Source organism: Kitasatospora sp. NPDC001159, assembly GCF_053598235.1.
In genome coordinates, this window is sequence record NZ_JBSFJV010000038.1 from 1 (window position 1) to 54728 (window position 54728).

General features: G+C 73.3%; 56 protein-coding genes and 2 pseudogenes (1 of these 58 running past the window's edge). 25 read left to right on the forward strand and 33 right to left on the reverse strand.

What is annotated here, in order from left to right:
* Positions 1 to 65: 65 nt before the first annotated feature.
* The 6 genes from ACWC9T_RS20595 to ACWC9T_RS20620 all read right to left on the reverse strand — a co-directional run bounded on the left by ACWC9T_RS20595 (position 66) and on the right by ACWC9T_RS20620 (position 6610).
* Positions 66 to 806 carry a PIG-L deacetylase family protein gene (locus ACWC9T_RS20595; RefSeq protein WP_449822480.1) on the reverse strand — a complete coding sequence of 247 codons (741 nt, stop codon included), beginning with the start codon at positions 804 to 806 and terminating at the stop codon, positions 66 to 68.
* A gap of 304 nt (positions 807 to 1110) precedes the next feature.
* Complete coding sequence (locus ACWC9T_RS20600; protein WP_449822481.1) at positions 1111 to 2319, reverse strand: MFS transporter; 1209 nt, start codon at positions 2317 to 2319, stop codon at positions 1111 to 1113.
* A 5-nt stretch (positions 2320 to 2324) separates the two neighbouring features.
* Positions 2325 to 2894 (reverse strand): GNAT family N-acetyltransferase, encoded by a 570-nt coding sequence (locus ACWC9T_RS20605; RefSeq protein WP_449822482.1) that lies wholly within the window; start codon positions 2892 to 2894, stop codon positions 2325 to 2327.
* Positions 2891 to 4111 carry a type III PLP-dependent enzyme gene (locus tag ACWC9T_RS20610; protein ID WP_449822544.1) on the reverse strand — a complete coding sequence of 407 codons (1221 nt, stop codon included), beginning with the start codon at positions 4109 to 4111 and terminating at the stop codon, positions 2891 to 2893. Before ACWC9T_RS20610 ends, ACWC9T_RS20605 begins: the two co-directional genes overlap by 4 nt.
* Before the next feature lie 127 nt (positions 4112 to 4238).
* Positions 4239 to 5552: a DUF6271 family protein gene (locus ACWC9T_RS20615; protein WP_449822483.1), complete on the reverse strand. Its 1314-nt coding sequence runs from the start codon at positions 5550 to 5552 to the stop codon at positions 4239 to 4241.
* On the reverse strand, positions 5534 to 6610 hold the full coding sequence (locus ACWC9T_RS20620; protein ID WP_449822484.1) for a phytanoyl-CoA dioxygenase family protein: 1077 nt from the start codon (positions 6608 to 6610) through the stop codon (positions 5534 to 5536). The genes ACWC9T_RS20615 and ACWC9T_RS20620 overlap by 19 nt, the downstream gene beginning before the upstream one ends.
* A gap of 489 nt (positions 6611 to 7099) precedes the next feature.
* Between ACWC9T_RS20620 and ACWC9T_RS20625 the strand changes: the two genes are divergently transcribed.
* Complete coding sequence (locus tag ACWC9T_RS20625; RefSeq protein WP_449822485.1) at positions 7100 to 9037, forward strand: FUSC family protein; 1938 nt, start codon at positions 7100 to 7102, stop codon at positions 9035 to 9037.
* Positions 9038 to 9113: 76 nt separating this feature from the next.
* Here the strand turns inward: ACWC9T_RS20625 and ACWC9T_RS20630 are convergent, their stop codons facing one another.
* Positions 9114 to 10517, reverse strand: a complete 1404-nt coding sequence (locus ACWC9T_RS20630) for an amidase (protein ID WP_449822486.1) — start codon at positions 10515 to 10517, stop codon at positions 9114 to 9116.
* 325 nt (positions 10518 to 10842) lie between these two features.
* Here ACWC9T_RS20630 and ACWC9T_RS20635 point away from each other — a divergent pair, with 325 nt between their 5' ends.
* From ACWC9T_RS20635 to ACWC9T_RS20650, 4 genes are all read left to right on the forward strand, one after another.
* Positions 10843 to 12192, forward strand: a complete 1350-nt coding sequence (locus ACWC9T_RS20635; RefSeq protein WP_449822487.1) for a cytochrome P450 — start codon at positions 10843 to 10845, stop codon at positions 12190 to 12192.
* A 107-nt stretch (positions 12193 to 12299) separates the two neighbouring features.
* A complete protein-coding gene (locus ACWC9T_RS20640) occupies positions 12300 to 13010 on the forward strand; it encodes a rhomboid-like protein (protein ID WP_449822488.1) in 711 nt (236 codons plus the stop codon).
* A gap of 188 nt (positions 13011 to 13198) precedes the next feature.
* Complete coding sequence (locus ACWC9T_RS20645; protein ID WP_449822489.1) at positions 13199 to 14722, forward strand: WXG100-like domain-containing protein; 1524 nt, start codon at positions 13199 to 13201, stop codon at positions 14720 to 14722.
* Entirely contained in the window at positions 14706 to 15023 is a 318-nt protein-coding gene (locus ACWC9T_RS20650) for a hypothetical protein (protein ID WP_449822490.1), read from the forward strand. The genes ACWC9T_RS20645 and ACWC9T_RS20650 overlap by 17 nt, the downstream gene beginning before the upstream one ends.
* A 34-nt stretch (positions 15024 to 15057) precedes the next feature.
* Here ACWC9T_RS20650 and ACWC9T_RS20655 read toward each other — a convergent pair whose 3' ends face one another.
* Both ACWC9T_RS20655 and ACWC9T_RS20660 read right to left on the reverse strand, forming a co-directional pair.
* A complete protein-coding gene (locus ACWC9T_RS20655; protein ID WP_449822491.1) occupies positions 15058 to 15639 on the reverse strand; it encodes a DUF421 domain-containing protein in 582 nt (193 codons plus the stop codon).
* 59 nt (positions 15640 to 15698) lie between these two features.
* On the reverse strand, positions 15699 to 16496 hold the full coding sequence (locus ACWC9T_RS20660) for a LysR family substrate-binding domain-containing protein (protein ID WP_449822492.1): 798 nt from the start codon (positions 16494 to 16496) through the stop codon (positions 15699 to 15701).
* 58 nt (positions 16497 to 16554) lie between these two features.
* Here ACWC9T_RS20660 and ACWC9T_RS20665 point away from each other — a divergent pair, with 58 nt between their 5' ends.
* The 3 genes and pseudogenes from ACWC9T_RS20665 (at position 16555) to ACWC9T_RS20675 (ending at position 18603) form a co-directional block, all read left to right on the forward strand.
* Positions 16555 to 16974, forward strand: a complete 420-nt coding sequence (locus ACWC9T_RS20665; protein ID WP_449822493.1) for a DUF5997 family protein — start codon at positions 16555 to 16557, stop codon at positions 16972 to 16974.
* 120 nt (positions 16975 to 17094) lie between these two features.
* Positions 17095 to 17322: pseudogene (locus ACWC9T_RS20670) on the forward strand (short-chain dehydrogenase); the annotation flags it as partial.
* Positions 17323 to 17868: 546 nt separating this feature from the next.
* Positions 17869 to 18603, forward strand: coding sequence for a hypothetical protein (locus ACWC9T_RS20675; RefSeq protein ID WP_449822494.1), 735 nt, complete (start codon positions 17869 to 17871; stop codon positions 18601 to 18603).
* Between the two features lie 28 nt (positions 18604 to 18631).
* On the opposite strand, the gene ACWC9T_RS20680 is transcribed toward ACWC9T_RS20675, so the two are convergent.
* The 3 genes from ACWC9T_RS20680 to ACWC9T_RS20690 all read right to left on the reverse strand — a co-directional run bounded on the left by ACWC9T_RS20680 (position 18632) and on the right by ACWC9T_RS20690 (position 21299).
* Positions 18632 to 19933: a glycosyltransferase gene (locus tag ACWC9T_RS20680; protein WP_449822495.1), complete on the reverse strand. Its 1302-nt coding sequence runs from the start codon at positions 19931 to 19933 to the stop codon at positions 18632 to 18634.
* A 119-nt stretch (positions 19934 to 20052) separates the two neighbouring features.
* Entirely contained in the window at positions 20053 to 20820 is a 768-nt protein-coding gene (locus tag ACWC9T_RS20685) for an SDR family NAD(P)-dependent oxidoreductase (RefSeq protein ID WP_449822496.1), read from the reverse strand.
* A 2-nt stretch (positions 20821 to 20822) separates the two neighbouring features.
* On the reverse strand, positions 20823 to 21299 hold the full coding sequence (locus tag ACWC9T_RS20690) for an SAM-dependent methyltransferase (protein ID WP_449822497.1): 477 nt from the start codon (positions 21297 to 21299) through the stop codon (positions 20823 to 20825).
* An 81-nt stretch (positions 21300 to 21380) separates the two neighbouring features.
* Between ACWC9T_RS20690 and ACWC9T_RS20695 the strand changes: the two genes are divergently transcribed.
* Complete coding sequence (locus ACWC9T_RS20695) at positions 21381 to 21728, forward strand: hypothetical protein (protein WP_449822498.1); 348 nt, start codon at positions 21381 to 21383, stop codon at positions 21726 to 21728.
* Positions 21729 to 21847: 119 nt separating this feature from the next.
* On the opposite strand, the pseudogene ACWC9T_RS20700 reads toward ACWC9T_RS20695, so the two are convergent.
* The 3 genes and pseudogenes from ACWC9T_RS20700 to ACWC9T_RS20710 form a co-directional block, all read right to left on the reverse strand.
* Positions 21848 to 21979: pseudogene (locus ACWC9T_RS20700) on the reverse strand (ADP-ribosylglycohydrolase family protein); the annotation flags it as partial.
* On the reverse strand, positions 21976 to 22815 hold the full coding sequence (nadE, locus tag ACWC9T_RS20705) for an ammonia-dependent NAD(+) synthetase (protein WP_449822499.1): 840 nt from the start codon (positions 22813 to 22815) through the stop codon (positions 21976 to 21978). The pseudogene ACWC9T_RS20700 and the gene nadE, both read right to left, overlap by 4 nt.
* Complete coding sequence (locus tag ACWC9T_RS20710; protein ID WP_449822545.1) at positions 22812 to 23744, reverse strand: SMP-30/gluconolactonase/LRE family protein; 933 nt, start codon at positions 23742 to 23744, stop codon at positions 22812 to 22814. The genes nadE and ACWC9T_RS20710 overlap by 4 nt, the downstream gene beginning before the upstream one ends.
* Before the next feature lie 88 nt (positions 23745 to 23832).
* On the opposite strand from ACWC9T_RS20710, the gene ACWC9T_RS20715 reads away from it, so the two are divergent.
* Positions 23833 to 24267: an Lrp/AsnC family transcriptional regulator gene (locus ACWC9T_RS20715; RefSeq protein ID WP_449822546.1), complete on the forward strand. Its 435-nt coding sequence runs from the start codon at positions 23833 to 23835 to the stop codon at positions 24265 to 24267.
* Here the strand turns inward: ACWC9T_RS20715 and ftsH are convergent.
* Genes ftsH through ACWC9T_RS20730 form a run of 3 tightly spaced genes read right to left on the reverse strand, consistent with a single transcriptional unit; the run spans position 24264 to position 27818 of the window.
* Positions 24264 to 26240 (reverse strand): ATP-dependent zinc metalloprotease FtsH, encoded by a 1977-nt coding sequence (gene ftsH, locus ACWC9T_RS20720; protein ID WP_449822500.1) that lies wholly within the window; start codon positions 26238 to 26240, stop codon positions 24264 to 24266. The genes ACWC9T_RS20715 and ftsH overlap by 4 nt on opposite strands.
* Before the next feature lie 34 nt (positions 26241 to 26274).
* Positions 26275 to 26892 (reverse strand): NUDIX hydrolase, encoded by a 618-nt coding sequence (locus ACWC9T_RS20725; RefSeq protein WP_449822501.1) that lies wholly within the window; start codon positions 26890 to 26892, stop codon positions 26275 to 26277.
* A complete protein-coding gene (locus ACWC9T_RS20730; protein ID WP_449822502.1) occupies positions 26889 to 27818 on the reverse strand; it encodes a hypothetical protein in 930 nt (309 codons plus the stop codon). The genes ACWC9T_RS20725 and ACWC9T_RS20730 overlap by 4 nt, the downstream gene beginning before the upstream one ends.
* 336 nt (positions 27819 to 28154) lie before the next feature.
* Here ACWC9T_RS20730 and ACWC9T_RS20735 point away from each other — a divergent pair, with 336 nt between their 5' ends.
* Together ACWC9T_RS20735 and ACWC9T_RS20740 are read left to right on the forward strand one after the other, a co-directional pair.
* Complete coding sequence (locus ACWC9T_RS20735) at positions 28155 to 28463, forward strand: PadR family transcriptional regulator (RefSeq protein WP_449822503.1); 309 nt, start codon at positions 28155 to 28157, stop codon at positions 28461 to 28463.
* Complete coding sequence (locus ACWC9T_RS20740; protein ID WP_449822504.1) at positions 28460 to 29251, forward strand: hypothetical protein; 792 nt, start codon at positions 28460 to 28462, stop codon at positions 29249 to 29251. The genes ACWC9T_RS20735 and ACWC9T_RS20740 overlap by 4 nt, the downstream gene beginning before the upstream one ends.
* Before the next feature lie 99 nt (positions 29252 to 29350).
* Here the strand turns inward: ACWC9T_RS20740 and ACWC9T_RS20745 are convergent, their stop codons facing one another.
* Positions 29351 to 29965 carry a mycothiol-dependent nitroreductase Rv2466c family protein gene (locus ACWC9T_RS20745; protein WP_449822505.1) on the reverse strand — a complete coding sequence of 205 codons (615 nt, stop codon included), beginning with the start codon at positions 29963 to 29965 and terminating at the stop codon, positions 29351 to 29353.
* A 70-nt stretch (positions 29966 to 30035) separates the two neighbouring features.
* Complete coding sequence (locus tag ACWC9T_RS20750) at positions 30036 to 31610, reverse strand: alpha/beta hydrolase (protein ID WP_449822506.1); 1575 nt, start codon at positions 31608 to 31610, stop codon at positions 30036 to 30038.
* A 321-nt stretch (positions 31611 to 31931) separates the two neighbouring features.
* Here ACWC9T_RS20750 and ACWC9T_RS20755 point away from each other — a divergent pair, with 321 nt between their 5' ends.
* Complete coding sequence (locus tag ACWC9T_RS20755; RefSeq protein WP_449822507.1) at positions 31932 to 32324, forward strand: PadR family transcriptional regulator; 393 nt, start codon at positions 31932 to 31934, stop codon at positions 32322 to 32324.
* The gene (locus tag ACWC9T_RS20760; RefSeq protein WP_449822508.1) at positions 32321 to 32920 is read left to right on the forward strand and encodes an HAAS signaling domain-containing protein; all 600 of its coding nucleotides are present in this window, start codon (positions 32321 to 32323) and stop codon (positions 32918 to 32920) included. Before ACWC9T_RS20755 ends, ACWC9T_RS20760 begins: the two co-directional genes overlap by 4 nt.
* Before the next feature lie 6 nt (positions 32921 to 32926).
* Here the strand turns inward: ACWC9T_RS20760 and ACWC9T_RS20765 are convergent, their stop codons facing one another.
* The 4 genes from ACWC9T_RS20765 to ACWC9T_RS20780 form a co-directional block, all read right to left on the reverse strand.
* Complete coding sequence (locus tag ACWC9T_RS20765) at positions 32927 to 33613, reverse strand: tetratricopeptide repeat protein (protein WP_449822509.1); 687 nt, start codon at positions 33611 to 33613, stop codon at positions 32927 to 32929.
* 170 nt (positions 33614 to 33783) lie between these two features.
* Positions 33784 to 34449, reverse strand: a complete 666-nt coding sequence (locus ACWC9T_RS20770) for a DUF6461 domain-containing protein (protein WP_449822510.1) — start codon at positions 34447 to 34449, stop codon at positions 33784 to 33786.
* 448 nt (positions 34450 to 34897) lie between these two features.
* Positions 34898 to 35629 (reverse strand): maleylpyruvate isomerase family mycothiol-dependent enzyme, encoded by a 732-nt coding sequence (locus ACWC9T_RS20775; protein ID WP_449822511.1) that lies wholly within the window; start codon positions 35627 to 35629, stop codon positions 34898 to 34900.
* Between the two features lie 6 nt (positions 35630 to 35635).
* Positions 35636 to 36166 carry an SRPBCC family protein gene (locus tag ACWC9T_RS20780; protein WP_449822512.1) on the reverse strand — a complete coding sequence of 177 codons (531 nt, stop codon included), beginning with the start codon at positions 36164 to 36166 and terminating at the stop codon, positions 35636 to 35638.
* Between the two features lie 257 nt (positions 36167 to 36423).
* On the opposite strand from ACWC9T_RS20780, the gene ACWC9T_RS20785 reads away from it, so the two are divergent.
* Positions 36424 to 37350, forward strand: a complete 927-nt coding sequence (locus ACWC9T_RS20785; protein WP_449822513.1) for a LysR family transcriptional regulator — start codon at positions 36424 to 36426, stop codon at positions 37348 to 37350.
* Here the strand turns inward: ACWC9T_RS20785 and ACWC9T_RS20790 are convergent.
* The 3 genes from ACWC9T_RS20790 to ACWC9T_RS20800 are packed head-to-tail and all read right to left on the reverse strand — an operon-like array spanning position 37322 to position 39344.
* A complete protein-coding gene (locus tag ACWC9T_RS20790) occupies positions 37322 to 37705 on the reverse strand; it encodes a hypothetical protein (protein ID WP_449822514.1) in 384 nt (127 codons plus the stop codon). The two genes, ACWC9T_RS20785 and ACWC9T_RS20790, sit on opposite strands and share 29 nt — an antisense overlap.
* Positions 37706 to 37753: 48 nt before the next feature.
* On the reverse strand, positions 37754 to 38524 hold the full coding sequence (locus ACWC9T_RS20795) for a GNAT family N-acetyltransferase (RefSeq protein WP_449822515.1): 771 nt from the start codon (positions 38522 to 38524) through the stop codon (positions 37754 to 37756).
* Positions 38525 to 38564: 40 nt separating this feature from the next.
* Complete coding sequence (locus ACWC9T_RS20800) at positions 38565 to 39344, reverse strand: crotonase/enoyl-CoA hydratase family protein (RefSeq protein ID WP_449822516.1); 780 nt, start codon at positions 39342 to 39344, stop codon at positions 38565 to 38567.
* A 158-nt stretch (positions 39345 to 39502) separates the two neighbouring features.
* On the opposite strand from ACWC9T_RS20800, the gene ACWC9T_RS20805 reads away from it, so the two are divergent.
* Both ACWC9T_RS20805 and ACWC9T_RS20810 read left to right on the forward strand, forming a co-directional pair.
* Positions 39503 to 40015, forward strand: a complete 513-nt coding sequence (locus tag ACWC9T_RS20805; RefSeq protein WP_449822517.1) for a hypothetical protein — start codon at positions 39503 to 39505, stop codon at positions 40013 to 40015.
* An 81-nt stretch (positions 40016 to 40096) separates the two neighbouring features.
* Positions 40097 to 40876 (forward strand): phosphotransferase, encoded by a 780-nt coding sequence (locus ACWC9T_RS20810; protein WP_449822518.1) that lies wholly within the window; start codon positions 40097 to 40099, stop codon positions 40874 to 40876.
* Between the two features lie 86 nt (positions 40877 to 40962).
* Here the strand turns inward: ACWC9T_RS20810 and ACWC9T_RS20815 are convergent, their stop codons facing one another.
* Positions 40963 to 41934 (reverse strand): helix-turn-helix transcriptional regulator, encoded by a 972-nt coding sequence (locus tag ACWC9T_RS20815; RefSeq protein WP_449822519.1) that lies wholly within the window; start codon positions 41932 to 41934, stop codon positions 40963 to 40965.
* 99 nt (positions 41935 to 42033) lie between these two features.
* Here ACWC9T_RS20815 and ACWC9T_RS20820 point away from each other — a divergent pair, with 99 nt between their 5' ends.
* The gene (locus ACWC9T_RS20820; RefSeq protein ID WP_449822520.1) at positions 42034 to 42582 is read left to right on the forward strand and encodes a DinB family protein; all 549 of its coding nucleotides are present in this window, start codon (positions 42034 to 42036) and stop codon (positions 42580 to 42582) included.
* A 61-nt stretch (positions 42583 to 42643) separates the two neighbouring features.
* Here ACWC9T_RS20820 and ACWC9T_RS20825 read toward each other — a convergent pair whose 3' ends face one another.
* A complete protein-coding gene (locus tag ACWC9T_RS20825; protein WP_449822521.1) occupies positions 42644 to 42859 on the reverse strand; it encodes a heavy-metal-associated domain-containing protein in 216 nt (71 codons plus the stop codon).
* Between the two features lie 307 nt (positions 42860 to 43166).
* On the opposite strand from ACWC9T_RS20825, the gene ACWC9T_RS20830 reads away from it, so the two are divergent.
* Both ACWC9T_RS20830 and ACWC9T_RS20835 read left to right on the forward strand, forming a co-directional pair.
* The gene (locus ACWC9T_RS20830) at positions 43167 to 43868 is read left to right on the forward strand and encodes a DUF3152 domain-containing protein (protein ID WP_449822522.1); all 702 of its coding nucleotides are present in this window, start codon (positions 43167 to 43169) and stop codon (positions 43866 to 43868) included.
* Positions 43869 to 44167: 299 nt separating this feature from the next.
* Positions 44168 to 45088: a glutaminase gene (locus tag ACWC9T_RS20835; RefSeq protein WP_449822547.1), complete on the forward strand. Its 921-nt coding sequence runs from the start codon at positions 44168 to 44170 to the stop codon at positions 45086 to 45088.
* A gap of 115 nt (positions 45089 to 45203) precedes the next feature.
* Here the strand turns inward: ACWC9T_RS20835 and glmS are convergent, their stop codons facing one another.
* Positions 45204 to 47030, reverse strand: coding sequence for a glutamine--fructose-6-phosphate transaminase (isomerizing) (gene glmS, locus ACWC9T_RS20840; RefSeq protein WP_449822523.1), 1827 nt, complete (start codon positions 47028 to 47030; stop codon positions 45204 to 45206).
* A gap of 89 nt (positions 47031 to 47119) precedes the next feature.
* Entirely contained in the window at positions 47120 to 47395 is a 276-nt protein-coding gene (locus ACWC9T_RS20845) for a hypothetical protein (protein ID WP_326847101.1), read from the reverse strand.
* A gap of 193 nt (positions 47396 to 47588) precedes the next feature.
* On the opposite strand from ACWC9T_RS20845, the gene asnB reads away from it, so the two are divergent.
* The 4 genes from asnB (at position 47589) to ACWC9T_RS20865 (ending at position 52827) form a co-directional block, all read left to right on the forward strand.
* Positions 47589 to 49439: an asparagine synthase (glutamine-hydrolyzing) gene (asnB, locus tag ACWC9T_RS20850; RefSeq protein WP_449822525.1), complete on the forward strand. Its 1851-nt coding sequence runs from the start codon at positions 47589 to 47591 to the stop codon at positions 49437 to 49439.
* A gap of 209 nt (positions 49440 to 49648) precedes the next feature.
* Positions 49649 to 50764, forward strand: coding sequence for a hypothetical protein (locus ACWC9T_RS20855; RefSeq protein WP_449822526.1), 1116 nt, complete (start codon positions 49649 to 49651; stop codon positions 50762 to 50764).
* A gap of 135 nt (positions 50765 to 50899) precedes the next feature.
* Positions 50900 to 52324: a pyridoxal phosphate-dependent decarboxylase family protein gene (locus ACWC9T_RS20860; RefSeq protein ID WP_449822527.1), complete on the forward strand. Its 1425-nt coding sequence runs from the start codon at positions 50900 to 50902 to the stop codon at positions 52322 to 52324.
* Positions 52325 to 52401: 77 nt separating this feature from the next.
* Positions 52402 to 52827, forward strand: coding sequence for a hypothetical protein (locus ACWC9T_RS20865; protein WP_449822528.1), 426 nt, complete (start codon positions 52402 to 52404; stop codon positions 52825 to 52827).
* A gap of 63 nt (positions 52828 to 52890) precedes the next feature.
* Here the strand turns inward: ACWC9T_RS20865 and ACWC9T_RS20870 are convergent, their stop codons facing one another.
* Together ACWC9T_RS20870 and ACWC9T_RS20875 are read right to left on the reverse strand one after the other, a co-directional pair.
* Positions 52891 to 53334 (reverse strand): hypothetical protein, encoded by a 444-nt coding sequence (locus tag ACWC9T_RS20870; protein WP_449822529.1) that lies wholly within the window; start codon positions 53332 to 53334, stop codon positions 52891 to 52893.
* Between the two features lie 34 nt (positions 53335 to 53368).
* Complete coding sequence (locus ACWC9T_RS20875; RefSeq protein WP_449822530.1) at positions 53369 to 53941, reverse strand: hypothetical protein; 573 nt, start codon at positions 53939 to 53941, stop codon at positions 53369 to 53371.
* A 122-nt stretch (positions 53942 to 54063) separates the two neighbouring features.
* On the opposite strand from ACWC9T_RS20875, the gene ACWC9T_RS20880 reads away from it, so the two are divergent.
* A protein-coding gene (locus ACWC9T_RS20880; RefSeq protein WP_449822531.1) for a GNAT family N-acetyltransferase crosses the window boundary here: on the forward strand, positions 54064 to 54728 show its 5' portion. It continues 58 nt past the right edge of the window; 665 of the gene's 723 nt are visible here — the first part of the coding sequence; the start codon lies at positions 54064 to 54066; its stop codon lies off the right edge, out of view.

The window sequence follows — 54728 nt, forward strand, 5'->3', positions numbered from 1 at the left end:
CGCCACCGCGGCGGCGGCCCCCACCCCCCCCCCCCCCCCGGCTCCGACTCCGACCAGCCTCCCGACTAGCGCAGCGGGAACACCTCGAACGGCACCGCGAAGCGCGTCCCCAGCCGGGTGCCCGCGCCCCGGCCGAGGCCCTCCAGGAACTCCCGGGCGTCCGCCATCGCCCCGCCCAGCCCGGCCAGGTACGCCTTGTGCTCCTCTAGCGAGGCGACGCCGACGTCGAAGTGCTCGCTGGTGTCCACCGCGTGCCTGGACTCCGGCGAGGCCGCAGCCCAGATCTGCCGCACCCCGTCCCACGGCTCGTGCCCCTCGTCCAGCAGCTCGCGGAACACCCAGCGGTTCCCGGCGTCCCGGACCCCGTCCAGGGCGGCCCGGCCGACCGCGATATGGTCGGCCTGGTTGAGGAACACCCCGCCGTAGGTCTCCCGGAAGTTGCTGGTGATCACGATGTCCGGCCGGTGCCGGCGCACCACCCGGGCGATGTCCCGGCGCAGCGGCAGCCCGTACTCCACCACCCCGTCCGGGTATCCGAGGAACTCGACGGTCTCCACCCCGACCACCCGCGCCGAGGCTATCTGCTCGGCCTCCCGCAGCGGCCCGCACTCCTCGGGGCTCATCGAGTCGATCCCGGCCTCGCCGCTGGTGACCATCACATAGATCACCTTCTTGCCCTGCGAGGTCCAGCGGGCGACGGCCGAGGCGCCGCCGTACTCCATGTCGTCGGGGTGCGCGATGATCGCCACCGCGATCTGCCAGTCCTCGTCGACGTGCTCGAAGGGCTCGGGGGCCTGCTCGGTCATGCTGCTCTTCCCTCTCACGCGGCTCGTGCGGCTCGTACTGCTCATGGTCATACGGTCGTACCGCAGGCGACTCTAGAAGACCCATCTCCCCCACACACCGTCAGACACGTGCTCGACGGCCGAGCTTGCCCCTGACTACGTCCTCCTGCCCCCCTGCGGAAGCGGGATTCCTGCCACGGTCGTGTGACCGGCCCCGGCACCTTTGCCTCCGTGGTCCACGCCCGCCTCACCGCGCGGAGGGACCGGCTCGCCCGGCACGCCGCGACGGGGGCCGCGGACGCGCCGGGCGAGGGCTGCTGGGGTGTCAGCTGGCCTCGGGGGCGAGCTGGGGGTCCACCACGGCAGTGGCGGGCTGCGGCCAGCGGATGCGGGTGACGCAGAGGGAGACGACGGCGGCGGAGGCGGCGACCGCGGCCATGCCCCAGACCAGGCTGGTGGCGCCCGCGATGAAGCCGATGGCGGCGGGGCCGGCGAGCAGCCCGGTGGTGCCCATGGCGGCGACCAGGGAGAGGGCGTCGGAGCCCTGGCGGGCGGCGGCGACGTAGACGCACGGAGTGACCGCGGCGACGCCGAGGCCGACGCAGGCGAAGCCGAGCAGGGTCGGGACCACGCCGCCGACCAGCAGGGCGAGGGCGAGGCCGGCGCCGGCCAGCAGGCTGCCGGTGCGGACGATCAGGCCGTCGCCGAAGCGGGTGCGCCAGCCGTCGGCGAAGATCCGGGCGCAGACCATCATCACCGAGACCACGGCGATGCCCATCGGAGCGAGGCCGGCGCCGGCCTGCACCACGTCCTTGAGGTAGAGCGCGGACCAGTCGTTCATGGCGCCCTCGGTGACGGTGCCGAAAACCATCGCGAGGCCCATCCAGAGCGTCGCCACGGTGGGCAGGGCGAAGCCGCGGCGCACCTTCCCGGCTCCGTCCTCGGCCTCCGCCGGAGCCTCCTGCGGGCCGTCGGCCAGCAGCCCCGGCCGGGCGGCCGCGACGAGCACAGCGAGCAGCAGCGCGGCCAGGCCGAGGTGCACCGCGAGGGTACCGGTGAAGGCGTTGACGCCGGAGGCCAGCAGGGCGGCCAGCAGCGAACCGGCGCTGAAGGTGGCGTGCAGCCTGGACATCGTGGTCCGCTCGAAGCGGGCCTCCAGCGCGGCGCCCTGGGCGTTCATCGCGACGTTGAGGCAGCCGACCGCGACGCCGTCGCAGAACAGCACCAGCAGGGTGACCGGGTAGTCGGGCACCATCGACAGCGCGAGCAGGATGACGCCGAGGGCGAGCGCGGACAGCATCGAGAGCAGGCGGGAGCCGAGCCGCCGCATCAGCACCGCGACCAGCGGGAAGGACACCGCCGCGCCGATCCCGCAGGTCATCAGCAGCAGGCCGATCTGGGCCTCGCCCAAGTCGAGCCGGGCCTTGAGCGCGGGCACCCGGGAGACCCAGGTCGCGTACTGGAATCCGAGGGTGAAGAACACTGCGCCGATGGCCAGTTGGGACCGGCGGAACTCGTCGCGTACGGAGGACATGTGCATCAGTCCACTTCGGCTCTGGGTGGGGACCCGGGGGTCGGGCCGACGGAGTACGGTGACGGACCGAGGACGGCGGCTTCCAGGGGCTTCGCCATGTAGACCGCCTCGGCGCCGTAGCTCGCGGGCAGCCCGACCTCGGGCCGGGCTCGGTAGCCGAGCGGGGTCCACAGCACCTGCGACCCGCGGACGGCGACCAGCGAGATGGTCCGGTGGCCGACCGCCCGCCCGGTCTCCTCCAGGTGCCGCAGCATCCGGTGGGCCAGGCCCCGGCCGCGGGCCCGTTCGGCGATCACCAGGTCGTGGGCGTGCAGGTTCCTGGACCTGGAGACGCCTGCGGACTCCGTCAGGCCGAGGTCCGGGCAGCGGAACGGCGGGTACGGCAGCGCGATCAGGTAGCCGCCGAAGTCGCCGGCGTGCTCCAGGACGAAGCAGGTGGAGGGCGAGGCCCGGTGCCGGGAGCGCAGTGCCTCGCCGCCCTCGGAGAGCCCGCTCGCGGCGTAGGCGCGCTCCTCCAGCGCGACCACGGCGGCCCAGTCCTCCTCCCGGAGCAGTCGGATCCGGGTGTCGGTCATGCCCTGCCTCTCTCCGAATTGCCGGTTCCGTCGGGGGCTCCGCCGACGCAGGTGTACGGCAGCGGCGCGAAGCCGTTGAACCCCCGGGTGGCGTAGGCGGTGGCGTAGGCGCCGCAGGAGTGGATCCACACCGGGTCGCCGGAGGTGACCGCGCGCGGGACCCGGACCAGGCCGTCCTCCTGGGCGTAGGCGTCGTCGCTGTCGCAGGTCGGGCCGGCCACCACGGCGTTGACGAACTGCCCGCCGGGGTGGGTCGGGAACTCCAGCCGGTACTGCAACTGGTCCATCTCGTACAGGCCGTTGAACTTGCCGCAGCTCAGGTAGAGCCAGTCCTCCCGGGTGCCGTCGAGCCGGTGACGGGAGGAGAGCCGGGCGACATGGGCGCGGATCGCGCCGTGGTCGGCGACCAGGTGGCGGCCGGGTTCCAGCAGGAACTCCAGCGGAGCGGCGCTGGCGGCGCGCAGCCGTTCCATGCCTTCGCGGATCACCGCGAACATCTTGTCCAGCGGCGGTTCGAGCGGTCGGCCGCGCCGGTCCAGCACGCCGAGGGCGGGCAGTCCGCCGCCCAGGTTGATCCGATTCGGCACAATGCCACGCCAGTTGAGCTCCTCCAGCACGGCGGCCAGCGACTCGATGGCCGCACCCCAGGCCTCGGCCGTCATCTGCTGCGAGCCGACGTGCACCGACAGGCCGGAGGGCACCAGTCCGGAGGTGCGGGCGGCGCCGAGCACCCGCAGGGCGTCCTCGGGCGAGCAGCCGAACTTGTGGCTCAGGCCCCACAGTGCTCCTTCGCCGCTCGTCGCGAGGCGGCAGAACACCCGTGAGCGGGGAGCGTGTTCGGCGATCGCGGCGACGTCCTCCAGGCTGTCGGTGGCGAAGTCGCGCACGCCCAGCCGGTAGGCCTCGGCGATGTTGCGGTCGGACTTGACGGTGTTGCCGTAGTGGACCAGTTCGGGGGCGACCCCGGTGCGCAGCGCCCGGGCGATCTCCTGCGGGCCGGCCGCGTCGAAGCCGGAGCCGAGCAGGGCGAGGTGGCCGAGCACCTCGTCCACCGGACAGGCTTTCATCGCGAACCGGACGGCGACGCCTGGCAGTTCGGCACACAGGGCGGCGTACTGGCGGCCGATGCCGTCCAGGTCGTAGACGATGGTGTCCTCGACGGCGGCGGCGAGCGCGGCGCGCAGGGCGGTGTGGTCGTGCTGGTCCCGGCGGGGCACGGTGTCGGCGTGCACCGCGGCCTGGGCGGTCGGGGCGCGGTGGTTGACCTGGGTACCGGCTCTGCACCCGTCGGTCGTACGGCACGGGTCGGTGGTCTGACGTATCACGGATGAACTCCCGGTCCGGCTAGCGCGGTAGCCGTTCGGCGGACGTGGCCTTGCTCGCCCGCACCAGCGGGCCCCACGCGTCGATCAGCAGCGCGAAGTCCTCGATGTCCGCCTGCGCCTCGTCGAGCAGACGCGCCCGGCGGGGCGCCAGGTGGTCGGCGAACTCGGCGTACCTGCCGCCCAGTCGCCGGTAGCAGCGGTCGAGTTCGGCGAGTCGGCGGTGGTTCTCGGTGCGGTCCGTCGCGGCGCTGCGGCGGGCGGAGTCGGCGATCACCTCGGGGCGGACGTGGTGCTGCCGGTCGAGCAGGGCGTCACCGGCCGATTCCATCTCGGAGTAGACCGGGTAGAGGTAGAGCATGGAGAGCAGGAACTTGACGTAGCGCTCCTGGTAGGCGGTGAAGCCGGAGCCGGTGCGCCGCTCGGGGGTGTGGTAGTTGACGATGTGCCGGTTGTGGGTGACGCCGGGCAGGGTGGCGTCGTGCACCAGGTGGTGCAGGAAGTAGTCGCTGCCGATGGTGTCGGTGGCGGGCGGCAGCGGGACGCGCTCGTACACCTCGTGGTCGAGGGCGATGTTGCACATGTCGATGCGCCAGATGTCGGGCCGGTCCAGCACGGCGCGGTCGGCGGTGAAGGGCGCGGTGCCGGCCCCGATGAAGGACTCGGCGACGAGTTCGCGCTGCTGTTCCTCGGTGGCTCCGGAGGGCGCCCAGAGCGCGACCACGTCGTGGTAGACCTCGGCGTCGAGCTCGCGGATCTCCCCGAGGTCGACGGAGAGTTCGCCGATGAAGGAGGCGCCGACCAGGGCGACCGGCTTGTCGGCGTGCGCCGGGTCGAGGGTGTACTCGGTGACGGCGGCGGCCGCGTCGGCGGCCTTGAGGCCGATCGTCGCGATCTCGTGCTCGATCGGGAACACCGGCTCTCCGTCGAGCAGTTGGTAGCGGCTGTCGGAGTCGCGGCGGTGCACCGAGGTGCAGCCGAGCGCGGCGGCCAGCAGGAAGGCCCGGTTGGTGCAGGCGCCGTAGGAGACGGCGTCGGGCAGCATCAGGTCGAGCAGCTTGTCCGGCCCGGCGAGGCCCGCACGCTCGATCACCCCGCGCAGGAAGGCGCGTTGGGCCCGCTCGTCGAGGTGGTGGACGACCACGCCCTCGGCGGGCGGCAGCGCGGCGACGGCCTCGGCGTGCAGCCGGTAGGCCTGCGGATCGGCGGAGTCCAGTACCAGCAGGTGCACCGGCACGCCGAACCGCCGCGCGGCGTGGGCGGCTTCGGCGCCGATCGCGGTGATGGTGCCCGCGCACTCGCGGTTGGTGGGCAGGGTCAGGCAGACGGCGCGCATTCCCACTCCCCCGCGAACTCTCCGCAGGCACCGCGGGTCCAGGACCGCAGGCCTAGCAACTTCTCCCCCAGTTCGGTCAGTTCGGCGGTCCCGTAGCGCAGCGCCTCGTGCCGGTCGGCGTCCCCGACCAGGGTGCGGTTCCAGTCCGGGGTGCTGAGAGTGCGCCAGGACTGGACCCGGGAGCGGCGCAGCGGCTCGGCCTCCTCCAGCGCGGGCATCATCGACAGGTACTGCACCGCGCGCACGCCCTCGGCGGAGGTGTTGCGGGCGACACCGTGGGCCAGCAGACCGTTCCAGATCAGCAGGTCGCCGGCCTCCAGCTCGGGCCGGATCACCGGGAACTCGTCGCGGTCGACGGCCGGGCGGATCGGGTCGCGGTCGGCGGGCTGGGCGGCCTGCCACTCGTTGAAGCGGCGGAACAGCTCCGGGTTGCACTGGAAGCCGCCGCGGTCGGGCGCGGTGTCGTTGAGCGCGATGATGCCCTGGACGCGCTGCGGCAGCATGCCCCGGGTGGTGTCGACGTCCCAGTGCAGTTCGATGTCGAAGCCCTTGTCGGTGGGTTCGATGAGCGCGCGGTCGCGGTTGCGGATGTTCGGCGGGTTGAGGTTGAGCCGGTCGAGGGTGACCCAGAGCTCCTCGCAGTCCCACACGTCCACGAAGGCGTCGTAGACGCGCTGCGACTGGCGGCTGTCCCAGAGGAGTTGGTGGTGGTAGGCCTCGACGAAGCCGTAGATGTGCAGGTGCTGGTCGAGTTCGTCGCGGTAGTCGCGCTCGCGGTACCACTCCTCGGGGCGGTCGGGCGACAGACCCTGGAACTCCCAGGTGAAGTCGAGCAGGCGCCTGGCGGCCTCGGCCGGGATCGCCTCCTTCACCACGACGTAGCCGTAGGTCTGCCAGTGCGCGAAGTCCTCCTCGGAGAGCACCCGCAGCGGGTGCTCCTTGCGCAGTTCGCGCAACGAGGTGCGGGCGAGGTAGCTCTCGGTGTCGGCGCTGAAGTAGGGGCGCCGGGAGGCGGCCCGGTACAGATATCCCTCGGGGTGTTCGTCAGGGCTCGGCATGGGCGCTCACTCCATGGTTCGTAGTCGATGCGGCGCTTCCTCGGGCGCTCGGTGCGGGCACGGCGAGCCGCCGGCCGACGGTCGACCGGCTTGGGAATTCGGCGCGCGGACCGGACGTCCGTCCGCATGCGCCCCTTCTCGCCTCGGCCCGCGAGCGCGGAACGGCGCCAGGTCAGAGGCCAACTCGCCCGCTCGGCAAGGCAGCTCACCCCGCATCAGCCCTGCCGAACCGCGCTCCCCATACGTTGGACTAGACCAACTAATGGTGTCAACCCTTTCCCGCGGGTTACCGGTCGGGAAATCAGCGCAGCTCACGGCGCTTCTCGGGGTTCGCTTTATGTTTCGGAGACTGACATAAGAGCGGGCATGTTTGGTGAATTGACATACCCGGGAGCGGTGAACCACGGCGCCACGCGAACCGTTGTGCCGGGCCCGCCGAACCGTTCCGTCGGGTCCGCATCGTTCGCCCGCCCGCCGTAGCTTGGGACTGTGGCACGCACCCGGCTCGCCCCGCCCGGCTGGCTGACCGAGGGCCTGCGGCCCCGGCACGCGCCGATCCCCTGGGCCGCGGTGGCCCGCGCCTCGGTGGCGCTCGCCGCTCCGCTCGCCGTGGGCACCGCCGCCGGTCAGCCCGGCTACGGCGCGCTGGTGTCGATGGGCGCGCTGTCCGGCGTCATCGGGGACACCGCCGACGCGTACCGGATGCGGGTGTTCAACATCGCCGTGCCGCAGCTGGTCGGCGCCCTCGGGGTGCTGCTCGGCACCCAGGTTTACGGCTCCGGCTGGACGGCCGTCGTGGTGCTGACCGTCGTCGCGCTGGCCTCCGGCATGATCTCCTCGATCGGCGCGGTCGCCTCCGTCTCCGGACTGCTCCTGCTGCTCAACACCGTGGTCGGGGCCGGCCTGCCGATGCCCTCCCCCTGGTGGCTGCCGCCCGCCCTGCTGCTGCTCGGCGGCCTGGTGGTGCTCGCCCTCACCCTGCTCGCCTGGCCGCTGCGCCGCGGCACGCCCGAGCGCGCGGTCGTCGCGGACACCTACCGGGCGGTCGCCGAACTGCTGGAGGCCACCGGTTCACCCACGTACGACGCCAAGCGGCACGAACTCACCCAGTCGCTCAACCACTCCTACGACCTGCTGCTGGCCCGCCGCGCCCGTCGGCATGGCCGCTCCCCGACCCTGGTCCGCCTGCTCGCCCAGCTCAACGCGGTGATCCCGGTCGTCGAGGGCGCCTCCGCGGTGCGGCTGCGCCCGCCCGAGTTCGGCCCGCTGCCGCCCGGCTACCCAGCTGCCGTCCGCACGCTGGCCGAGGCCGTCGAACTGGGCCGCACCGGCCCCGCTCCCCCGCCCGACCTGCCCGAACCGCGCGGCCCCTCCACCCGCGCGCTGGCCGAGGCGATCCGGTACGCCGCCGCCGTGGTACACGAGGCCGAACCGGACCCGTACGCCGCCGACGACCGGCTCGGCCGCCCCGCCGGCCTGGAGGTCCGGGCCCGCCGGGCGGTCCGGACGCTGCTGCTGTCCGGCGCGTCCTGGCGGTACGGCCTGCGGCTGGCACTGTGCATCGGCCTGGCACAGGTGCTGGTGTCGGTGATCGCGGTGCCCCGCTCGTACTGGGTGACGCTCACCGTGACCTTCGTGATGAAGCCCGACTTCGGCTCGGTGTTCTCCCGCGCGGTGCTGCGCGCGCTCGGCACGGCCGCCGGGCTGCTGATCGCCATGCCGGTGCTGGCCGAAGTGCCGCACGGCTGGTGGGACGTCCCGGTGATGGCGGCGCTGGCCGCGCTGATCCCGGCGCTGTCGGCCAAGGGGTACGCCTTCCAGACCGCTGCCATCACCCCGGTGATCCTGTTGCTCTCCGACCTGCTCAACCACCAGGGCTTCCACCTGGTGCTGCCCCGGCTCTACGACTCGCTGATCGGCTGCGGCATCTCGCTGCTGGCCGGCTACCTGCTGTGGCCGGAGTCCTGGCACACCCGGATCGGCGACCGGCTGGCCGACGCCGTCCAGGACACCGCCTCGTACGTGTCACTGGCCTTCACCACCGCGCCCGGCCGCGACGAGCCGGTCCGGGCCCGCTACCGGCGGCGGCTCTACCGGGACCTGTCCGCCGTGCGCAGCGAGTTCCAGCGCGCGCTCACCGAGCCGCCGCCGGTCGGCGCCCGGGCGGAGGCCTGGTGGCCGCTGGTGATCGCGGTGGAGCGGATCGTGGACACCACCACCGCCACCCGGGTCCGGGTCGAGCACGGCGCGCCCGTCCCCACCCCGGCCGAGGTCGGGGCCGTCACGAGGGAACTGACCGACCTGGCCGAGGCGCTGCGCTCCGGCGTGCCGCCACCCGCGGGCGACCTGGCCGCGCTGGCACCGGACTGCGCGCTGGCCCGGCTGCACCACGAGGTGCACGCGGCCTGGTCGGTCGTGGCTCCGTGACTCCCGGGCTCGGTAAACCCGGGCTCCGTGACTCCCGAGCCCCGCAACCCCCGGTGGCCGTGCCCCCCGGTAGCGGTCAGTCCTGGATGCGCCGCCAGGGCCTGTCCGCCTCCAGCGCGAAGGCCAGCTCCAGCAGCAGCCGCTCCTGCCCGTGCGCGGCCGACAGGTGCACCCCGATCGGCAGGCCGCCCGGGGCCTCCCCGGTCGGCAGTGCGATGCCCGGACCGCCGGTCACGTTGTTGACCGGGGTGAAGGCGACGTAGCGCAGCAACCGCTCGATCAACTCGTCGAAGGCCACGTTCGGGCTCAGGTGGCCGATCGGCGGGGCGGTGTGGGCGAGCACCGGGGAGAGGATCGCGTCGTGGTCGCGGAAAATCCCCGCGTACACCTCCTCGGCCCGGCGCAGCCGGCGCAGCACGCCCGGGGTGCGCGGGAACTCGGCCTGGAAGCGGCGGCGCAGACCGGTGGTCAGGCCGTCCAGCCGGCCACTGCGGAAGCTCGGGTCGAACACCACCCGGCCGGTGAGCGCGATCACCCAGGCGATGTAGCCCCAGTACGAGAGGAAGTCACGGGAGAACTCCTCGCCGAACGGCAGGGTGGCCGGCTCGACCCGGTGGCCCATCGCCTCCAGCCGGGCCGCGGTCTCCTCGACCGCGCGGCAGGTCGGCTCGTCGGTCTTGGCGATCGGCGAGTCCACCACCAGCCCGATCCGCAGCCGGCGCGCGCCCGGCCCCTCGACCAGACCGAGCGGGGGCAGCTTGGGGTTGTGGTGGTGGCGCTCGGCGGCGGCGAAGAACGCGGCGGTGTCGCGCACCGAGCGGGTCAGCACCCCGTCGGTGACCAGGTCGATCGGCAGCTTGCCGCCCTGCGCGTTGACCACCAGCCGGCCCCGGGTGGGTTTGAGCCCGACCAGGCCGCAGCAGGCCGCCGGGATCCGGATCGACCCGCCACCGTCGTTGGCGTGCGCGATCGGTACCACGCCGGAGGCCACCAGGGCCGCCGAGCCGCCCGAGGAGGCGCCCGGCGAGTGCGAGGGCTTCCAGGGGTTGCGCACCGGCTGGGCGGTGGCGAACTCAGTGGAGGCGTTCAGGCCGAACTCGGGCAGCCGGGTCTTGCCGAGCACGGCCAGGCCGGTGGCCAGGAACTGGTCGGTGAAGTGCGCGTTGCGGCGGGCCGGGCGGGCGCGGAAGGCCTCGCTGCCCATGGCGGTCGGCAGTCCGCGCAGGTCCACGTTGTCCTTGAGGTAGGTCGGCACGCCCCAGAGCGGGCCGCCGATGCCCTCCCGGCTGATCCGCGGCCGGTCGTACGAGGCGTGGGCGACGGGCAGCAGCGCGCCGTCGATCCGCCCGGCGCGGGCGACGGCCGCCGCGACCAGCTCCCGGGGGTTGACCTCACCGGCCCGCACCAGGGCGGCCAGCGCCACCGCGTCGTGCGCGCCGAGGGCGTCGTCAGTGAACGCGTGGGCCCGCTCGTCGGTCATCCCAACTCCCCATTCCCCGCCGGGCCTTCTGGCGGCCGGCTGCTGCCCTGCTCATACGGACTGGTAATACTGACTGGCAATACCGACTAGTAGTACTGGCCGGTAATCCCGCCGAGCTTCGCAGTGTAGGCGCGCCGCCCCACCCCCGGGTACCCCCACGCCGGGCGGCCGCGCGCGAGCCGTCAACCATTCGGCGGCGCATGGACGTTCGGCATGCGCCCCCGCGTTCACTCCACCCGCCGGTCACGAACCGTTTGGCCGACGGTCCCCGGGAAAGATCCCGAACACCCACCGATCCGGCCATCCCCCACCCGAGGTGACGCCCTTGACCACCCACTACCATCCGACCGCCCAGTACACCTCGGCCACCGCCCCCGGTGCCCTCCCCCTGCTCGGCCACGCCCCCGCATTCGTCCGCCGCCCCTTCGACTTCGTGGCTGGCCTCGCCGCCCACGGCGACCTAATCAAGGTCCGGTTCGGCCCGCTCGACGCCTACGTCGCCTGCCACCCCGACCTGGTGCGCCGACTGCTCACCGAGGACCGCACCTACGACAAGGGCGGGATCATCATCGACAAGGCCCGCGAGGCCTTCGGCAACGGCCTCGCCACCTGCCCCGCCGCCGACCACCGGCGCCAACGCCGCATGCTGCAGCCCGCGTTCCACCGCGACCGGCTCCCCGGCTACGCCGCCATGATGGCCGAGGAGATCGCCGGCACCACCGCCCGCTGGCGCGACGGCGACGTGGTCGACGTGCCCGCCGCGATGTACCGCCTCACCACCGCCGTCACCGCCCGCTGCCTCTTCGCCGCCCACGAACGGGCCGGCTCCCTGCCCGTACACGAGTGCATGAACGTCGTCACCCGGGGCGTCGCCCGGCGGATGATGATGCCGCTGCCCGGCGCCGACCGGATCCCCACCCCCGGCAACCGCCGCTTCCAGCGCGCCCGGCGGGACCTCAAGCAGATCACCCGCCGCCTGATCGCCGACTACCGCGCCGCCGGCACCGACCACCAGGACCTGCTCTCCACGCTGCTCAGCACCCGCGACGAGCACGGGCGGGGCCTGTCCGACCGCGAGATCCACGACCAGGTCGTCACCTTCCTGCTCGCTGGCATGGAGACCACCGCCGCCACCCTCTCCTGGGCCTGGAGCCTGCTCGCCGCCAACCCCGCCGTCCGCGACCGCCTGAACGCCGAACTCGACACCGTCCTCGACGGCCGCCCCGCCCGCCACGAGGACCTGCCCGCCTTGCCGCTCACCTCCAGGATCATCAGCGAGACCCTGCGCCTCTACCCGCCAGCCTGGATCCTCAGCCGCACCGTCGCCGCCGACACCGAACTCGGCGGCCACCCCCTCCCGGCCGGCACCACCGTCCTCTACAGCCCCTACCTGCTGCACCGCCGCGCCGACCTCTTCCCCTGCCCCGACCGCTTCGACCCCGACCGCTGGCTCACCACCGCGCGCCCCGCCCCCGGTACCTACACCCCCTTCGGCCTCGGCGCCCGCCGCTGCATCGGCGACACCTTCGGCACCACCGAAGCCGCCCTCGCCCTGGCCACCATCGCCGGCCGCTGGACCGTCACCCCGACGCCCCGTCAGCCGGTCCGGCCGCAGCGGAGCTCCTCGATGTCGCCGCGGTCCTTCCAGGCGACGCTGACCCGCCGGATACGGTGAGTCGGCCCGCGCGGGTCGAGGGGTGATCGGGGTTCGGTACTGTCCCGGCGGGGCCGACCACAGGTGTGTCGGCCGGACCTGCCGTTCGACCGGGACACCATCACGCCATGAACGCTCGATCCCCGCTGGGGCTCCTGACCGGGCTGCTGCGCGCCGTCCGGACCTACCCGCGCCGCTCGCCGCTGACGTTCGTCTACGTCGGCCTGCTCCTGCTCGGGCACGCCTGGGTCGAGTACGGGCTCTCCGACGCGGGGGCCGACGACCTGCGGGACTACATCAGTACCAACCTGGACAACCTGCACGACCATCCGCTCAGGGCACTGTTCGGCAGCGCCCTGCTCTACGACGGCACGCTCACCGACATCGCCTCGACCGGCTTCGGCGGCACCCTGATCACCCTCGGCCTCGGCATCGTCGTCAGCCTCGCCTGGGCCGAGCGCCGCTACGGGACACTGCGCGCCGCCGCCGTGTTCCTCGCCGGGCACATCGGCGCCACCCTGATCACCGCCCTGGTCATCCTGCTCGCCCTGCACCAGGGCTGGTACCCCGAGAGCGTGCGGGAGGCCTCCGACTACGGCATCAGCTACGGCGCCCAGGCCGCCCTCGCCTTCGTCATCCTCGCCCTCCCCCGCTGGGCCCGGCTCCCCTGGGCCGCCTTCGTCCTCGCCTGGCCCCTCGGCGGCGGCGCCGAGTGGGCCGGCCCGCTCCCGGAGTTCACCACCGTCGGCCACCTCCTCGCCGCCGCCCTCGGCTTCGCCCTCGCCGCCATCACGGCCGTCACCGCTCGCCACCGCGCGGGCCTGTCCTCGCAGACGTGACCGACGTCACGGCGCCGCACTGAAACCTCGAACTCCGTTCCTCGATCTGATCACCAGAGCAATCAGCGCAACCAGCACGTACGGGGAAAGCAGCATGGCAGATGACGGACCGGAAGCGAGCAGCACGCGGCACGGCTTCCAACCCGGGAACCTGAACGACCGCGCCCATTCCCGGACGGGAGCCCCGCATGGGTGAGTCCACGGCGGCGAAGGCCGTCCAGAAGCTCACCGGCATGTGGTGGCCCGACGCCGACCCGGACAAGCTCCGCAAGGTCGCCGACGCCTGGGACGCGATGGCCACCGCCATCGACAACGTCACCGTCCCCACCAACCAGGCCGCTGCGGCGATCGTCGCCAACAACCACGGCCCCGCCATCGACGCCTTCGGCAAGTTCTGGGGCCAGTACTACGGCGGCAAGGACAGCGCAGGCAAGGGCAAGGGCTGGCTCCCGGAGACCGCCGACGCCTGCCGCGCCCTCGCCAAGGCCCTGCGGGACTTCGCCCATGAGGTCGACAAGGCGATCAAGAAACTCGAAGAGGAAGCCGCGATCGTCGGCGCCACCCTGGTGGCCGGCACCGCCCTCGCCTTCTTCACCGCCGGCATCTCCGAGGGTGTTGCCGCGGGCGCCGCCGCGGGCATCGTCGCCACCGCCTCCGGCCTCGGCATCGCCGTCTCCGAGACCATCGCCACCATCGCCACCACCGTCCTGGTCGGCGCCGCCTTCGGCGCCGTCGAGGCCATCACCGTCGACCTCGCCGTCGCCCAACCCATCCGTGTCGAACTCTTCGACGACGGCGGCTACAGCGCCAAGGAAGCCCTCGACTCCGCCGAGACCGGCGGCATCATGGGCGGCGCCGGCGGCGGCCTCGGCGCCGGCGGCCGCGTCGTCGCCAACGCCGCCGAACGCGCCGAAGGCGCCTCCGTCGCCCTCGCCGGCCTCGCCAAGGTCGCGGGCGCCGCCGACTCCCTCCCCGGCCGCATGGTCACCGGCGCCGGCCTCACCTACGGCTACGACACCGCGTTCAAGACCGGCCCCGTCATGCCCCTCGACCTCATCGTCGGCGCCGTCGGCGCCGGGGCGGCACCACGAGGGGGGCGTTCCGACGAACCCGCCCCCTACGTCCCGAAGCACGCCAAGCCGGTCGAGCTGCCGATGCCCGGTAGGCTGCCCCCGCGCGAGTACGTGGAGGACCACCCGAGCGTCGCGAAGGTGACAACGGAGCTGGCGCAGGTGCCACCCAAGGTCTTCAACAAGGTCTGGGAGTACCTGAAGGCCGTCCCCGGCGGCGGGATCAGCATCGGCCCGAGGCCCGTCACGGAGCTCCCGGGCGGCTTCCATCTCGGTGGTGTCAGGCCGGTGGGCGGCAGCGCGCCGGCGGAGCACGTGCCCGGCATGTACCTGCCGAACGAGCGCAGGCTTCTCATCAATTCGAGTGCCGAGACGCAAAGCAGTGTCGCGGTCCACGAGTTCGGGCACGCGGTCGACGAGGCCTACGGTTTCAAGAGCCGCCAGCCGGACTGGCTGCATGTGCAGCAGCAGGTCATGGACCGGATCGGCAGCAATCCGAAACTGGACGCGTACATCCGCCAGCCGCACGAGTACTTCGCCGAGGCGTTCAATCACTGGACCGCCAAGAAGCTGACGAAGTTCACGTTCGGCGACCGCGAGGCCGCGAGGATTCTGAAGGAGTATTTTGACCGAGCATTCTGAGCCCTACGAAGTCACCGGAAACCCGATGCTCGACGCCGACGGCGTCACCGTCTGGCAGCGGTACGGCGGCAGGACCGTGGAGGGGTACTTCTACGACGGCTGGCACAAGATCGAGCCGGGGGACCCCCGCTACGAGGAACTGCTCCCGCAGGCCCGGTTGAATCCGCAGGAAACGGATGACGACGAGCTGGACGACTTCGACGACGACCTGGACGAGGCGGAGCCCACGGTTCACCCCGAGACCCTGGCCATGCTGATGGAGATGCAGCGCAAGACCCAGGAGCGCAGCTCGGGGCAGTAGCGGGGCGGTCGCGAGGCGACGACCCCGCCCGCTGTCAGCGTGGCGGCCGGCCTCCGGCCGCCATGCTGGTCAGCAGCCGCTCGATCGCCTCCAGCCGCTCGCGCAGCTCCTCGACGTCGCCCCTGGTGGCGCTCTGTTCGGCTGCCCGGAGGGTGACCAGCAGCTGCCCGTCCGGCTCCAGGCGGGCGCGCGCCACGTCGCTGATGTTGTCGCCGTTCTGGACCCGGATGGCGTGTTCCAGCTCGGACGGGCGCAGCGCCAGGCTGTGCAGGGCGCCGGGGACGAGCTTGCCGTCGCGGACGACCGTGGTGGGTGTGCCCTCCAGGAGGCGGGCGGCACGCTGGTCGCGGGCGAGCCAGCGGGTGATCGCGGAGTTGACGGCGATCAGGGTGACCGCGCCGATGGCGCCCCCGAGCAGGCTGTTGTCGTTGCCGATGATCGCGTTCTGCACCACGTTGGAGAGCAGGAAGACGACCACCATGTCGAAGGTGTTCAGTCCGGCCAGTCCGCGCTTCCCGGCGAACCGGAACAGGATCAGGATCAGTACGTAGACGGCGATCGTGCGGAGGATCTTCTCCACGATCGGAATCTGGACGACCACCAGGTCATGCCACACGGCCCCGCTCCTCCCACCGCGACTGTCCGGAACGGGGCCGACGCTACGCCACGCGCTCGCTACGAGCGCCGCTTCGGCTTGCCGTGCCGGGCGGCGGCGGCCCCGCCCCGGCCCGAGCCCTTCTGGCCCGTGCTCTTCTGGCCGCCGGCCCGCTGGCCGCCCGCCCTCTGCTGCTGCGGCTTGCGCGGCGCCGCCGCCTTCTTCGGCTGCGCGGCCGGAGCGGCCGCGGCCTGCCCGGCCCCCCGGCCGCGCGAGCTGTTCACCGTACGGCCGCGGACGATCCCGATGAACTCCTCCACCAGGTCCGTCGTCCGCTCCTGCAGCCAGGACAGCGCCACCTGGGACTGCGGCGCCTCCGCCACCGGCCGGTAGGTGAGGTCGCGGCGGTGGTGCAGCCGGGCCAGCGACTGCGGGACCAGCAGCACGCCGACGTTGGCCGCGACCAGCTCGACGGCGTCCGCCGTGGTCGCCGGGCGCTCGATGGCCGGGCGGCCGGGGAGGGCGTCGGCGGCCCAGCCGAGGGTGTCGTCGAGCGGGTGGAAGACCACGTCGTCGGCGAGGTCGCCGAGGGCGACCTCCTCGGCGGCGGCGAGCCAGTGGTCCTTGGGGAAGACGACGACGGTGGTCTCGGTGTACAGCGGGATCGCGCTGAGCACGTCCTTGTCGACCGGCAGCCGGATCAGCCCGGCGTCCACCGCGCCCTCCCGCACGGTCCGCTCGCCGTCCTCGACGGGGACCGCGACGAGGTCGAGCGGGACGTCCGGGAGCCGCTCGCCCCAGACCCTGGCCCATTTGCCGGGGGTCACACCAGGGACGTACGCGAGCCGGAAGGACGGGTTCACCTGCATGTCTGTCACAGGGCAAGGCTACCGACCGTGACCGGAAGCGCCCGCGCACTCCCTTACCCTTGTCTCCATGACATCGCTCAAGCAGAAGACCAGCCAGACCATGAAGCCGGCCACGGCGGCCAAGAAGCTGGGGATCTACCTCGCCGCGGCGCCGACCGACTTCCAGGAGGGCGTGGTCTCCCGCGAGGAGCTCAACGCGCTGCAGGCCGAGCCGCCGCAGTGGCTCCAGGAACTGCGCAAGAACGGTCCGCACCCGCGTCCGGTGGTCGCCGCCAAGCTCGGCATCTCCATCTCGGGCCTGGCCCGCGGCGGCGTGACCGAGGCGCTCACCACCGAGCAGATCGAGGCGGTCAAGGCCGAGAACCCGCTCTGGCTCCAGCACGAGCGCGCCAACCAGGTGGACGTCCGCAAGGAGACCGCCCGGATCAAGGCGAAGCACGAGAAGGAGGCCGCTGCGAAGGCCGCCAAGGAGTCCCAGGCCCGCTGACCTGCCGACTCGTGCGCTCCGGCGCCGACTGTCGGACCCCTGCGTTTGGATGGTGCCGACGTTCGTCCACGGACGGGCGTCGGCACAGCCATGAGTACGTTCAAACGGGAGGGCAGGCGGATGGCAGGGGCACTGGACGGTCGGATCGCCCTGGTCGCGGGAGCGACCCGGGGCGCCGGGCGGGGCATCGCGGTCGAGCTCGGCGCGGCGGGCGCGATGGTGTACGTGACCGGGCGCACCACCCGGGAGCAGCGCTCGGAGTACGACCGGCCCGAGACGATCGAGGACACCGCCGAGCTGGTCACCGCGGCGGGCGGCCGGGGCATCGCGGTGCCGACCGACCACCTGGTCGTGAAGCGCGGGCGCCGTCCGGGGTGACCGTCGTCGACTCGACGGTGGCCGCCGAGCGCGACGGCACCCTGGGCGGCGCTTTACCGTACCGTCGCGTTCGGGGCGGCTGGGGCGGCTGGGGCGGCTGCCGCGACCCCCGTCCCGGCGAGCAGGAGTGCCCCCGTCGCGGTCAGCGCACCCAGCCAACGCGCCTTCCGTGCCAGTCCGTTCAGGATTCCCCTTGACCGTTCGTACCGCGGCTTCGCCGCGATCGGCGTCAGGCTACGGCACGGCCGCGAACTCGGCGGGCGGATCGTTCGAATCCTGTTCGGACACTGTCTCTTCACGACTCCGACGGATACGGAAACGGCCATCGGGGCCACCGAACCCCTGGCTGTCGCGTCAAGAGTGCAGAAACGATTCCGCGCGCCCGGAACAGCCTTCCCGCGCCCGAACGTGGCGTCACCCCTTCGGCCCCCTCGACACGGTAGTGTCCGCTGGCGCGGCCTCCGGCACCACTGCCGGCCGGCCGCGCGTCACCCCCCAACGACCTGGAGGAATTCCGTGCCGGCTCCCGCCCGAGGCGCCCTCGCCATAGCCGCGGCCGTCCTGCTCGCCGCAGCCGCAGGCTGCTCGTCCGGCGGCGGCCACACCGCCAAGGACAGCGGCCACGGCAAGGTGAGCGCCCACAGCTCCGCTCCGGCGGTCGGCGGCGACGCCGCCCAGCCCGCCCCGGCCGCGATCGTGACCGGACCCGGCCCGAAGCCCTCGTACGACGTCCAGCCGCAGCCCGCGGCCGGCAGCTGCCACTTCCGCTACACGGCGGACAAGCAGCCGCTGCCCGACCCGAACTGCACCCCGGGCGCGATCAGCCCGGCGGTCAACCAGGGCAACATCAACGACACCATCTGCAAGCCGGGCGGCTACACCTCGACCATCCGTCCGCCGGCGAACATCACCGGCAAGGAGAAGGCCGAGAACGCCAAGTCCTACGGTTACAGCGGACCGATGGGCGACGCCGAGTACGACCACCTGATCAGCCTGCAGCTCGGCGGCGACCCCAACGACCCGCGCAACCTCTGGATCCAGCCGCCCTCCCCCGGCCACGTCCCGGGCAAGGGGCCGAACAACCCCAAGGACTCGGTGGAGACCCACCTGCACACCGCGATCTGCAAGGGACAGGTCACCCTGGCCGCGGCCCAGACCGCGATCGCCACCGACTGGACCACCGCTGAGGCCAAGCTCGGCCTCAAGCCCGCCGCCGCGCCCACCCCGGAGGCGGACGCGGACGGCGACTGACGTCTCGTTCCCCCGGCGTCTTCCGGGGCTACAGCGACTCCACCAGCTCGGCGATGGTGTCGAACGGCCGGTACGCCGCGAACTCCGCGGCCAGCGCGCGGGCCCGTTCACGGAACCGGCCCTCGCCGAGCACCCGGTCGGCCGCCCGGCGCACCTCCTCCGGCCCCGGGCGGCCGGTCCGCAGGTCGAGCCCGACGCCGGCCCACTCCACCCGGGCCGCCACCTCCGGCTTGTCCTCGCTCGCCCCGGCCACCACCAGCGGCACCCCGTACCGCAGCGCGGTCTGCACCCCGCCGTAGCCGCCGTTGCTGACCAGCACGGCGGTGTGCGGCAGCAGCTGGTCGAACGGGACATACCCGGCGGCGCGGACGTTGCCCGGCAGGCTGCCGCCCAGCAGATCGGCCAGCCGCCGCGGCCCGTCCGGGCGGGCCGTGGCGGCCACCACCAGCACATCGTCCCGGTCGGCCAGGGCGCGGACGGTCGGGGCGACCAGCTCACCGAGGTCGGTGTTGGCCAGCGTGCCCTGGGTGACCACCACGACCGGCCGCCCGCCGGTCACCTCGTCCCACCACTCGGGCAGCGCCTGCTCGTTGCCGACGATCCCCGGCAGCGCGCCGATCAGCCGGTACGAGGCGGGCGCGTCGCTGCGCGGGTACTCGAAGCCCGGCACGGTCAGTTGCAGGAACTCGTCCGCCACCGTCACCATCGCCTGCCCGCGCGGGCCCTCCGGCACCCGGACGCCCACCCCCGCGAACACCTTCGCGGTGTAGCGCTGCAGCGGCTCGTCGCGCCGGTCCATCTCCTCCTGCAGCGCCCGGTTGCGGGCCCGGCCCTCCTCACCCGGCAGCGGCGGCAGCGCCAGCCCGAAGGGCGCGGTGTCCACGCTCGGCAGCATCGACGGGGTGAGCCCGATGCCGATCAGCGCCGGGCGCTCCGCCCTCGGGCGGCTCAGCGCCAGCGGCAGCGCGCCCTGGAAGAAGGCGTCCGCGATCACGGCCCGGGCCGGGAACTCCTCCAACAGCGCGAGCAGCGCCCGGTACTGGTGCGGGATCGGGTCGAGGAAGAAGTGCTGGACGTCGAAGGCGATCCGCTCCGGCCCGGGCGGCAGGCTCGCCCGGCCCGGGAAGCGGGCATCCAGGTCCCGGTCGTCGAAGTCGGCCTCGGCGGGCAGCGCGACGAACTGTGCCCCGGCCCGCTCGGCCGCCCCGGCGAACCGCGCGCCGCCGAGGAACACCACCTCGTGCCCGCGGGCGGCGAGATCGGCGGAGATCGCCAGCAGCGGGCTGACGTGCCCGTGGGCGGGGATGGCGGTGGTGATGATCCTGGACAACGGAGGCTCCTGGGCTCGGGTGCGGTGGAGCCGACCGGGCGGGCTACGCCGGCCGGACCCACCGTAGGGAGGGTTGGTAGACGTTCACTGAACGCGCGGACGAGCCCTTTGATCCCGGCTCAACGGCCCAGCACCGCCCCGCCGTTCAGGCCGATCACCTGGCCGGTGAGGTAGCCGGCCGCCGGAGAGGCGATGTAGGCGACCGCCTCGGCCACGTCGCCGGGGGTGCCGGCCCGGCCGACCAGGGTGTCGGCGATCTTCCGGGCGTGAAAACCCTCGTCCCAGTCGGCGCCGAAGATCTCGGTGTCCTCGACGTAGCCGGGTGCCAGTACGTTCACCGTGATGCCGTCCGGGCCCAACTGCCGCGCCAGGCCGAAGGACCAGCCGTGCAGGGCGGCCTTCGCGGCCGCGTACGAGCCGGCCGAGTGCGGGCCCGCGCCGCCGCGCTGGGCGGCCGCCGAGCTGATCACCACCAGTCGGCCGCCGGGGCGGCGCAGCGCGCCCTGCAGGGCGGTGGTCAGCAGCACCGCGGTGAGCAGGTTGGTGTCCAGGTCCCGCCGCCACGACGCGGCCAGGGCGTCCAGGCTGTCGTCCTCGGGCGGGGTGATGATCGCGCCCGCGTTGTTCACCAGCACGTCCACCGGCCCGAGTTCGGCGATCCGGGCGGCCACCGTCCCGACCGCCGCCGGGTCGGTCAGATCGCCGGCCAGCGGCACGACCGTGCCCGCTCCGGCGCTGCGCTCGATCTCCTCCCGGGCCTTCTCCAGCACGGCCGCCCGGCGGCCGAGGATCACCACCCGGTTACCGTCCCCGGCCAGCCGGGCGGCGATCGCCCGCCCGATCCCGGTCCCGCCGCCGGACACCACCGCGAGTCGGTCCTGGGCCACGGTCAGTCCTCGCAGTCGTAGTAGGCGCGCATCAGCTCCGTCGACCACGCGGGCTGACGGACCTCCCCGCGCGGGCCGAACTCCACCAGGTACGGCTTGATGTCGAGCACCGGCGTACCGGCCACCGCGTCCAGGCCGGTGACGTGCAGCTCCAGCCCGTCCACCCGGACCAGCTCGCAGCGGGAGACCCCGAGCCGGTTGGGGCGGTTCTTGCCGCGCTGGGCGAAGATGCCGACCAGCGGCCAGTCGGTGTTGCCGCGCGGGTGGCGGGCGCCGGTCTCGACCTTCCCGGCCGGGACGCGGTCGAAGTGGTACACCACCTCCAGGTGCGAGAAGTCCGCCAGCCCGTACAGCGCCTCCTCGCCGAACTGCCCGCCGTCCAGCCGGATCACCGCCCCCACGCTCCCCCACCCGTCGTCCCGGACGTCGTCCCGTCCGCCGACCACCCATCCCACCGGACGCACCGTCACTTCACCCATGCCGTTTCCCCCTTCGTCGTCGAACCGGTCACTCGGTACGGTAGCGATCCGTACGCACGGACGATCAAGGGGGGCGGCACGATGGCGGACACGGAGATCAGGGGCCTGGGCGCGGAGACCGGAGACACGGTCGGCGCCGCGGTGTTCGGCGTTCTGACTGTTGCGCTCGACGGCTTCCTGCTGACCCGGATCTGGCGCTGGGCGGGCGAGCAGACCGCGGCGGAGCACCGGACGGCGGTGACCCAGACCGCCGTCCTGGTCGGGGTCGTGCTCTTCGCGACCCTGCTCGGCGTCGCCGTAGCGGGCCAGCGGTCCACGCCGCACCGGCGATGGTACTGCGCGATGATCACCGCGCTGGCCTCGCACCTGCTGCTGCCGCTGGCGGTGATCGTCGCGGTGGCCACCCACTGGGGCCACCTCCTCCGGTGACCGTCAGGCCATGGAGCCGCTAGGCCGCCTGTCCGTCAACTGCACTGACATCCGCAGCAGTTCTGGCTTCCGCAGCACCCGGCCGCCGTATCCCGGCAGGGGTGCGCGCAGGGGTCCGGTCCAGCCACCGGGCCGGACGGGAAGCGGGCGGTGAGGGCACCGGCCGGGCCGAACTCGTAGGGGGCGCCGAGGGCCTCGCCCACCGCTGATCCGAGGACGGCCCCGGCCGCGCGTGCGGCCCGGTCGCTCACACCTGGCCCGGGATGATCGGCAGGCCGCGCTTGTGCTCGGTGCGGCGGTAGTGCCCGAGGACGGTGGCGAAGACCTGCTCGCTGACCGGCAGTCCCTCCAGGAAGTCGTCCAGGGCGTCGTACTCGACACCGAGGGCGTCCTCGTCGGGGCGGCCGGGGGCGAGGTTCTCCAGGTCCGCCGTGGGGACCTTGCCGACCAGCTCGACGGGCGCGCCCAGCACCTCGGCGATCGAGCGCACCTGCCGCTTGGTCAGGCCGGAGAGCGGCATCACGTCGGCCGCGCCGTCGCCGTACTTGGTGAAGAAGCCGACAGCGGCCTCGGCCGCGTGGTCGGTTCCGACGACCAGGCCGCCGGTGGCGCCGGCGGCCGCGTACTGGACCACCATCCGTTGGCGGGCCTTGACGTTGCCGCGCACGAAGTCCTCGTGGGCGTGGTCGGTGAAGGTCAGCCCGGCGGCGAGGAGGGCGTCGAAGGCGGCGTCCGTCGCGGGCTTGATGTCGACGGTGAGCACCTCGTCGGCGCGGATGAAGTCGAGCGCGCGCTGGGCGTCCGCCTCGTCCGCCTGGACGCCGTAGGGCAGCCGCATCGCCGTGAAGCCGGCCCGGTACCCCTCGGCGCGCAGCCGCTCGACGGCGAGCTGGCAGAGCCGCCCGGTGGTGGTGGAGTCGACGCCGCCGCTGATGCCCAGCACCAGGGTGCGGGCGCCGGCGGCCCGCAGCTGCTCGGCCAGAAAGTCCACCCGCCGCTCGGCCTCCTTCGCGGGGTCGGGGACGGGCGCCACGCCGAGGGCGAGGGCGATCTGCCGCTGGAGGTCCGCGGGCGGGGTCTCGGTCATGCCGACTCCTTCGGGAAGGTCACACGGTGGGTGCCCGTCATCGACGTCACCAGCGAGTACAGCGAGGTGGTGGCGGTGATGAACAGGCGGTTGTTCTTCGGGCCGCCGAAGGTGATGTTGGAGACGGGCTCGGGGACGAGGATACGGCCGATGAGGGAGCCGTCGGGGGCGTAGCAGTGGACGCCGTCCTCGAAGGCGGCCGCCCAGAGCCGGCCGTCGAGGTCGAAGCGGATGTTGTCGAACCGGCAGCCGTCACCGCTCACGAAGACCCGGTCGCCGCTCAGGGCTCCGTCCGCGCCGACGTCGAAGACCCGGATGTGCCCGGCCCGGCTGTCGTTGACGTAGAGCTGCCGCCCGTCGTGGGAGAGGACGAGGCCGTTCGGCCCCTCGAAGCCGTCGGCGGCCAGTCGGACCTCCCCGGTGTGCGGGTCGATCCGGTAGACGTTGCGGCCGTCGATCTCGGGCTCGGCGCAGTGGCCCTCGTAGTCGCTGGTGATGCCGAAGTCCGGGTCGGAGAACCAGACCGCGCCGTCGGAGCCGACGGCGGCGTCGTTCGGCGAGTTGAGCCGTTTGCCCCGGTAGCGGTCGGCGAGGACGGTGATCCCGCCGTCGTGCTCGGTGCGGGTGACCCGGCGGTTGCCCTGCTCGCAGCTGATCAGGCGGCCCTCGCGGTCGACGGTGTTGCCGTTGGGGTGGCCGGCCGGGGAGCGGAAGACCCCGATGGTGCCGGTGACCTCGTCCCAACGCAGCAGGCGGTCGTTGGGGATGTCGCTCCAGATCACCTGGCGCCAGGCCAGCAGGTAGAGCGGCCCCTCGGCCCAGCGGCAGTCGCCGTACAGCTTCTCCAGCCGGGTGTCACCGTTGGCGCACCGCCGGAACCGGTCGTCCAGAATCTCGTACAGTCCGAACCTGATCTGACCAGACACAATCCACTCTCCACTACCGTCTGCCGAACCTTGTTCTGCTGCTCGGGAGTATGGCAGAAACGGATATGGTTCCACCATGGTGATCGAAAACCTGGACGAGACCGACCGCGCCCTGCTCGCCCTGCTCCAGCAGGACGCCGGGCAGCCGTACGCGGCCCTCGGGAAGGCCGTGGGGCTCTCCGCCGCGGCCGCGCACGAGCGGGTGCGCAAGCTGCGTGAGCGCGGGGTGGTCCGCCGCACCACGGTGGAGGTGGAACCGCGGAGCCTGGGGCTCGGGGTGCTCTCCTTCGTGCTGGTGGACTCCTCGGCCTGGATGGGCGATTCGGCCGCCGCCTTCGCCGCCATCCCGGAGATCGAGGAGGCGCACATCATCGCGGGCAGCGCCTCGGTGCTGGTCAAGGTGCGCACGGCGACCACCGAGCAGCTCCAGGAGGTGCTGCGCCGCCTCTACGCGATCGAGGGCGTGAGCGGCACCCAGGCGACGGTGGTGCTGGAGACCTTCTTCGAGCGCCCGCCCAAGCCCTAACCCTCCACCCCGGTCTCGGTCGCAGGCGCGGGGTGCCGCAGGATCTCCAGCACCACGCCGCCGTCCACGGTCTCCTGAACAACCAGCAGCGTCGCCAGCTCGTCCAGGTGGTGCCGGTGTTCGCGCAGCAGCTCGACGGCCCGGCGCTCGGCGCGGCGCAGCAGCGCTGCCACCGCCTCGTCCACCGCGCGCTGGGTCTGCTCGGAGTACGGGCGGCGCAGCAGGTCCTCGGGGTGTTCCCCGAGGTACTGCGGGGAGCCGCTGGAGTAGCCGACCGGGCCGAGGTCCGGGGAGAGGCCGAACTCGCGGACCATCCGGGTGGCCACCGAGGTGGCGTTGGCGAGGTCGTTGGCGGCGCCGGTCGAGCCCTCACCGAAGACCGTCAACTCGGCTGCTCGCCCGCCAAGTTGGACGGTGAGCAGGTCGTTCAGGTAGCTCTCGCTGTACAGGTGCCGCTCCGCCTCGGGGAGCTGCTCGGTGGCGCCGAGCGCGACCCCTGCCGGGAGGATGGTCACCTTGGCGACCGGGTCGGCGTGTTCGCACAGCGCGGCCATCAGCGCGTGCCCGGACTCGTGCACGGCGACGGCGTGCCGCTCCTCGGGCAGCAGCGCGTTGGAGGACTCCCGGCGCCCGAGCAGCACCCGGTCGCGGGCGTCGTCGAGGTCGGCGGCGGTGATGGTGGCGCGCTCGGCACGGACGGCGTTGATGGCGGCCTCGTTGACCAGGTTGGCGAGGTCGGCGCCGGAGAACCCGGGGGTGCCGCGGGCGATCCGGTCCAGGTCGGCGTCCGGGGCGAGGGTCTTGCCCCGGATGTGCACGGCGAGGATGGCCGCCCGCTCGGCCTGGTTGGGCAGCGGCACGGTGACCTGCCGGTCGAAGCGGCCGGGGCGCAGCAGGGCCGGGTCGAGGGCGTCCGGCCGGTTGGTGGCGGCGATGACGACGATGCCGGTGCTCTGGTCGAAGCCGTCCATCTCGGAGAGCAGCTGGTTGAGGGTCTGCTCGCGCTCGTCGTTGCCGCCGATCCGGGAGCCTCCCGCGCGGCGGCCGCCGACCGCGTCGATCTCGTCGATGAAGATGATGGACGGCGCGCGCTTGCGGGCCTCCTCGAACAGGTCGCGGACCCGGGAGGCGCCGACGCCGACGAACATCTCCACGAAGCCGGAGCCGGTCACCGAGAGGAACGGCACCGAGGCCTCCCCGGCGACCGCCCGGGCGAGCAGCGTCTTGCCCGTGCCCGGCGGGCCGACCATGATCACCCCGCGCGGCCCCTTGGCCCCGGCGGCAGCGTACCGCTCCGGGCTGCGCAGGAAGTCGACCACCTCGCTGACCTCCTGCTTCACCCCCTCGTACCCGGCCACGTCGGCGAAGCCGGTGTTGGGCCGCTCGGCCTCGATGATCTTCGCCCGGGAGCGGCCGATCGCGCTCAGCCCACCGCCGAGTGACCGGGCGGCCATCCGGCCCGACCAGAGGAACAGCCCGCCGAAGATCAGCAGCGGCAGGAACAGCAGCAGGGCGGACCAGAGTGAGCCGCCGCCGCTGGAGCGGCTGGCGGTGACGTTCACGTGCTGGTCGGAGAGCGCGTGGCCGAGCTGGGAGGTGTCCAGGGCGGTGGGGATCTGACTGGTGAAGTGGGTGCCGTCCTTGAGCGTGCCGCTCACGCCGCCGGTATCGCTGACGTCCACGGTCTGCACCTGGCCGGCGTCGACCCGGTTCAGGAAGTCGGTGTAGCCGTAGCTGGTGCCGGTCGGGGTCGACTTGGAGAAGAGGACGAGCACGAGCAGGGTGGCGAGGGCGGCGAGCGGCAGCAGCCAGCGGCGCCAGGAGGGGGCGGGGGGCTTGGGCCGGGCGCCTCCGGGGCCGGGGCCTGGCCGTTGCCACTGGCCCGGGCCTTTGCCGGGGCCGCCGGGGGTGGGGCCCGAACCGGGCGGGGTCGCACGGTGGCGGGCAGCGCGCAGGCGCGTTCGTAGGATCATCCACGCTCACCGCCTCTCGGGCCACCGCCGGGTTCTAGCGCGAGCCCTGCTCGGGGGCTTGGTCAGGGCCTTGGTCGGGGCCCTGTTCGACTCCTGGCTCGGGTCCCTCGGGTCCCTGTTCGGGGCCTACCTCTCCATGGTCGGACGCTCCGGGCCCGGACGGGAGGCCGAGCAGGTACCGACCGAACGCCAGCTGCCCGTCCGGCACGAACGGCCACCGCCGCACGGCCTCGGCCAGCTCGGGCAGGGTCAGCCAGCCGTGCCAGGCGATCTCGGCCGGATCGACGGTCAGCGGGCCCGGCGGCAACGCCGCCTCGTGGACGCCCAGCCAATACGGGGCGATCGCTCCCCGGCAGCGGAAGGTGAACCGGTGCCGCACCGGGACGGCCAGCCCCAGCTCCTCCCGCAGCTCGCGCTCCGCCGCCGCGCGGTACGACTCCCCGACCCGTACGGCGCCGCCCAGCATCACGTCATGGTGCCCGGCGAAGCGGCTCACCGTGTCGGGGCGGCGGTAGACCAGCACCCGGCCGGCCGCGTCCCGGCAGACGGTGGTCGCCACCCGGTGCAGCCAGCCGCGGCGGATCGCCTCGGCGCGGTCGACGACGCCGACCACCTGGTCGTGCTCGTCGACCCGCTCGACCCGCTCGCTCATCGTGCCTCCCGCACCCGTACGGCGACCAGGGTCGTGGCGCCCGCGAGCAGCGCGCACACCGCCATCAGCGCCAGCAGCCGGCCTGGCGAGTCAACCTCGCCCGGCAGCCCGACCAGCGGCCACAAGGCGCCCCGCAGACCGCCGCTCACCGGTACGGCCAGCGCGGCGGCGAAGGCGGCGGCCCTCCCCGCGCCGGACCTCGGCCGGGTCACGGCGATGCGGAGGAGGACGTCACTGAGCAGGCAGAAGGCGAAGAACCCGCTGACGAAGACGGCAAGTTCGACCACGGCCAGCTGCCAGCCGGGCCAGCCCTCGCCGACCGCCTGCCCACTGACCACCAGCGCCCCGGCCAGCAGGCTCAACCCCGCCGCGGCGGCCACGATGTGGCGGCGCAGGAAGCGGGTGACGGCTCCGAGGTCGGCCAGGGGCGCGGCGAGCAGCGCGAGGTCGTCCAACCAGTCGCCGCCAGGCCGCCGCCGCTCCTCGGGCGGCAACTCCCGGGCCGCCCGCCGCAGCAGCGCCAGGCACCATCCGGCGCCCGTACCCAGCGGCAGCAGCGCGGCGATCAGCCAGGCCGTCCGCCCGTCCCACAGCTCGCGTTCCGCCCGCAGGACCGCCGCGGTCGCGTCGGTGGCGACGGTCACCGCGACCAGCGCGGCGCCGAGCCGGGCCGCGCGCAGCAACTGGTCCACCCGGTAACCGGGTTGCGGCCCGCCGCCGCGGCAGAGCCAGGCCCGTACGGTCGTCAGGGCGGCGAGCGCGGGGACCAGGAAGAGCGTGAAGGACACCACCGCGTCGTACGGATCCGCCTGCCAAGGACTCACCGCGCGCAGCATTCGGGCCTGCGTGGTGACGTACGCGAAGCCGGTGAAACCGACCGCCAGCGCCAAGGCGCCCCACAGCGCGCGCCGTTGCGTTCCGATCATCGTCGCTCATCACCCTTCCCGCCGCGCACCAGCAGGTCCGGCAGCCCCCCCCCCCGGAGCCACGTGCTGCGCCAACTCGCGCTCCGCCGGGAGGACCCGGACGAGCGCACCCATCACCCCGACCGGCAGCCGCACGGCCACCAGTCCCACCAGTCCCACCACGGCCAGTGCCGTCGCGATCGGCAGCCATCCCCATCCGCGCGTCAACTTCCCCACCCCAGGGCGTGCTCGGTCGCAGGCGTCTCCTTCTCGACCACGGCGACATAGTACACGCCGCGTAGTACCTGTCGCGTAGTATCGTGGCCGGGACAGCCGCATCCGAGGGAGTGAGCGCCCATGCAGACGTACGACGCCCAGACGCTGGTGCTCTGCGCACTGGCCGAGGGACCGCTGCACGGCTACGCCGTGAACGCCGCGATCGAGCGGCTGATCGGCAAGAAGCTCGGCCCCGGCAGCCTCTACGGCGCGCTGACCCGTCTGGAGGCCAAGCAGCTGATCGAGCCCGCCGACGACACCGGGTCGCAGCCCCGCCAACGGCCGGTACGGCTGACCCCGCAGGGCCGGCAACTGCTGGAGCAGGAGCTGCGGTCGATGGCGAAGGTGGCCGCCGCCGGACTCGCCGGCCTCAGGGTGAACCCCGCGTGAGCCGCGCACGCTCTCGCCGGCCCGTCGACCTCTTCCGGCTCTACCCCGCGCCGATGCGCGAGCGCTGGGGCGAGGAGCTGGCGGAGGAGGTGCGGGGGGCCGGCTGGCGCGCCTGGCCCCGGCTCCTGGCCGCGATCGCGGACCTGTGGCTGCACCCGGCGATCTGGCCCGCCGACGACCGCACCCAACGGCGCGACCGGGCCACGGCGCTGGCCCTCGCCGTCGCGCTGGCGACCGGGTTCGTCGGCGCGCTGGCCGCCGAGCAGGGGGCCCACCGGATCTCCGCGCCCGGCGGCGCCTGGGCGGCGCCCCTCGACCAGGCCCTGCTGCTGGCTGGGCTGACGCTGGTCACCCCGCTCCCCCGCCGCGACCTCACCGCGCTCCGCACCCTGCTCGCCACCGCCGTCCGCCGCCTCGCCGCACCCGCCCTGGCGGGTGCGGGCCTGGTGGCGCTCGCGCACTCGGCGCTGGGCTCGGCGGTCGCGGCCGGCGGCTACGGCTTCACGGCCTTCGCCTGCTGGTGGGCCGTGCTGGCCGTCGGCGCGCTGCAGACCTGCCGTACGGTGGCGGGCCCGGCGGGACGGGCGGCGCTGGCCACGCCGTCCCCGGTCCGGCTCAAGCTGGGCCTCGGCACCCTCACCGCCGCCGGGGTCCTCGCCGGGTCCACCCTGCTGGCCACCTGGACGGTCGGCCCCACGGCCACGGCACTGACGGCCGGCATCCTGCTGGTCCTGCTCGCCTGGCCGCTCGCCGCGGCCCTCAAGGACCTGCGCCAGACCGGAAGCTGACCCGCCGCCGACCGGCCCCTGTCCGGAAAAGCCCGATGCCCCGACCGCGACCGTCATCGGCCGTCCCCCGGTCGGGGCGGATCAGGATCAACCAGCAACTCAGGAGAAGTCCAGCGACCCCGTCCGGGTCCGCTTGAGCTCGAAGAACTTCGGGTACCCGGCCAGCAGCCGGACCCCCTCGAAGACCCGTACGGCGTCCTCCCCGCGCGGGATCGCACTCAGCACCGGGCCGAAGAAGGCGACCCCGTCCACGTGGATGGTCGGGGTGCCGACCTCCTCGCCGACCGGGTCCATGCCCTCGTGGTGGCTCTTGCGCAGCGCGATGTCGTACGCGGTGCTGTCGACCACCTCGGCGAGCTCCTCGGGCAGGCCGGCCGCGACCAGGGCCTCGCGGATGAGGGTGTCGTCGGCGGCCCGGTCCTGGTCGTGCAGGCGGGTGCCGAGCTCGGTGTAGAGGTCGCGCAGGACGTGCTCGCCGTGCTTCTCGGCGGCGGCGATGCAGACCCGGACGGGGCCCCAGCCGGTGGTCATCAGGCGCTGGTAGCGCTCGGGCAGGTCGGTGCGACCCTCGTTGAGGACGGACAGGCTCATCACCCGGAAGTTGAGGTCCAGCTCACGCTGCTTCTCGACCTCCAGGATCCACCGGGAGGTGATCCAGGCGAAGGGGCAGACGGGATCGAAGTAGAAGTCGACCTTGGTGGCGTTCTTGTTCACGTGGACGATCCTAGGGCCCGATTGGACCGCTCCCCAGGGCCAATCACCACCCACCAGCATGGGCCACTTCTCAGCTGCAGGTGGCCCCGTCCGCCGGCACCGTGCCGTCCAGCAGGTAGGCGTCCACGATCTGCTTGAGACAGGGGTTGCCGGTGTTGTAGCCGCCGTGGCCCTCGCCGTTCAGCGTCACCATGACGCCGACGCCCGGCCCCAGCTGCTGCGCCATCGCGTGGGCGCCCTCGACCGGGGTGGCCGGGTCGCCGGTGGTGCCGACCACCAGGATCGGGGCGGCGCCCTCGGCGGAGACCTCCGGGTGGTCGGCCTTGCCCGGGACGGGCCAGCCAGTGCAGCCGGTCAGGCCCCAGGCGGTGAAGGCGCCGAACACCGGGGAGGCAGTGTGGAACTGCGGCAGCTGCTGCTCGACGTCCTGGTCGGAGTAGCGCTGCCGGGCGTCCACGCAGGAGATCGCCCGGTTGGCCGCGTTCAAGTTGTTGTAGCGTCCCTGCGGGTCGCGCCCGAGCAGCCCGTCGGCCAGCTGGAGCAGCGTGTCGCCGGTGCCGTGCTGCATCGCCTCGGTGAGCCCGGAGGCCAGTGCGGGCCAGGTCTGCTGGCTGTACAGGGCGCTGGCGATGCCGGTGACGGCCAGGCTCTCGGTGAGCTTGCGCCCGCTGTCGGTGGGAAGCGGCGACTGCGCGAGTTTCTGCAGCAGTTCGGTGATCTTCGCCGTGCCCTCGGCGCCGCCGCCGCTGCCGGTCGGGCAGGCGGCACCCACCTGGCTGGCGCAGGCCTTCATGAAGTCGTCGAGGGCGAGTTGGAAGCCCTGGGCCTGGCCGAGCGCGGACTGCTGCGGATCCTTGGTCGGGTCAACCACCGAGTCCAGGACGAGCCGGCCGACCTCCTTCGGGAACAGGTGCGCGTAGACGCCGCCGAGTTCGGTGCCGTAGCTGATGCCGAAGTAGAAGAGCGTCCGGTCGCCGAGCACCTGCCGCATCAGGTCGAGGTCCCGGGCGGCGCTCTCGGTGTCGACGTACGGCAGCACCGGCCCGGAGTTGTGCTCGCAGGCGGCAGCGAACTGGGCGTTGCTGTCGTCCAGGGCCTTGACCGCGGCCGGGGTCTCCGGGGTGCTGTCGACGGCCACGTTGGCGTCCATCGCCCGGTCGCCCAGGCACTTCACTCCGACGCTGTCGCCGACCCCGCGCGGGTCGAAACTCACCAGGTCGAAGCGGGCGTTGAGGGAGGAGTAGGACCCGGCCAGGGCGGGCAGGGTGGCCACCCCGGAGGCGCCGGGGCCACCGAAGTTGAAGAACAGCGAGCCGATCCGGTGCTGCTCGTCCTTGGCCTTGATGCGGATCAGCGCGAGGTCGATGGTCCCGCCGTCCGGCTTGTTGTGGTCCAGCGGGGCCTTGAGGGTGGCGCACTGCCAGTCGCTCGCGGGTGCGGTGCCGCTGCCCTGGGCGGCGCTCGGGGCCGGGCAGGCGCGCCAGTCGAGCTGCTGGGCGGCCAGGCCGGTGACGGCGGCGCCGGTGACCGGGGAGGTCGGCGCGGGCTCGGCGGCGGAACGGCTGTCGCCCTGGCAGCCGGCGGCGGGGGCGAGCAGCACTGCGGCCAGGCCGAGCGCGCCGGCGCCGCGGACGACGGTGTGCATGGAGCGGTCCACCTCTCGGGGTCTGCCGCGCGGCGCGGTCTCGGACATGCCGACCGCACCGGCGCGCGGCGGCGCGGCGTACGCCCCGGCGCGCGGCACCGTCGGCGCATCACCGACCCTAGGGGCCAGGGCGCGGCAACGCCCGCTGGGAGCCCCGGACGGAGGGCGTGCGCCGTACGGGCTGCCACCGGCCGACCGGGTGAGGGTTCAACCGGCCCACCGGGTGTCCACCCGGCCGGCTGGCGGCCGCTGCGGCGGGAGGAGTGACACCATCGACGTGTTCGGTGCGCGTACCTTGCTTCGCGTGCTAGCTTGCATTGCATGGTACCTGGCATCACCAACCACGAACCCGGAGGTGGAGCGGCCGGCGGCGCGCCCGACGGGCCGGTGGCGACCCAGCTGCGCAAGGGCGTCCTGGAGTACTGCGTCCTCGCACTACTCCGGGACGGTCCTCGCTACGGAGTCGAACTGCTCCAGGAACTCGGCCGGTACCCGATGCTGGCGACCAGCCAGGGCACCATCTACCCGCTGCTGTCCCGGCTGCGCCGCGCCGGACTCGCCGACACCTTCCTGCGCGACTCGGCCAGCGGCCCGTCCCGCCGCTACTACACCCTCACGGACGCGGGCCGCGGCGCGCTGGAGGAGTTCACCGCGCTCTGGCCCGCCTTCCGCGAAACCGTCGACCACGTCCTCGCCCCGGGAGACCACCCGTGAACAACCCCATCGAACACCCCCTGGTCCGCGCCCACCTCGACGCGGTCGCCCGCTACACCGCCACGCTCCCGGCCGAGCGCCGCCGGGAGCTCCTCGCCGACCTGCGCGAGCACATCGAGGTATCGCTCGCCGAGGGCCCTGCCGGCAACGACACGGTCCGCACCGTACTGGAGCAGCTGGGCGCGCCCCGGCAGATCGCCGACGCCGCCCTCGCCGAGGAGGGCCGGACCCTGCCCGCGCCGGAGACGGCGGGCTGGACCACCCTCACCCTCGCCTTCGCGGTGCTCGCCCTGCCACTGGCCCTGGTCCCGGTCGTCGGGTCGGCGCTCGGGCTGGCGTCGGCCGTCATCGCGACGGTCCGGGTGGCGAAGTCCCGGCAGTGGACGCGGCGGGAGAAGCAGCTGGCGACCGTGCTGCTGCTCTCCCCGGTGCTGCTCGTGCCGCTGTTCGCCGCGGCCATCACGGCCACTGCGGGGAGGCTCACCCCGGGCGCCCTGCTCACCGCCATCGCGCTGGGCTTCTGCCCGAGCCCGCTCGCGGCGTTCCGGCTGTCCCGCTCGGCGGCGCGGCTGCGCACGGCCGCCGTCGCGGCCTGAGGTCGGTCAGGCGGTCGGGTGGAAGAGGGCCATGGCCTCGTCGATCCGCCCGAGCCTGGCGAGCAGCGAGGCCAGCAGCGGGCGGTCCGCCGAGCGAAGGACCGCAACGGCCTCCTCCAGACGACCCGCGTCGGCCAGAAGGGTCGCCAGCTCCTCGGCCACGAAGGGGGCATCGACGCCGGCCCGCAGCTCCTCGATCGCCCGCTCCAGGCGGCCGCAGGCCGCGAGCAGGCGGGGCCGGAGCCGGACGTACTCCCACGGCGGGGAGTCGAATCGGGCGAGGACGCCGTCCAGGTACGTCAATCCCTGCTCGGCACGCCGTTCGTCGATGTACAGCGTGCACAAGGTGTCCACGATCCAGTCCTCGCTGCCGCCCTCCGACCACGGCAGGGCGCGCAGCACCTCGATCGCCTCGTCCCCCCGCTCGTGCCGGGCCAGGAGCTCGGCGAGCGCCACCGCCGGGTTCGGCGACTCCGCCGCAGCCGCCCGGTAGACGTCGACCGCGCCCTCGGTGTCCCCGCGCAGCTCCAGCAGTTCGGCCAAGGCGGTCGCGGCGTCCCCGAGCGGGTCCTCCGCCGCGTACGCCCTCAGCTCCTCGATGCGCTCGTGCCGGGCCAGCAGGTCGGCCAGCTGGTCACGGCCGTTGACCGAGGTGACCGTCCGGGTGCGCAGCAGGGCGATCGCCTCGTCCACCCGGCCCTGCCGCTCGCGGACGACGGCCAGCAGGTTGACGGCGTTGTCGGGTTCGGGGAGCCGCGATCGACATCACATCCGCCCCCGCGGCCGCGGCACGCCCCGGCGGCCGCTTCGGCAACGCCCCGGCAGCGGCGTTTCCCGTTCGCGGGCAGAAACGATCCGGGACCTCAGCGCGGCTCCAGCCCCGGCGTACCGCGCACCACGTACGCCGGCAGCCGCAGCTCGCCCAGCACTGCCCGGGGCAGGCGCAGCCCGAACCGTCGCCCGACCGCGCCGAGGGCCCGGCGGCGGACGGCCTGGTACGGCTCTCGGCCGGGGGCGCAGGGGGTGACGCCGTCTGCCTCCAGGACCTTGGCGGCGACCAACTCCGGCAGCAGCAGGTCCGGCTCCTGCCCCCAGCGCCAGCGCTCCTCACCGAGGCCGAAGCCGCACAGCACCGCGCCGTCCCGGGCGTAGTCGAGCAGGGCCCGCGGCTGCTCGGGCATCGGGCGGAAGTGCACCACCTCCGCACCGTGTCGGGCTATCTCGGTGAGCAGCTCGCCGCCGGTCGAGTCGCCGTACTCGATCGCGAAGCACCAGCCGGCCGCCTCGCCGACCCGGATCACGCCGTCACCGTCGCCACCGGGGCGGTAGCCCTCGATGTCCAGGCCCCAGATCTCCGTCCCGCTGATGGGCCCGGTCACGGCCACCGGGTCGGCCCCCATCCGGCGGGCGAGCTCCGCGGGCGGGATTCCCCGGGCGAACACCACGCCGTCGACCTGCGCACCGGCGTCCGCCAGCCACTGGATGCCGTCACCGCCCAGCCCCTCACCGCCGTGTGCACCGTCGCCCATGACGCCCCTCCCCTCACGCCGGCCCGCGATGGACAGGCGCAACCGGTCCGCACCCTAGCCGACACCACCGACAGGCAGCCCCCTGCGGCCTGGCGGGCGACGGCAGGGAAGACGAACTCGTCTGGGGCGTGCCGCCGTTCACCCGAGATCCAGCCGCGACCACCCTGCGGGCGCCAGCAGGCAGGCCACCGCACCAGAAGTCGAACCCACCGACTTCTGGTGCTGCCCGGTACCGTCCTCCCGGCACTCGCGCAGAAAGTCGGCCCCACCGACTACCCACGCATCCCGACCCAGCCGTCATCGCCAGCTCAGCCGGACAGCCAGCGCCTGCGACCGGACCACCCCGTAGGAAGCCGGACCCGCGACTTCCTGCGCGGCACGCCCCGCCGTCAGGCGCTGCGTCGCACTGCGGGCGGCAGAGGCCCAGGCGGGCCAGGTGGGCTGAGCCTCAGCCCCAGCCGGGCACGGGCGGCAGCGGCCACCGTGGCACCTCCGGCAGCGGACCGTCCGAACGCAGGTCCACAGCCGGGGCGCGCCCGGCGAGCCAGGCGAGCAGCGTATGCCCCGGGCCGCGCACGACCGGGCCCTCCTCGCCGAGGGGCCAGGTGCGGCCGAGGTCCTCGGCGCCGATCCTGGCGAGCGCGACCCGCCGCGCGGCCAGCGCCGCGACGCTCTCGTCCAGCGCCCGCCGGACGAAGTCGTCCGGCCAACTCTTCGGCGAGTAGCCGAGGTTCAGGTCCACATGGTGCACCTCAAGCTCCCGCCAGGCGCGCCACAGGAGGTACCAGGCCGGGTGTCGCCACCCCGCCAGCGCGGTGACCAGCACCGCCCGACGCTCGGCGGGCAGTGCCGCCGCGTCCGCGAGCAGCCCGTCCAGGCTGCCCCGCAGGTCCGCGCCCAGCACATCGGCGCCCCGCCCCGCGCCCTCGCGCAACCGCCGCTCCAACTCGGCGGAGTCGACGCGCCGCCCGGACGGGGTGCCGGTACGGGCCACGGCGAGCATCCACCGATAGGCATCGGCGCTGCGGGCGACGTGGGTGAGGACGTGGCCCCGGCTCCAACCGGGCAGCAGCGACGGCTCCCGGGCCTCCCGGTCGGTCAGCGCCCCCATGCTCTCGTCGAGCCGCTCCGCCGAGGCCCGGACCGCCGTCACCAGCTCTTCGAAGTCCGTCGCCTCCATGTCGACCTAACGCTCTTCCTCGGCCAGCGACTTGACGCCGGCCAGGGTCGCCGCCATCCCGCCGCGCAGCTCCTCCAGCCGGAAGGCGACGATCTGCTCCTCGATCTCCGGGCGGGCCTCGATGGCCAGGGTGACCCCGCTGCGGCCGGGGCCGATGACCACCGACTGGCGCACCCGGGTGCCACCGTCCTCGGGGGTCAGGTCGAAGCGCCACCGGGCCATCGAGCCCGCCACGTCCGACACCGGGCCACCGTACCGTCCGTCCACGTCCATGACGGCCCAGGCGAAGGCGCGGCACTCCGTCAGTTCGATCACCTCGGAGACCGTCCGCCAGTCGCGCATGTTCACCCGCCGGTTGTGTCCCTCGAAACGCGCGCCGACCGCAGGACCGTCCGCGCCGTCCAGCCAGGCGACCTGGTGGAGTTCCGGGCTGAGCCGGGCCGGCAGAGCGATGTCGGTCACCAGCTCCCAGACCCGCTCCACCGCGGCCTGGACGAACACCTCGCACTGCGTACCCGGATCGTCGGCGTACCGCATCCCGCTCCCCCTCCACGCCTGATGTGGCTGACATACCTGACGTCACTGTTGCAGCCGTTGCAGCTGTCGTAGCTGTCCGGCCGAGTCCTACGGGTCGGCACCCGCCGCACCCCCGCCCCGGTGTCCGGAACACCGCGAAGGCAGCGGGCGGGTTGCCGCCCTTCTCGCGGGCCCTGCAATCGATGATCGATCCTGCCGGACATCCAAGTCAATCCACTGGTTTGCTGGGAGACTTCCAAGCATTACCTTGGATCCCCGTGACCCTTGACGACCTCCGCGTCTTCGCCGCCGTCTGCCGGGCCGGCTCCCTCAGCGCCGTCGCCCGCGACCTGGACTGCAGCCAGTCCGCCGTCAGCCAGCACGTGAAGCGGCTGGAACGCGAGCTCGGCCTCACCCTGATCGAGCGGCACCCGCGTGGCGTGGTGCCCACCAAGGCCGGACGCCACCTGCAGACCGCCGTGGCCACCGGCCTGGGCGGAATCGACCACGCCCTGCGCACCATCGCCGAACTCGCGCGCGGGGAGGGCGGATCGGTACGGATCACCACCGGTGCGACCAGCATCCGGCATTTCATGTCCGCGGCCGTGGTGGACTTCCGGCAGCGCTTCCCGCAGGTCAGCCTGGAGTTCCAGACCGGGGTCTCCAGCCGCAACTGCCTGGAGGCGCTCACCGCCGGCCATGTCGACCTGGCCTGGATCACCCTCGGCAGCCCGGTGCGCGGCATCGACCAGCGGCCGGTGGTCGACCTGCCCTGGGTCCTCGCCGTCGCGGCCAACGACCCGCTCGCCGCCCGGGACCGCGTCGAGCCCGCCGACCTCCAGGACGCCCGGCTCATCGGGCTGCCGCAGAACTCGGTGTCCCGCTCCCAACTGGACGACTGGCTGGGCAAGTCGGGCATCCGCCCGGTCTTCGACACCAGCGTCACGGACTGGGACACCGCGATCCTGCTGGCCGAACTCGGCCTCGGCCAGGCCGTCGTACCCGCACTCCCCGAGTGGCAGGGCCCCGGCCACCCGGGCCTGCGACTGCTGCCGCTGCCCGACCTGCCCGGCCTCACCGTCGGCTGGGCGCTGCGCGACTGGGACACCCTGGGCCCACTGGCCCGCGCCTTCGCCGACACCGTCGCGGCCCACTGCGGACAGGCGCCAACGCCCGTCAGCCCTCCGCCAGTTGCCACTCCCTGACCGACCGGAGGCCGCCCGCCAGCGCCCGCCCCAGACCCTCCTCACCCGGGACGGCCCGCGGCAGCGCGGCGAAGTCCTCGGGCAGGACGTCCAGCAGACTCTGCACATGCTCCCCCGTACGCATGGCCAGCAGCACCGCGCAGCGCAACTGCGCTGGCAGTTCGGCGCGGTGGGCGAGGTCGCGCCAGAGGGCCGGGCGCAGATAGTGCCACCCGTCGGGTGCGGCGTTCGCGCGCACCCACCCCGGGTCCAGCCGCTGGCTGAGGCCGAGGTCGAGGGACCGCTCCTCCAGCCGGAGCAGCGCGGGCGTGTCGAGGGCCTTCACATCGCGGGGCAGTGCCGGTTCCGCCGTCATGCGCTCATGCTCACCGACGGGCTTCCACCGTCCGCAGTCGGCCCGGCGTCAGCGCGAGTGGAAGGAGTGGATGCGGCCGATCTCGGTGAAGCCCCGCCGCCCGTACCACTCCCGCGGCCAGTCGGCGGCGTCCGCGAGAAGGAAGAGCTGCGGGATCCCGGCGGCAGCCGCGAGCGCCAGGCCAGTGGCGAGCAGGGTGTCCCCGTGGCCCGCGCCACGGTGCCGGGCGTCGGTGACCAGGTCCTCCAGCTGGGCCAGTCCTGCCGCCCGGTCGAGGTAGAGGTCGCTCCAGGCCGCGACCTCCCCGCCCGGCGTCCGGACGGCCAGGAAGTGCACCTGCTCGGCACCGCGCAGCCGGGCGGCCCGGCGGTCGGTGAGCTGGCGGGCGAGCTCCCCGTCCTCGTGCCACTCCGACTGCTGGCGCAGGACGGCTGCCCGCAGCTCGGCCAACTCAGCCGGGTGCGCGTCCGGTTCGGGCAGCTCACAGCCCGCCGTCTCCCGGGCCAGGACCACGGCTGCGTCCCACTCGTACCCGGCCTTGGTCAGTGCCGGAGCGGCCCGCTCGCCCAACTCGTCGTCCAGCACGGTGATCGCGTACTGCCTGCGCTGGCCGAGCCACCGCACCGCCAGCTCGGGCAGTGCCGCCGGGTCGGTGCCCGGCCCTGCCACCACCAGGTGGTTGTGCTCATGGGAGAGGACGAACTCCTCGTGCATGACCGCGAACACCCCGGGGAACTCGGGCAGTTCGACGATCGCGGCCGCCTGGCGACGGGCGAAAGCGACGTGGAAGGCGGTCACGCGCTCAAGCAGATCGGACATCCCCCCATGGTCGCCCCGCCCGCCGCTCCAGGCCAAGCGATTATCGGCCGACGGCTGGCGAACGGTCCAGGAACCGCCGCAGTCCGTCGCGTACGCCGTCCGTCGGCACGGTGGCCGCGAAGGCCGCCGCCTCGACCGCCAGGCCCTCGTCGATGGACAGGTTGATCCCCCGGGTGACGGCCCGCAGGCAGGCCGCCACGGCGGTCGGCGCGTACCGGATGATCCGGTCGGCCAAGTCACGGGCCGCGTCCAGGAGTTCGTCCGCCGGAACGACCGAGTTGACCAGGCCGATCCCGGCGGCCCGGGCGGCCGGGACCGGGTCGCCGGTGAGGATCATCTCCAGCCCGCGCTTGCGGCCGACGTGGCGCGGCAGCCGCTGCGAGCCGCCGAAGGGCGGTGGGAAGCCGAGCGAGATCTCCGGCTTGGCGAAGGTCGCGTGCTCGGCCGCGATCGCCAGCGGCGCGGCCTCGGTGATCTCGCACCCCCCTCCGAACGCAAGCCCGTTGACGGCGACGATGACCGGCCTCGGGAACTCCTCGATCCGCCGGGTCAGCGTGTGGCCGCGCCGGACGAACTCGCGCAGCGCCTGCTCCGCCCCGCCCGAGATGCTGGCGGCCAGGGACGGGATGTCCGCGCCCGCGCTGAACGCGCGCCGACCGGCGCCGGTGAGGATGACGGCGCGGACGGTGTCGTCCGCGCCGATCCGGTCGAGTTCGGCGAGCAGCGCGTCGATCGTCGGGTAGTCGAGGGCGTTGAGCTTCTTCTCCCGGTCGATGGTGAGGGTGACGACGTGCTGGTCCCGCTCGCTGTGGACGGTCATGGCCGGATGCTCCCCTTCGGCTTGGTCCCTGCACGTCGCAGGCTAGGAACACCGACCCAGGACAATCCACTTATTGTCCTGCATACACTCCTGACGCGCTCCTGGCGCACTCCGCCCCATACTCCGCCCACCTCGGACCCCGGAACGGCAGGCCACCCATGCGACCGCCCTCCTACAAGGCCATCGCCGACGAGTACACGGCCGCGATCCGCTCCGGCGCCCTCCCGGCCGGCACCCGGCTGCCCACCCACCGGACGCCGGCCCTGCTGCGCCAGCACCCGCCGGGCGGCCACCGGCACGACCGGGCCGTGGTGGCCACCTACCTGCTGGACCGCGGGGTCGACACGACGCCGGAGAACGTCCTGCTCACCAGCGGGGCGCAGCAGGCGCTGGACTGCGTGCTGCGCACCCTCACCCGCCCCGGCGGCGTGCTCGCCGTGGACGCGCTCAGCTACCCGGGCATCAAGGCATCAAGCTGCTCGCCGCCGCCCACGGCCCCGACCTGGCCCCCGTCCCGGTCACCCCCGCCATCCGCCTCGCCCTCGCCACACCCCCGCTCGCCCGACTCACCGAGGCCCTCCACCGGCTACGGGCCACCATCGAGTCCGTCGCCCCTTGAGCCCCCGCACAGGAAGTCGGCCCGCCCGACCTCCTGTGCGGCGCGGGGATAGTGCCTGTCCGGGACGTCGCGCTGACCGGCCCCGGCGTCAATTCACAGGACGCTGCCATGGGCGCACAGTTACCCTCGCTCGGTGATCGAGGACGGCGCCACTGACCAGGGCAGCGTGACCACCGTGCGGCGGATCGGCGAAACGATCCGCCGGCCGGTCGGCGAGTGGACGCCCGCGGTGCACGCCCTGCTGACCCACCTGGAAACGGTGGGCTTCACGCGCGCCCCGCGAGTCCTCGGCATCGACGGCACCGAAGAGGCGCTGTCGCTGGTCCACGGCGAACCCGCGTTCTCCCCCTGGCCTTCGGCCCTGCGGTCGACCACCGGCATCAGTGAACTGGGGCAGTGGCTGCGCGACTACCACGACGCCGTCCAGGACTTCCGGCCGCCGTGCGACGCCCGATGGCAGGACCAGCAGGACGAGTGGAGGCCCGGCATGATCATCCGGCACGGCGACCTCGGCCCGTGGAACTCCATCTGGAACGGCAACCGACTGGCCGGCTTCATCGACTGGGACTTCGCCGCACCCGGCCACGCCCTCGACGACCTCGCCCAACTCGCCTGGTACGCCGTGCCACTGCGCCCCGCCGAGCAGCAGCGACGAGCACCGATCACCGGCGCGCACACCCTGCGAAGCCGCCTCAACGCCCTGTGCACCGCCTACGACGCGCAGCCGGCGGCCGTGCTCGACGCGCTCGACGCCGTCCAGTCCCGCGAAGCCGAACGCATCGAACGGCTCGGCCGACAGGGCCAACAGCCCTGGGCCATGTTCCTCGCCCGCGGCGATGCGGCCGAGATGACGGCCGAGCAATCCTGGCTCCGCTCGGAACGCGCAGCCCTCCTCAACGGTTCGGGCAGCTGAACCCTGACCCGAAGCAGACCGGTACAGCTCGGCTGACCGGGCAACCCGGAACCGCCGCCGCACCAGAAGTCGGCCGAGCCGACTTGCTACTCCGCATCCGCCCCCGCCGCCCTCCCGAACCGGGCGGCCCACTCCCCGACCAGCTCCCGCAGCTCAGGCGGCTCCACCACCCGGAACTCCGCGCCCAGCGACCCCAGGGCCATCGCGGGCCAGTCCAGCGAGTCCGCCGTCATCACCAGCCGGCAGCGCTCGGCTCCGGCCTCCTCCACCTCGCCCCACCGCCCGACATGCCCTCGGACGCGCTCCGCCGACGCCTCGACCACCGCCACCACCCGATGCGGTCGCGGCATGCCGCTGCGGCCCGCGCGGACGAATTCGGCGGCGTCGGTGGCCGGGAGCGCGCGTGGGGCGAAGCGGGCACCGCTGCCGACGGGGCCGGTGAGCCGGTCGAGGCGGAAGCTGCGCCAGTCGGCCCGGTCGAGGTCGTACGCGACGAGGTACCAGCGTCGGTCGAGGCAGACCAGCCGGTACGGCTCGACGTGGCGTTCGGTACGGGGCGCGGAGGCGGCCGTGTAGGAGAGGCGGAGCCGTTCGCTGTCGCGGCAGGCCAGGGCGACCACGGTGAGGACGTCCGGGTCGACGCCGGAGCCGGAGGAGGTGCCCCAGTCGACCGGCACGGTCATCGCGCGCAGCGCCTCTACCCGGCGGCGCAGCCGGGCCGGCATCACCTGCACGACCTTGGCCAGCACCCGTACGGACGCCTCGGCAATGCCCTCCACCGGGCTCTCGGCCGCTGCCTGGAGGCCCACCGCGAGTGCGACCGCCTCCTCGTCGTCAATGACGAGCGGGGGCAGTGCGGCGCCCGCTGCCAGCTGGTAGCCGCCGTCGACGCCGCGCTGGGCGTCGACGGGGTAGCCCAGTTCGCGCAGCCGGTCGATGTCGCGGCGCAGGGTGCGGACGGAGATGCCGAGTCGGTCGGCCAGTTCCTCGCCGGGCCAGTACCGGTGGGTCTGGAGCAGGGAGAGCAGTCGCAGCGTCCGGGTGCTGGTGTTCGCCATGCCCTGATTCTCTCCGGAATTCAGGACGGGAAGTGACCGCAATGGTCCCTAACGTAGTTCTTGTCCGAGGAAGCAGGAACCGAACGGAAGGCCAGAGCCATGAACACGACCACCACCACCGCCACCGCCAAGGCCACCGTCACCGGCGAGCGCGCCGACTTCCTGGTGGCGCTGGAGAAGCAGCGGCACTTCCTGCGGTTCACCACCCGCGACCTCACCGACGAGCAGGCCGGCCTGCGGAGCACCGCGAGCGAGCTGTGCCTGGGCGGGCTCATCAAGCACGTGACCTCGGTCGAGCGCCTCTGGGCGAACTTCATCGTGGAGGGCCCGTCCGCGATGCCCGACTTCACCGCCTGGACCGAGGCCGACTTCGCCCGCCGCGCCGACGAGTTCCGCATGCTGCCGGGTGAGACGCTCACCGGCGTGCTCGCCGAGTACGCCGAGGTGGCCCGCCGTACCGACGAGTTGGTGGCCACCGTGGCCGACCTGAGCGCCACCCAGCCGCTGCCGAACGCCCCGTGGTTCGAGGCGGGCGCCGAGTGGTCGGTCCGCCGGGTGCTGATGCACATCATCGCCGAGACCGCCCAGCACGCGGGCCACGCCGACATCATCCGCGAGTCCCTGGACGGCGCGAAGAGCATGGGCTGACGCCGCTGAAGCAGACGGGGTCTGCCGCAACACCTCAGCGGCAGTCCCCGTCGCACCGGAGTCAGGCCCGGCCGACGAAGGTGAACCCGGCCCCGTCCACCGCGCTGCGGAGCACCGTCTCCTCCAGCGGCTGGGCCGAGGCCACGGTGACCCGACCGCTCGGCGCGTCCGCGACGACGGCGGTGACGCCGGGGATGGCGGACAGCCCGGCGCTCACCGTCTTCTCGCAGTGGCCGCAGCTCATGCCGGAGACGGTGAGGACGGTGGTGATGGACATGACGGTGCCTCCAATGGCGCATCGAGTACGTGCGGGGTGGTCAACTCGGACAATCCTGACGAACCGGTCGACCCGTACCACAACACCGGATTCCGACGCCGATCCCCAGGGACACGCCGCACGGGTGGCACGTTCGAGTGGTTCCGGGAACCGGCCGGGCCCTGCGCCCGACGGGGCTGTCCGAACCGCCGGCTGAACCCCGGCCGCCCCCGGCCCGAACCCGCTCGGACCCCGCCTGAACCCCCGTCGCCCGCCGGCCCGTTCCTCCTGATGCACCCCTTTTGACCCAGCTCAGGAGTTGCTTCGCATGGCCGCCATCGCCCAGAAGCGCTGGACCCGCTGGAAGCCCTGGCACGGCGCACTCGCCCTCACGCTGGTCGCGGTGGTGACGGCCGGTCTGCTCTGGTGGCGGCCCTGGCACAGCGAGCCCGCGCCGCTGGCCTTCACCACCGTGCCCGGCAGCTCAGCCCGTTTCGGCACCGGGGAGCACCTCTACCGCTACAAGGTGCGGGTGGAGGACGGGATCACCGAGAGCCCCGAGCAGTTCGCCGCCGAGGTGGACGCCGTCCTGGGCGACACCCGGCGTGGCTGGGCCGCCGGGAACACCGCGTCCTTCCAGCGGATGGCCGCCGACCCGGTGGACTTCACGGTCTACCTGGCCACTCCGCAGTCCACCGACCGGATCTGCGGCCAGTACGGCCTGGACACGGGCGGTTGGGTCAACTGCGGGGTCGGGCACCAGGTCGTGATCAACCTGAAGCGCTGGACCGAGCTGTCCGAGTTCTACCGGGGCAGGCCCGACCTGTACCACGCGCTCGCCGTCAACCACGAGGTCGGCCACATCCTCGGTAACGGCCACGTCGACTGCCCGGGCCCGGGCGCCCCGGCACCGGTGATGATGCAGCAGATCAAGGGCCTGCACGGCTGCATCCCCAACGGCTGGCCCTACTCGGACACCGGCACGCTGCTCACCGGCCCGCCCGTCCAGGCCCCGACCAACGCGCCGTAGGCACAGGAAGCCCTCAGGCCGCCGCGTCGAGATCGGCGGCCAGCACCCGGCGAGCGCCGCGAGACTCGCCGTGATCGCCACCAACGGGTTCTCCGTCGAGGACGGCCTGACCAACCCGCCGGTCGCCGCCTGAGCCCGGACCACTGCCCTGACCACTTCGCGGACCACTTCGCGGACCACGGCCCCGAACACGGATAATCACCGGTCGGACCGGGTGCCACCGAAAGGTCGGCAGCCGGTCCGGCCGTGATCGTCAAGCGTGTGTACGTGGAGGAACAGCCGTGATCGACGCGGAGAGCCTGGACTGGCCGGTGCTGCTGGAGGCCGCCGAGGCGGCCGCCCGGGCGACCACGGGCCGCGGCCGTGTCGCCGACTACATCCCGGCCCTCGCCACCGCCGACCCGGAGGCCTTCGGCATGGCCGTGGCCACCGTCGACGGCGAGCTGTACGGCGTCGGCGACTGGGAGCAGCCGTTCTCCGTCCAGAGCGTCTCCAAGCTGTTCTCCCTGGCCCTCGCCCTCTCCTACAGCGACGACGGCGGCGACAGCCTCTGGCGGGGCGTCGGCCGCGAGCCCTCCGGCAACCCCTTCAACTCCCTGGTGCAGCTGGAGACCGAGCACGGCATCCCGCGCAACCCCTTCATCAACGCGGGCGCCCTGGTGGTCACCGACCGCCTGCAGTCGCTGACCGGCGACGCCTCCGGCGCCGTACGGGAGTTCCTGCGCCGCGAGTCCGGCAACCCGCTGCTGGACACCGACCCGGTGATCGCCGCCTCCGAGGCCGAGCACGGCCACCGCAACGCCGCGCTCGCCCACTTCATCGCCAGCCACGGCAACCTGGAGAACCCGGTCGAGACCGTCCTGGACCACTACTACGCCCACTGCGCCATCGCCGCGAGCTGCCGCGACCTCGTCCTGGCCGGCTCCTTCCTCGCCCGCTACGGCGTGCGCACCGACGGGACCCGGCTGATGTCCCGCAGCGAGGCCAAGCGCGTCAACGCCGTCCTCCTCACCTGCGGCACCTACGACGCCGCCGGCGAGTTCGCCTTCCGGGTCGGCCTGCCCGGCAAGAGCGGCGTCGGCGGCGGCATCCTCGCCGTGCTCCCCGGCCGCGCCGCCGTCTGCGCCTGGGGCCCCCGCCTCGACCAGGCCGGCAACTCCGTCGCCGCCGTCACCGCCCTCGACACCCTCACCACCCTCTCCGGCTGCTCGGTCTTCTGAGGTGCCCCGAGCGCCCTGGGTGTGCTGAGGTGCCCTGAGGTGTGCTGACCGGCAAGCATCCGGGCCCCGGTCGTCCGCACAGCGACCGGGGCCCGGAGTCCTGACGGACGGCGGACTACTCCACCGTGACGCTCTTCGCCAGGTTGCGCGGCTTGTCCACGTCGCGCTTGAGGGCGACGGCAGCGTGGTAGGCCAGCAGCTGGAGCGGGATGTTGAGGAGCAGCGGGTCCAACTCCGGCTCGCTCTTGGGGACCAGGATGCAGTGGTCGGCGAGCTTCTCCTCGGGGCGGCGGTGGGCGACGGCGATGACGCGGCCGTGGCGGGCCTTGATCTCACCGAGGGTGGTGAGGTTCTTGTCGAGCAGCTCGTCGTCCGGGACCAGGGCCACGGTGGGCAGTTCGGGGCTGATCAGGGCCAGCGGGCCGTGCTTGAGCTCGCTCGCCGGGTAGGCCTCGGCGTGGACGTAGGAGATCTCCTTGAGCTTCTGCGCGCCCTCGCGGGCGACCGGGTAGCCGCGGACCCGGCCGATGAACATCATGCCGCTGGAGTCGGCGTACTCGGCGGCGAGTTCGGCGATCGCGTCGCTCTGGTCGAGGATCGCGCGGATCTGGTCCGGCAGGGCCTGCAGGGCCGAGACGATGCGCCGGCCATCGGCGGGCGAGAGGTCGTGGATGCGGCCGAAGTGCAGGGCGAGCAGGGCGAAGGCGACCACGGTGGAGGTGAACGCCTTGGTGGAGGCGACCGAGACCTCGGGGCCGGCGTGCAGGTAAATGCCGCCGTCACACTCGCGGGCGATCGCGCTGCCCACGGTGTTGACGACGCCGAGCACCCGGCCGCCCTTGCGCTTGATCTCCTGGACGGCGGCCAGCGTGTCGTAGGTCTCGCCGGACTGGCTGACCGCGACGTAGAGGGTGTCCGCCTCGATCACCGGGTTGCGGTAGCGGAACTCGGAGGCCGGCTCGCTGTGCGCGGGGATCCGGGCCAGCTCCTCGATCAGCTGCGCGCCCATCTCGCCCGCGTAGTAGGCGGATCCGCAGCCGAGGATCTTCACCCGGCGGATCTCGCGCAGCTCCCGGGCGTCCAGGTTGAGGCCGCCGAGGTGGGCGGTGCTGAAGCGCTCGTCGAGCCGGCCGCTGAGGGTGCGCTCGACCGAGGAGGGCTGCTCGTTGATCTCCTTGAGCAGGAAGTGCTCGTAGCCGGCGGTGTCATAGGAGTCGATCTCCCAGTCCACGGTGGACGGCTGACGGTGGGTGGTACGGGCGTCCGCGGTGAAGGTGCGGAATCCGTCGGCCCGGACGGTGGCCAGCTCGCCGTCCTCCAGGTGCACGACCTGGCGGGTGTAGCGGACCATGGCGGAGACGTCGGAGGCGACGAACATCTCCTTCTCGCCGATGCCGAGGACGATCGGGCTGCCGTTGCGGGCGACCACGATCCGGTCCGGCTGCTCCGCGTCCAGCACCGCGATGCCGTAGGTGCCGACGACCCGGCCGAGGGCGGCGCGGACGGCGTCCTCCAGCTCGACGCCTTCGGCGGCGTGGGCGGCGATCAGGTGGGAGAGCACCTCGGTGTCGGTCTCGGAGCGGAACACGGCGCCCTCGGCGGTCAGCTTGGCGCGCAGCTCGTCGGCGTTCTCGATGATGCCGTTGTGGACGACGGCGATCCGCTCGGCGTTGTCCAGGTGCGGGTGGGCGTTCGCGTCACTGGGGACGCCGTGGGTGGCCCAGCGGGTGTGGCCGATGCCGGTGGTTCCCTTGAACCGGGCCGGCACGGCCGCTGCGAGGTCGGCGACCCGGCCCTTGACCTTGCGGAGCTTAATCCCGCCGGTGCGCCCGGTGACGGCGACGCCGGCCGAGTCGTAGCCGCGGTACTCCAGTCGGGCCAGCCCCTCCAGCAGGAAGGGGGTGGCGTCCTTGGGGCCGATGTAGGCCACGATTCCGCACATGCGTGGACTCCTCTTGGGATAAGTCGGGTCTTGAGGGTCTTGAGGGTCTTGAGAACGTCGGGAACGGCCGAGGAGGGCGGGGAACGCGCTCAGCCGTACACGATCCGGCGCAGCTGTCGAGCCGAGAGTTCCGGCGCCGCCACGCGGCGGGCAGGCAGCTCCTCGGCGAGCCGGGCGAAGATCCGCTCGTTGGTCAGGCCGCGCGCCTGGAGCTCGCCATGACGGCGACGGACGTACTCCTCGGTGCTCTCGGAGAAGTACGCCAGCACCTCCGCCACGACCCGCGCCGCCTCCCGGGGCCCGAGCGGGCTGGTCCGGGTGAGGTGGGCGAGGAGGTCTTCGTGAGGGTGGGGTGAGCTCGGCACGAGTGAGGACTCTAGGCCGCGCCGCCCGCCGAAGCCAAAGATCCTGCCCGGATTCGGGCAGACTTTACGACTTTCATCACAGGCAACCATGCGGGCGCCCTCCCGCCACCTTCCCGCCAGGCCCTTGAAGCCGCACCGAGTCCACACGTAGCGTGATCCGGAGAACACGTAGCGGAAGACCGGAGGCTTGCTGATGTGCGGGATCACCGGATGGGTCGCCTTCGAGCGCGACCTCACCGCCGAACGGGACGTCCTCGACGCGATGACGGCCACCCAGCTCTGCCGCGGCCCGGACGCCGGGGGCGTCCGCGTGGAGCCGCACGCCGCACTCGGCCACCGCCGGCTCGCGGTGATCGACATCGAGGGCGGCGTCCAGCCGATGACGGTCGAGCACGACGGCCGGCTGCTGGCCGCCCTCACCTACAGCGGCGAGGTCTACAACCACCGCGAGCTGCGCGCGGAACTGGAGGCGGCCGGGCACCGCTTCCGCACCCGCAGCGACACCGAGGTCGTGCTGCACGCCTACCTGGAGTGGGGCGAGGGCCTGGCGAAGCGGCTCAACGGCATGTTCGCCTTCGCGATCTGGGACGCCCGCCGCGAGGAGCTGCTGCTGGTCCGCGACCGGATGGGCGTCAAGCCGCTGCACTACCACCCCACCCCGGACGGCGTGGTCTTCGGATCCGAGGTCAAGGCGGTCCTGGCGCACCCCTCGGTCCACCCGGTGGTCGACCTGGACGGGCTGCGCGAACTGCTCGGCCACGCCCGCACCCCCGGCCTCACCCCGTACCGGGGCATCCACGAGGTCCGGCCCGGGCACGCGGTGCGGGTGCGCCGCGAGGGCATCTCGGTGCGCCGCTACTGGGCGCTGGAGCCGCGCGAGCACACCGACTCGCTGGAGGCCACCGTCGCCACCGTCCGGGCCCTGCTGGACGACATCGTCCACCGCCAGCTGGACTCGGACGTGCCGCTCTGCTCGCTGCTCTCCGGCGGCCTGGACTCCAGCGCCGTCACCGCCCTCGCCGCCAGGATGCTGCGCGGGGCCGACGCCGGGCCGGTGCGCTCGTTCTCCGTCGACTTCACCGGCCAGGGCCGGAACTTCCACACCGACGAGGTGCGACAGACCGAGGACGGCCCGTACGCCAGGCTGCTCGCCCAGCACGTCGGCGCCGACCACACGGTGATCGAGCTGGATGCCGCCGAACTCACCGACCTGTCCCATCGCGCCGCCGTGCTGCGCGCCCGCGACCTGCCGGGCGGCGTCGGCGACATGGACATCTCGCTGCTGCTGCTCTTCCGGGGCGTGCGCCGGGAGTCCACCGTGGCACTGTCCGGCGAGTCCGCCGACGAGCTGTTCGGCGGCTACCGGTGGTTCCACGACCCGAAGACCGTCGCCACCGAGGACTTCCCCTGGGCCGCCGGCCTCTCCGCCGTCGCCGGCCCGGGCTCCGTCCCGCGCGAACACCTGCTGGACGCCGGCCTGCTCACCAAGCTCGACCTGGACGACTACCGCAGGGCCCGGTACCGCGAGGCGATCGCCGAGGTCCCGCACCTGGAGCGCGCGGACCCGCTGGAGCGGCGGATGCGCGAGATCTCGTACCTCAACCTGACCCGCTTCGTCTGCATCCTGCTCGACCGCAAGGACCGGATGAGCATGGCCAACGGGCTGGAGGTGCGGGTGCCGTTCTGCGACCACCGGCTGGTGCAGTACGTCTTCAACACCCCGTGGGCGATGAAGACCTTCGACGGACGGGAGAAGAGCCTGCTGCGCGCCGCCGTCCGGGACGTGCTGCCGGCCGCGATCGCCGACCGCGTGAAGAGCCCGTACCCGGTGACCGCCGACCCGCACTACCCGGCGCTGCTGCGCGCCGAACTCGCCCAGCTCGCCGCCGCGCGCACGTCCCCCGCGCTCGGGCTGCTCGACCGGAGCCGCCTCGCCGACGCGCTCGCCCCGGACACCGACCCGCAGTCGGTCCGGCTCGGCGTCGACCTCGCGCTGGACCTGGACGCCTGGCTGACGGAGTACCAGGTGACCCTGGAGCTCTGAGGATCCGGGTACGGACGGTGCGGCGGCCAGCTGGAAGGCCGCTGCGCCGTCCGGGTGATCACCGGGCACCGGCCCGCCCCGCCCGGGCGTCGCACCATGCGGTAGCGTCGCCGATACCTCCCGAATGGCGGGCGAAAACGCGGATTCCCGCCCCCGTGCCGTCAGGATGGGAGCGAACCGTCCACCTCGATCCGCCGGGGGATCCCGTCATGCAACCGCGAGTATTCGCGATTCTCACCGCCCTGCTCCTGGGCGTCCTGGGCCTCGGCTCGGTGGCCGTCACCGACTGGTCGCCCGCGGCGGCCACCGCGGCCCCGGCCGCCGGCGCCACCGGGACCGCCCCCGGCGCGCAGCCCGCCGCGGCGGGCACCGCGAGCGCCGCCCCGACCGGCGACCCGGCGGTGTGGACCCGCTCGACGCTGCGCAACAAGCTGATGGCCGAGATGAACGCCGCCGACCCCGGCGTCGCCCTCGCCGACCTCGACAGGATCACCAAGGAGAAGCCGTACACCGTGCGCTTCTGCCACCCGGTCGCGCACGAGCTCGGCCACGCGGCGGTCAAGCGCTTCAACGAGGACTTCCAGAAGGTCATCTCCTTCCCGCACGAGACCTGCGCGGCCGGCTACCTGCACGGCGCGGTCGAGGAGATGCTCAACGCCTCCACCCAGCCCGAGGTGGACCTGCTCAAGCTCTGCGCCCCCAAGAACGCCGGCCCCTGCATCCACGGCGTCGGCCACGGCACGATGTTCGTCGCCAAGCAGGACGTCGCCAAGGCGCGCGACCTGTGCAACAAGTTCACCACCGACCAGAACAGGATCCGCTGCTCCGAGGGCCTGTTCATGCAGCTCTTCGGCCCGGACGAGGAGGACGAGCAGGCGAAGGCGAACCTGCCCGCCGACAAGCTCGCCCAGGACCCGCTGTACCCCTGCAAGGACCAGCCGGCCCTGTTCCAGTCCGCCTGCTACTTCTACGCCCCGACCTTCTACCTGTCCTCGCACGACTACCCGAACCACCCCGAGGTCTACGCCGACGCCCTCAAGTGGTGCCTCAACGGCAAGGCCAGCGGCGGGGCGGTGGACTGCAGCCGGGGCGTCGGCTCGCGCACCATGAAGTACAACCTGGACCGCGAGGACTGGGCCGCCCAGCAGTGCGCCACCGCCGCCGACGGCTGGCAGCGCAAGGCCTGCACGGAGGGGCTGGTCAGCTACTACACGGTCAACTACACCGACGGCGGCGCGGCCGGACGGCTCTGCGCCAAGATCACCAACAAGGAGATGCAGGGCTACTGCCGCTCCGCGAGCGGGCTGTCCGGTTCGCTGGACTGACCCCCGGTCTCAGCAGAGGGCCCGCGCCGCACGGCGCGGGCCCTCTGCGTAGGATCACCCGATCATCGCCTGATCAGGGTGCGCCGAGGAAGCCGCGCCTCGCCCAGCCCGCCCCCGGCCTCCCTGGAGCACGCCATGACCACCGAGGACTTCCGCAGCGCCGCCCACATCACCGCCGAGCTGGTCTCCGACTACCTCGCCGAGCTGCCCGCCCGCCCGGTCTGGCAGCCGATGGACCGGGCCGCCCGACAGGCCCTGCTCGACGCCCCGCTGCCCACCGAGGGACGCCCGCTCACCGAGCTGCTGGACACAATCGGGCGGGACGTCCTCCCGTACCCCATGGGCAACGGCAACCCGCGCTTCTTCGGCTGGGTCAACTCCGCCCCCGCCCCCGCCGGGGTGCTCGCCGCCCTCGCCGCCGCCGCGATGAACCCCAGCTCGGCCGGCGGCGACCACGCCGACGTCCACCTGGAGCGCGCCGTCGTCCGCTGGATCGCCGAACTCGTCGGGTTCCCCCACCCGGCCGGCGGCGGCCTGCTCACCTCCGGCACCTCGATGGCGACCATCGCCTGCCTCGCCGCCGCCCGCAACCGCGCCGCCCGACTGGCCGGCCGGGACGTCCGCGAGGACGGCCTCGCGGGCATGCCGCCGTTGGTCGGCTACGTCACCGGCGAGACCCACTCCTGCGTCCGCAAGGCCGCCGAACTCCTCGGCCTCGGCAGCCGGCACCTGCGCACCGTCGCCACCGGACCCGACGACCGCCTGGACACCGCCGACCTGCGGGCAGCCATTGAGCGCGACCGCGCGGCCGGAATGCTGCCCTTCCTGGTGGTCGCCGCGGCCGGCACCGTCGGCACCGGTGCGGTGGACGAATTCGGCCCGATCGCCGACCTGTGCGAGGAGCAGCGGCTCTGGCTGCACGTGGACGGCGCGTACGGCGCCTTCGGGCGGCTCGACCCCGCCATCGCCCACCGCTACGAGGGCCTGGAGCGCGCCGACTCGCTCGCCCTCGACCCGCACAAGTGGCTCGGCGTCCCGGTCGACTGCGGCTGCGCGCTGGTCCGCGACACCGACGAGCTGCGCGGGACCTTCAGCCTCGTCCCGTCCTACCTGCGCGACGACGCGGCCGGCTCGCTCGGCTGGTTCTCCGAGTACGGTACCGAGCAGACCCGCCCGTTCCGCGCCCTCAAGGTCTGGGCCACCATCGCCCACCGCGGCCGCACGGGCCTCGCCCAGGACATCGCCCGGTGCACCGCGCTCGCCCGACGCCTCGGCGAACTCGTCGAGGCTGACGAGGAGTTGGAGCTGCTCGCCGAGGTGCAGACCTCCATCGTCGCGTTCCGCCACCGCGCCCCGGGCCTGGACGCCGAGGCCCGCGACACCCTCAACCGTGACCTCCCGGTCGCCGTCCAGCGGCGCGGCCGGGTCTTCGTCACCGGCGCCCTGCTCGGCGGGCACGAGATGCTCCGCGCCTGCCTGCTCAACGCCGCGACCACCGAGGACGACCTGCGTCTGCTCCTCGCGGAGGTGAAGGCCGCGGCCCGCGAGCTGAAGCCGTAACACACCCCGGCGGACCTTAACGGCCAGGTCACGACGGGTTCGCTATCGGGAAACACCGGTCGGGCACGGTGGAGGCCATGGAGCACTCGAAGCCTTCCTTCCACCGCGCCCGCCGCTGGCGCCGTGACACCGTCGAGCTCGCCGCCGCCTTCCTCTCCGTCACCGCCGCCGACCTGATCGCGAAGGTCGTCCTCCACGGCTCCGACGGCCCGATCGTCCTCGCCACCTCCGCCCTCGCGCTGCTCGTCGCCGCCCTCCTGCACGCCTGGTGGTCCCCGCACGCCCCTCCCCCGACCACCCTGTGGCGCGTGCGCACCACCGCCCTGGCCCACACCCACACCACCCTCGCCGACCACGAGATCACCCTGCTCTCGCTCCACGCCCACCCCACCACCGACGAACTCTTCCTCCGCACCCCGCGCACCCTCACCCCGACGGCCCTCACCACCCTCCTCACCACCAGCGGTCACACCCTCCAGGACGCCCCGACCCGGATCGCCTGAGCCCGCCGGGACCGGGCGGTGACGGCATCGGGAACTACCGGGTCTCGGGGCTCAACTGGCCGGTCAGTTTTCGGCCTTGACCTCGAAGGCCGCACGGATCTCCAGCGTGCGCCGGGTCAGGTCCTCCGGCCGGCTCGCGCCCGTCCGGTCGATGACGATGCCCACCGGGGTTCCGTCCGCCCACACGCAGACGGTCTGAGGCGCGGTCGGGTCGGAGAGCACGGCACAGTCGAGCGAGCCGCCGAGGGGGCCCGCAGGACAGTCCCGACGGTCGGCCACCGTCGCGCCGCCGGGCATGTCGGGCGTGCCGGACAGCCCGGCGAAGTAGTCGTCCAACTCCCGCCGGGCGTCCGAGAAGGTCCCGGTCAGTCCGGCCACCAGCAGGGTGCTCTTGCCCGACCCGGCGGTGCCGTAGCCGGCCACCGTCACCTCCCGGACCGGATTCGCCGCGGTGAGGTTCTTCTCCAAGTCGCCGCGCATTCCCCTGACGACTTCGTCGTCCGGCACCCGCCACCGGATCACCGAGTGGCCGAAACGGGGCTCAGCCCTTCGACGGCTGCACGACGCACAGCGCGTTGCCCAGCATGCTGCCGAAGCCTCCGAACAGAGTGCCGGTCACGGCCTTGCAGGCGGCGGCCTCCTGCGGGGTCTTGGGGCCGTTGACGCTGTTGTCGCCGTCGGCGGCGGCCGACTGGGCGAAGGCGAGCGGTACGGCCAGCAGCACGGCGCAACAGGCCGTGGCCAGCGCGGAGTTCCTGGTCAACATCGGGAAGCCCCTTCGGATCGAGGTGGGTTCGGCACAGAGCCGAGCCATCCCTATCCGAAGGGGCTCCCGCGCTCGCGGATCCTGGGCCATCCGTGAGCGTGTCCCGTCAGTGCGCGGCCAGTGCGCGGCGACCAGATCGCACACCCCGCGCTCCTTCGGCACCCCGCGGTGGTCCCCGGCCAGCTCGATCACGGTGGTCTGGGCGGCCGAGTAGCCGGCGCCACCCTCCAGCACGGCCGGGTCGACCAGGTGCGCGGCGGCGTTGATGGTGCACTCGGTCGGGCCGTACAGGTTGACCAGCGCGGCCCACGGCAGGGCGGCGCCCAGGTAGCGGGCCAGCCGTGGCACGAGGCGTCGGTCTGGGCCGCTGACGGGTTGTCCCGGCCTGTGGGGGCCGCCTCCGCTCGGGGCATCAGCGCGTTCACGATCACGTAACCGGCCGGAAGCGCACCGTCGGTAGCGTCAGCTCCATGACGGCATCACGTACTGGCTCCGAACGGCTCTGGCACCGGCCTTTCCGCAGGTCCGACAGCAGGTCCGACCGCAGGTGCGCGGCGCCCGACGGCCAGGCCACCCGGCTGCCCGCGCTCACCGGCGGCCCGTACCGGCAGGCCCGCCCGCGCCCGCTGCCGACCCGGCCTGACTCCGCGGCCCACCCGGGCACCCTGGCCGACGAAGCGGTGTCCCGGCTGTCCCTGCCGGACGGGACGGAGCTGCTGCTGCGCCCCGCCGTCCCGGCCGACAAGGCGGCGGCCCTCGCGATGCACGGCCGCTGCTCCCCCGCCGCGCTGCGGCAGCGCTACCACGGGCCGGTCCGTGACGCCGACCGCTACCTGGACCACCTGCTGGACGGCCGGCGAGGCCGCAGCCTCGCGGTGACCGCCCCCGACGGACGGCTGCTCGCCCTCGGGCACCTGATGTGGGACGACGACGAGGCGGAGCTCGCCGTGCTGGTCGAGGACGCCTGGCAGCGGCGCGGACTGGGCCTGGCCCTGCTGCGGCGGCTGACCGCGGCCGCCCGGGCCGCCGGGATCGGGACGGTGTACGCGGTGACCCACACCGCCAACACCGCGCTGATCGCCGCGATGCGCCGACTGACCGCCCCGCTGGACTTCCGCGCCGAGGACGGCACCCT

Coding starts and splice junctions, on each gene's coding strand:
- ACWC9T_RS20645 (WP_449822489.1), top strand. CDS start 13,199: ATGGGTGAGTCCACGGCGGCGAAGGCCGTCCAGAAGCTCACCGGCATG.
- ACWC9T_RS20615 (WP_449822483.1), bottom strand. CDS start 5,552: ATGCGCGCCGTCTGCCTGACCCTGCCCACCAACCGCGAGTGCGCGGGC.
- ACWC9T_RS20730 (WP_449822502.1), bottom strand. CDS start 27,818: ATGATCGGAACGCAACGGCGCGCGCTGTGGGGCGCCTTGGCGCTGGCG.
- ftsH (WP_449822500.1), bottom strand. CDS start 26,240: ATGATCCTACGAACGCGCCTGCGCGCTGCCCGCCACCGTGCGACCCCG.
- asnB (WP_449822525.1), top strand. CDS start 47,589: ATGTGCGGGATCACCGGATGGGTCGCCTTCGAGCGCGACCTCACCGCC.
- ACWC9T_RS20820 (WP_449822520.1), top strand. CDS start 42,034: ATGAACACGACCACCACCACCGCCACCGCCAAGGCCACCGTCACCGGC.
- ACWC9T_RS20735 (WP_449822503.1), top strand. CDS start 28,155: ATGCAGACGTACGACGCCCAGACGCTGGTGCTCTGCGCACTGGCCGAG.
- ACWC9T_RS20775 (WP_449822511.1), bottom strand. CDS start 35,629: ATGGAGGCGACGGACTTCGAAGAGCTGGTGACGGCGGTCCGGGCCTCG.
- ACWC9T_RS20805 (WP_449822517.1), top strand. CDS start 39,503: ATGCGACCGCCCTCCTACAAGGCCATCGCCGACGAGTACACGGCCGCG.
- ACWC9T_RS20800 (WP_449822516.1), bottom strand. CDS start 39,344: ATGACCGTCCACAGCGAGCGGGACCAGCACGTCGTCACCCTCACCATC.
- ACWC9T_RS20755 (WP_449822507.1), top strand. CDS start 31,932: ATGGTACCTGGCATCACCAACCACGAACCCGGAGGTGGAGCGGCCGGC.
- ACWC9T_RS20790 (WP_449822514.1), bottom strand. CDS start 37,705: ATGACGGCGGAACCGGCACTGCCCCGCGATGTGAAGGCCCTCGACACG.
- ACWC9T_RS20690 (WP_449822497.1), bottom strand. CDS start 21,299: ATGGGTGAAGTGACGGTGCGTCCGGTGGGATGGGTGGTCGGCGGACGG.
- ACWC9T_RS20865 (WP_449822528.1), top strand. CDS start 52,402: ATGGAGCACTCGAAGCCTTCCTTCCACCGCGCCCGCCGCTGGCGCCGT.
- ACWC9T_RS20815 (WP_449822519.1), bottom strand. CDS start 41,934: ATGGCGAACACCAGCACCCGGACGCTGCGACTGCTCTCCCTGCTCCAG.
- ACWC9T_RS20600 (WP_449822481.1), bottom strand. CDS start 2,319: ATGTCCTCCGTACGCGACGAGTTCCGCCGGTCCCAACTGGCCATCGGC.
- ACWC9T_RS20770 (WP_449822510.1), bottom strand. CDS start 34,449: ATGGGCGACGGTGCACACGGCGGTGAGGGGCTGGGCGGTGACGGCATC.
- ACWC9T_RS20780 (WP_449822512.1), bottom strand. CDS start 36,166: ATGCGGTACGCCGACGATCCGGGTACGCAGTGCGAGGTGTTCGTCCAG.
- ACWC9T_RS20855 (WP_449822526.1), top strand. CDS start 49,649: ATGCAACCGCGAGTATTCGCGATTCTCACCGCCCTGCTCCTGGGCGTC.
- ACWC9T_RS20665 (WP_449822493.1), top strand. CDS start 16,555: ATGACATCGCTCAAGCAGAAGACCAGCCAGACCATGAAGCCGGCCACG.
- glmS (WP_449822523.1), bottom strand. CDS start 47,030: ATGTGCGGAATCGTGGCCTACATCGGCCCCAAGGACGCCACCCCCTTC.
- ACWC9T_RS20830 (WP_449822522.1), top strand. CDS start 43,167: ATGGCCGCCATCGCCCAGAAGCGCTGGACCCGCTGGAAGCCCTGGCAC.
- ACWC9T_RS20605 (WP_449822482.1), bottom strand. CDS start 2,894: ATGACCGACACCCGGATCCGACTGCTCCGGGAGGAGGACTGGGCCGCC.
- ACWC9T_RS20725 (WP_449822501.1), bottom strand. CDS start 26,892: ATGAGCGAGCGGGTCGAGCGGGTCGACGAGCACGACCAGGTGGTCGGC.
- nadE (WP_449822499.1), bottom strand. CDS start 22,815: ATGACCGAGACCCCGCCCGCGGACCTCCAGCGGCAGATCGCCCTCGCC.
- ACWC9T_RS20620 (WP_449822484.1), bottom strand. CDS start 6,610: ATGCCGAGCCCTGACGAACACCCCGAGGGATATCTGTACCGGGCCGCC.
- ACWC9T_RS20860 (WP_449822527.1), top strand. CDS start 50,900: ATGACCACCGAGGACTTCCGCAGCGCCGCCCACATCACCGCCGAGCTG.
- ACWC9T_RS20825 (WP_449822521.1), bottom strand. CDS start 42,859: ATGTCCATCACCACCGTCCTCACCGTCTCCGGCATGAGCTGCGGCCAC.
- ACWC9T_RS20695 (WP_449822498.1), top strand. CDS start 21,381: ATGGCGGACACGGAGATCAGGGGCCTGGGCGCGGAGACCGGAGACACG.
- ACWC9T_RS20640 (WP_449822488.1), top strand. CDS start 12,300: ATGAACGCTCGATCCCCGCTGGGGCTCCTGACCGGGCTGCTGCGCGCC.
- ACWC9T_RS20630 (WP_449822486.1), bottom strand. CDS start 10,517: ATGACCGACGAGCGGGCCCACGCGTTCACTGACGACGCCCTCGGCGCG.
- ACWC9T_RS20795 (WP_449822515.1), bottom strand. CDS start 38,524: ATGTCCGATCTGCTTGAGCGCGTGACCGCCTTCCACGTCGCTTTCGCC.
- ACWC9T_RS20750 (WP_449822506.1), bottom strand. CDS start 31,610: ATGCACACCGTCGTCCGCGGCGCCGGCGCGCTCGGCCTGGCCGCAGTG.
- ACWC9T_RS20595 (WP_449822480.1), bottom strand. CDS start 806: ATGACCGAGCAGGCCCCCGAGCCCTTCGAGCACGTCGACGAGGACTGG.